The 56,541-nt window shown below is 70.3% G+C and carries 48 protein-coding genes and 3 pseudogenes (2 of these 51 cut by a window edge); 26 read left to right on the top strand and 25 right to left on the bottom strand.

Going from position 1 to position 56,541, the window contains the following annotated elements; genetic code table 11:
- The 3 genes from ACQEWB_RS10200 to ACQEWB_RS10190 form a co-directional block, all read right to left on the bottom strand.
- Positions 1-123, bottom strand: partial view of a hypothetical protein gene (locus ACQEWB_RS10200; protein ID WP_432829297.1) — the 5' portion only. The gene continues 2,091 nt to the left of window position 1, outside the view; the window shows 123 of its 2,214 coding nt (coding positions 1-123); the start codon lies at positions 121-123; the stop codon falls past the left edge of the window.
- The gene (locus tag ACQEWB_RS10195; RefSeq protein ID WP_432829295.1) at positions 120-1,187 is read right to left on the bottom strand and encodes a hypothetical protein; all 1,068 of its coding nucleotides are present in this window, start codon (positions 1,185-1,187) and stop codon (positions 120-122) included. Before ACQEWB_RS10195 ends, ACQEWB_RS10200 begins: the two co-directional genes overlap by 4 nt.
- Positions 1,188-1,900: 713 nt before the next feature.
- Positions 1,901-3,358, bottom strand: a complete 1,458-nt coding sequence (locus ACQEWB_RS10190; protein WP_432829293.1) for a site-specific integrase — start codon at positions 3,356-3,358, stop codon at positions 1,901-1,903.
- Between the two features lie 56 nt (positions 3,359-3,414).
- Here ACQEWB_RS10190 and ACQEWB_RS10185 point away from each other — a divergent pair.
- Positions 3,415-4,968: pseudogene (locus tag ACQEWB_RS10185) on the top strand (DNA polymerase III subunit alpha); the annotation flags it as partial.
- Between the two features lie 5 nt (positions 4,969-4,973).
- Entirely contained in the window at positions 4,974-5,951 is a 978-nt protein-coding gene (locus ACQEWB_RS10180; RefSeq protein ID WP_432829291.1) for a DNA polymerase Y family protein, read from the top strand.
- Positions 5,952-6,026: 75 nt separating this feature from the next.
- Here the strand turns inward: ACQEWB_RS10180 and ACQEWB_RS10175 are convergent, their stop codons facing one another.
- Positions 6,027-7,634, bottom strand: coding sequence for a carboxylesterase/lipase family protein (locus ACQEWB_RS10175; protein ID WP_432829289.1), 1,608 nt, complete (start codon positions 7,632-7,634; stop codon positions 6,027-6,029).
- Between the two features lie 246 nt (positions 7,635-7,880).
- Here ACQEWB_RS10175 and ACQEWB_RS10170 point away from each other — a divergent pair, with 246 nt between their 5' ends.
- Positions 7,881-9,650: a tannase/feruloyl esterase family alpha/beta hydrolase gene (locus ACQEWB_RS10170; protein WP_432829287.1), complete on the top strand. Its 1,770-nt coding sequence runs from the start codon at positions 7,881-7,883 to the stop codon at positions 9,648-9,650.
- Positions 9,651-9,978: 328 nt separating this feature from the next.
- Positions 9,979-10,944 (top strand): DNA polymerase Y family protein, encoded by a 966-nt coding sequence (locus ACQEWB_RS10165; RefSeq protein WP_432829285.1) that lies wholly within the window; start codon positions 9,979-9,981, stop codon positions 10,942-10,944.
- Here the strand turns inward: ACQEWB_RS10165 and ACQEWB_RS10160 are convergent.
- The gene (locus ACQEWB_RS10160; RefSeq protein WP_432829283.1) at positions 10,854-11,228 is read right to left on the bottom strand and encodes a cupin domain-containing protein; all 375 of its coding nucleotides are present in this window, start codon (positions 11,226-11,228) and stop codon (positions 10,854-10,856) included. The two genes, ACQEWB_RS10165 and ACQEWB_RS10160, sit on opposite strands and share 91 nt — an antisense overlap.
- Positions 11,229-11,341: 113 nt before the next feature.
- On the opposite strand from ACQEWB_RS10160, the gene ACQEWB_RS10155 reads away from it, so the two are divergent.
- Both ACQEWB_RS10155 and ACQEWB_RS10150 read left to right on the top strand, forming a co-directional pair.
- Complete coding sequence (locus ACQEWB_RS10155; RefSeq protein ID WP_432829281.1) at positions 11,342-11,788, top strand: MarR family winged helix-turn-helix transcriptional regulator; 447 nt, start codon at positions 11,342-11,344, stop codon at positions 11,786-11,788.
- A gap of 185 nt (positions 11,789-11,973) precedes the next feature.
- Positions 11,974-12,846: an esterase/lipase family protein gene (locus tag ACQEWB_RS10150; RefSeq protein ID WP_432829279.1), complete on the top strand. Its 873-nt coding sequence runs from the start codon at positions 11,974-11,976 to the stop codon at positions 12,844-12,846.
- Positions 12,847-12,907: 61 nt separating this feature from the next.
- Here ACQEWB_RS10150 and ACQEWB_RS10145 read toward each other — a convergent pair whose 3' ends face one another.
- Positions 12,908-13,909 carry a lytic polysaccharide monooxygenase gene (locus ACQEWB_RS10145; protein WP_432829277.1) on the bottom strand — a complete coding sequence of 334 codons (1,002 nt, stop codon included), beginning with the start codon at positions 13,907-13,909 and terminating at the stop codon, positions 12,908-12,910.
- Positions 13,910-14,048: 139 nt separating this feature from the next.
- Between ACQEWB_RS10145 and ACQEWB_RS10140 the strand changes: the two genes are divergently transcribed.
- Complete coding sequence (locus ACQEWB_RS10140; protein WP_432829275.1) at positions 14,049-14,498, top strand: GNAT family N-acetyltransferase; 450 nt, start codon at positions 14,049-14,051, stop codon at positions 14,496-14,498.
- 19 nt (positions 14,499-14,517) lie between these two features.
- Here ACQEWB_RS10140 and ACQEWB_RS10135 read toward each other — a convergent pair whose 3' ends face one another.
- Positions 14,518-14,652 carry a hypothetical protein gene (locus ACQEWB_RS10135; protein ID WP_432829273.1) on the bottom strand — a complete coding sequence of 45 codons (135 nt, stop codon included), beginning with the start codon at positions 14,650-14,652 and terminating at the stop codon, positions 14,518-14,520.
- Between the two features lie 139 nt (positions 14,653-14,791).
- Between ACQEWB_RS10135 and ACQEWB_RS10130 the strand changes: the two genes are divergently transcribed.
- Positions 14,792-15,418, top strand: coding sequence for a class I SAM-dependent methyltransferase (locus ACQEWB_RS10130; protein WP_432829271.1), 627 nt, complete (start codon positions 14,792-14,794; stop codon positions 15,416-15,418).
- A gap of 27 nt (positions 15,419-15,445) precedes the next feature.
- On the opposite strand, the gene ACQEWB_RS10125 is transcribed toward ACQEWB_RS10130, so the two are convergent.
- Complete coding sequence (locus ACQEWB_RS10125) at positions 15,446-15,946, bottom strand: DUF402 domain-containing protein (protein ID WP_432829269.1); 501 nt, start codon at positions 15,944-15,946, stop codon at positions 15,446-15,448.
- The gene (locus ACQEWB_RS10120; RefSeq protein WP_432829267.1) at positions 15,927-16,859 is read right to left on the bottom strand and encodes an N-acetyltransferase family protein; all 933 of its coding nucleotides are present in this window, start codon (positions 16,857-16,859) and stop codon (positions 15,927-15,929) included. The genes ACQEWB_RS10125 and ACQEWB_RS10120 overlap by 20 nt, the downstream gene beginning before the upstream one ends.
- Positions 16,860-16,944: 85 nt before the next feature.
- Here ACQEWB_RS10120 and ACQEWB_RS10115 point away from each other — a divergent pair, with 85 nt between their 5' ends.
- The gene (locus ACQEWB_RS10115) at positions 16,945-17,316 is read left to right on the top strand and encodes a GntR family transcriptional regulator (RefSeq protein ID WP_432829265.1); all 372 of its coding nucleotides are present in this window, start codon (positions 16,945-16,947) and stop codon (positions 17,314-17,316) included.
- A 143-nt stretch (positions 17,317-17,459) separates the two neighbouring features.
- Here ACQEWB_RS10115 and ACQEWB_RS10110 read toward each other — a convergent pair whose 3' ends face one another.
- Complete coding sequence (locus ACQEWB_RS10110; RefSeq protein WP_432829263.1) at positions 17,460-18,557, bottom strand: DUF5925 domain-containing protein; 1,098 nt, start codon at positions 18,555-18,557, stop codon at positions 17,460-17,462.
- A gap of 168 nt (positions 18,558-18,725) precedes the next feature.
- Between ACQEWB_RS10110 and ACQEWB_RS10105 the strand changes: the two genes are divergently transcribed.
- Complete coding sequence (locus tag ACQEWB_RS10105; RefSeq protein WP_432829261.1) at positions 18,726-20,147, top strand: GH39 family glycosyl hydrolase; 1,422 nt, start codon at positions 18,726-18,728, stop codon at positions 20,145-20,147.
- A gap of 43 nt (positions 20,148-20,190) precedes the next feature.
- On the opposite strand, the gene ACQEWB_RS10100 is transcribed toward ACQEWB_RS10105, so the two are convergent.
- The 6 genes from ACQEWB_RS10100 to ACQEWB_RS10075 form a co-directional block, all read right to left on the bottom strand.
- Complete coding sequence (locus tag ACQEWB_RS10100; protein ID WP_432829259.1) at positions 20,191-24,012, bottom strand: lipopolysaccharide biosynthesis protein; 3,822 nt, start codon at positions 24,010-24,012, stop codon at positions 20,191-20,193.
- Complete coding sequence (locus ACQEWB_RS10095; protein ID WP_432829257.1) at positions 24,005-24,805, bottom strand: polysaccharide deacetylase family protein; 801 nt, start codon at positions 24,803-24,805, stop codon at positions 24,005-24,007. Before ACQEWB_RS10095 ends, ACQEWB_RS10100 begins: the two co-directional genes overlap by 8 nt.
- Positions 24,798-25,799 (bottom strand): glycosyltransferase family 2 protein, encoded by a 1,002-nt coding sequence (locus ACQEWB_RS10090; protein WP_432829255.1) that lies wholly within the window; start codon positions 25,797-25,799, stop codon positions 24,798-24,800. Before ACQEWB_RS10090 ends, ACQEWB_RS10095 begins: the two co-directional genes overlap by 8 nt.
- Positions 25,796-26,584 carry a glycosyltransferase family 2 protein gene (locus ACQEWB_RS10085; RefSeq protein WP_432829253.1) on the bottom strand — a complete coding sequence of 263 codons (789 nt, stop codon included), beginning with the start codon at positions 26,582-26,584 and terminating at the stop codon, positions 25,796-25,798. The genes ACQEWB_RS10090 and ACQEWB_RS10085 overlap by 4 nt, the downstream gene beginning before the upstream one ends.
- A gap of 348 nt (positions 26,585-26,932) precedes the next feature.
- A complete protein-coding gene (locus ACQEWB_RS10080; protein WP_432843728.1) occupies positions 26,933-27,310 on the bottom strand; it encodes a hypothetical protein in 378 nt (125 codons plus the stop codon).
- Between the two features lie 175 nt (positions 27,311-27,485).
- Complete coding sequence (locus ACQEWB_RS10075; protein ID WP_432829251.1) at positions 27,486-28,694, bottom strand: S8 family peptidase; 1,209 nt, start codon at positions 28,692-28,694, stop codon at positions 27,486-27,488.
- Between the two features lie 217 nt (positions 28,695-28,911).
- Here ACQEWB_RS10075 and ACQEWB_RS10070 point away from each other — a divergent pair, with 217 nt between their 5' ends.
- Positions 28,912-29,706 (top strand): SGNH/GDSL hydrolase family protein, encoded by a 795-nt coding sequence (locus tag ACQEWB_RS10070; protein WP_432829249.1) that lies wholly within the window; start codon positions 28,912-28,914, stop codon positions 29,704-29,706.
- On the opposite strand, the gene ACQEWB_RS10065 is transcribed toward ACQEWB_RS10070, so the two are convergent.
- The 4 genes from ACQEWB_RS10065 to ACQEWB_RS10050 form a co-directional block, all read right to left on the bottom strand.
- Positions 29,627-31,336 carry a serine/threonine-protein kinase gene (locus tag ACQEWB_RS10065; protein WP_432829247.1) on the bottom strand — a complete coding sequence of 570 codons (1,710 nt, stop codon included), beginning with the start codon at positions 31,334-31,336 and terminating at the stop codon, positions 29,627-29,629. The two genes, ACQEWB_RS10070 and ACQEWB_RS10065, sit on opposite strands and share 80 nt — an antisense overlap.
- Positions 31,337-31,399: 63 nt before the next feature.
- Positions 31,400-33,130 (bottom strand): urease accessory protein UreH domain-containing protein, encoded by a 1,731-nt coding sequence (locus tag ACQEWB_RS10060; protein ID WP_432829245.1) that lies wholly within the window; start codon positions 33,128-33,130, stop codon positions 31,400-31,402.
- Complete coding sequence (locus ACQEWB_RS10055; RefSeq protein ID WP_432829243.1) at positions 33,127-34,626, bottom strand: tetratricopeptide repeat protein; 1,500 nt, start codon at positions 34,624-34,626, stop codon at positions 33,127-33,129. The genes ACQEWB_RS10060 and ACQEWB_RS10055 overlap by 4 nt, the downstream gene beginning before the upstream one ends.
- A 108-nt stretch (positions 34,627-34,734) precedes the next feature.
- Positions 34,735-36,267 (bottom strand): DUF4331 domain-containing protein, encoded by a 1,533-nt coding sequence (locus ACQEWB_RS10050; RefSeq protein ID WP_432829241.1) that lies wholly within the window; start codon positions 36,265-36,267, stop codon positions 34,735-34,737.
- Between the two features lie 254 nt (positions 36,268-36,521).
- Here ACQEWB_RS10050 and ACQEWB_RS10045 point away from each other — a divergent pair, with 254 nt between their 5' ends.
- The 3 genes from ACQEWB_RS10045 to ACQEWB_RS10035 all read left to right on the top strand — a co-directional run bounded on the left by ACQEWB_RS10045 (position 36,522) and on the right by ACQEWB_RS10035 (position 38,278).
- Positions 36,522-37,067 carry a sigma-70 family RNA polymerase sigma factor gene (locus ACQEWB_RS10045; RefSeq protein WP_432843726.1) on the top strand — a complete coding sequence of 182 codons (546 nt, stop codon included), beginning with the start codon at positions 36,522-36,524 and terminating at the stop codon, positions 37,065-37,067.
- Complete coding sequence (locus ACQEWB_RS10040; RefSeq protein WP_432829239.1) at positions 37,064-37,882, top strand: anti-sigma factor; 819 nt, start codon at positions 37,064-37,066, stop codon at positions 37,880-37,882. Before ACQEWB_RS10045 ends, ACQEWB_RS10040 begins: the two co-directional genes overlap by 4 nt.
- 126 nt (positions 37,883-38,008) lie before the next feature.
- Positions 38,009-38,278, top strand: coding sequence for a hypothetical protein (locus ACQEWB_RS10035; protein WP_432829237.1), 270 nt, complete (start codon positions 38,009-38,011; stop codon positions 38,276-38,278).
- Positions 38,279-38,355: 77 nt separating this feature from the next.
- Here ACQEWB_RS10035 and ACQEWB_RS10030 read toward each other — a convergent pair whose 3' ends face one another.
- The gene (locus ACQEWB_RS10030; RefSeq protein ID WP_432829235.1) at positions 38,356-39,138 is read right to left on the bottom strand and encodes an ABC transporter permease; all 783 of its coding nucleotides are present in this window, start codon (positions 39,136-39,138) and stop codon (positions 38,356-38,358) included.
- Positions 39,135-40,100, bottom strand: coding sequence for an ATP-binding cassette domain-containing protein (locus tag ACQEWB_RS10025; protein ID WP_432829233.1), 966 nt, complete (start codon positions 40,098-40,100; stop codon positions 39,135-39,137). The genes ACQEWB_RS10030 and ACQEWB_RS10025 overlap by 4 nt, the downstream gene beginning before the upstream one ends.
- Positions 40,101-40,163: 63 nt before the next feature.
- On the opposite strand from ACQEWB_RS10025, the gene ACQEWB_RS10020 reads away from it, so the two are divergent.
- Positions 40,164-40,883 carry a TetR/AcrR family transcriptional regulator gene (locus ACQEWB_RS10020; RefSeq protein ID WP_432829231.1) on the top strand — a complete coding sequence of 240 codons (720 nt, stop codon included), beginning with the start codon at positions 40,164-40,166 and terminating at the stop codon, positions 40,881-40,883.
- Here ACQEWB_RS10020 and ACQEWB_RS10015 read toward each other — a convergent pair.
- From ACQEWB_RS10015 to hmgA, 3 genes are read right to left on the bottom strand one after another with little or no spacing between them, the layout of a single operon-like run.
- A complete protein-coding gene (locus tag ACQEWB_RS10015; RefSeq protein ID WP_432829229.1) occupies positions 40,880-42,025 on the bottom strand; it encodes a type ISP restriction/modification enzyme in 1,146 nt (381 codons plus the stop codon). The genes ACQEWB_RS10020 and ACQEWB_RS10015 overlap by 4 nt on opposite strands.
- Before the next feature lie 26 nt (positions 42,026-42,051).
- On the bottom strand, positions 42,052-42,801 hold the full coding sequence (locus ACQEWB_RS10010) for a GntR family transcriptional regulator (protein ID WP_432829227.1): 750 nt from the start codon (positions 42,799-42,801) through the stop codon (positions 42,052-42,054).
- Positions 42,802-42,827: 26 nt separating this feature from the next.
- Positions 42,828-44,144 (bottom strand): homogentisate 1,2-dioxygenase, encoded by a 1,317-nt coding sequence (hmgA, locus tag ACQEWB_RS10005; RefSeq protein WP_432829225.1) that lies wholly within the window; start codon positions 44,142-44,144, stop codon positions 42,828-42,830.
- Between the two features lie 182 nt (positions 44,145-44,326).
- Between hmgA and ACQEWB_RS10000 the strand changes: the two genes are divergently transcribed.
- The 11 genes and pseudogenes from ACQEWB_RS10000 to ACQEWB_RS09950 form a co-directional block, all read left to right on the top strand.
- Complete coding sequence (locus ACQEWB_RS10000; protein WP_432829223.1) at positions 44,327-44,974, top strand: hypothetical protein; 648 nt, start codon at positions 44,327-44,329, stop codon at positions 44,972-44,974.
- Complete coding sequence (locus ACQEWB_RS09995; protein WP_432829221.1) at positions 44,971-45,591, top strand: TetR family transcriptional regulator; 621 nt, start codon at positions 44,971-44,973, stop codon at positions 45,589-45,591. Before ACQEWB_RS10000 ends, ACQEWB_RS09995 begins: the two co-directional genes overlap by 4 nt.
- A gap of 122 nt (positions 45,592-45,713) precedes the next feature.
- A pseudogene (locus tag ACQEWB_RS09990) lies at positions 45,714-47,944 on the top strand (molybdopterin oxidoreductase family protein).
- A 123-nt stretch (positions 47,945-48,067) separates the two neighbouring features.
- Positions 48,068-49,471, top strand: a complete 1,404-nt coding sequence (locus ACQEWB_RS09985; RefSeq protein ID WP_432829219.1) for a CitMHS family transporter — start codon at positions 48,068-48,070, stop codon at positions 49,469-49,471.
- A 34-nt stretch (positions 49,472-49,505) separates the two neighbouring features.
- Complete coding sequence (locus ACQEWB_RS09980) at positions 49,506-50,729, top strand: MFS transporter (RefSeq protein ID WP_432829217.1); 1,224 nt, start codon at positions 49,506-49,508, stop codon at positions 50,727-50,729.
- Positions 50,730-50,786: 57 nt separating this feature from the next.
- Positions 50,787-51,428: a hypothetical protein gene (locus ACQEWB_RS09975; RefSeq protein ID WP_432829215.1), complete on the top strand. Its 642-nt coding sequence runs from the start codon at positions 50,787-50,789 to the stop codon at positions 51,426-51,428.
- A complete protein-coding gene (locus tag ACQEWB_RS09970) occupies positions 51,415-52,296 on the top strand; it encodes a class F sortase (protein WP_432829213.1) in 882 nt (293 codons plus the stop codon). The genes ACQEWB_RS09975 and ACQEWB_RS09970 overlap by 14 nt, the downstream gene beginning before the upstream one ends.
- Before the next feature lie 173 nt (positions 52,297-52,469).
- Entirely contained in the window at positions 52,470-53,813 is a 1,344-nt protein-coding gene (locus ACQEWB_RS09965; protein WP_432829211.1) for an ABC transporter ATP-binding protein, read from the top strand.
- 20 nt (positions 53,814-53,833) lie between these two features.
- Positions 53,834-54,280, top strand: coding sequence for a DUF3574 domain-containing protein (locus ACQEWB_RS09960; protein WP_432829209.1), 447 nt, complete (start codon positions 53,834-53,836; stop codon positions 54,278-54,280).
- Positions 54,281-54,384: 104 nt separating this feature from the next.
- Entirely contained in the window at positions 54,385-55,773 is a 1,389-nt protein-coding gene (locus ACQEWB_RS09955; RefSeq protein ID WP_432829207.1) for an aldehyde dehydrogenase family protein, read from the top strand.
- Between the two features lie 10 nt (positions 55,774-55,783).
- Positions 55,784-56,541: pseudogene (locus tag ACQEWB_RS09950) on the top strand (Zn-dependent alcohol dehydrogenase); it runs 321 nt beyond the window's last position.

Below are 56,541 nucleotides of genomic sequence, written 5' to 3'. Positions count from 1 at the left end.
ATCCCCGAAGCGTGACACCTGCTCCAAGGAAATCCCGGGACGGATCCGATGCCGAGGGAACACAAGATCCCCCGGGCGGGGATCGACGAGGTTGACGGCCGAAGCCGCAGTGCCGTCAGTCACGGATCGAGCCTCCTCTCCAGCAGGCGGTCAATGAGCTCCTTGTCCCGTTTCGACACCACAGAGAGCAGTTCCACCCGGTTGTTGAGATCTGTATGCCTGTTCAACAGATCACCGATGCGGTGATGATGCTCCGCCCAATCTGCAACCCATGCAGCCTTGCTGACCACGGAGCGCAGTGCTTCCAGCGACTGGTGGAGATAGGCGATCCGGGGAAGGTGGCGGGGCGTTGCGAGCGCGTTGGTGCAGGCGAAGCACAGGAGGAAGGAGACCATGCACAGACCACCATTCGCCGTCAATGGGCTGTTCTCGATGTCCTCGCAGGCAGCCACGGCGGTGTCCAGGTCGCCGTGAGCCAATCGCTCGGCAACCGGTAACGTCAAGCCGGTCCGTTCCGCAATCTCTACGCCTTCTGGGTCCCCGCCGTCCGCTGCAGCGACCACGCGCATGCGGACAGTCTCGCGCGCGTGCTGTACAGCGTGTTCCAACCCAGCAGCGACGACATCCTTCGAATCCTCGATAACACGCTCGTCGCGCCGCAGATAGTGTTCCTCGTGGACTCTCCTCGTGTTGTGACGTGGACGCCCGTACAAGACTTGCGAGGTGTGGCGCAGCAACCGCGAGTTCATCCTCTCAGGCAGGTCAGCACCGTCCTTCTCGAACCACGCACCGATGGCGTCCCGCAGTCCGGACGCACCACTGCTGAAAGGAGGATGGCGGACACCACGCGACCACAACAGAAGATCACTGGGCTGGCCGAGCACTGCCAGAGTCTCACGGACCTGCTCAGTCATGGCAATGATCTGGGACATTGCCTCCCCAGGACTGCCTTCACCCAAATTGACGAGGTTGTTACTGAAGTGCCGGCGTCGGCTGCGACGAACTTTGTCGATCTCCATCCTGTGGATGGCAACTTCTTCCTCCGCACCGTCGGCATTCGGCCAAGAATCAGGGACCTTCAACCTCTTCAGTACCGCGAGGTTCCAGCCCTCATGACAGATCAAGAGAACTGCTGCTGCGCCTTTCTCCACCACAGAGGGGAACAGCGCCGTCAGCATCCAGTGCATGTCCCAGACACCATTTCGACGTCGACACTCGGCCTTTACCCAGGGACACGGCTTTCCGCTCGGGAATCTGGGCACGTCCCCTGTTTGGGCAAGGTGGTCAAGTATCTCTCCCCATATATGATTCGGTGAGCCTGCCGAGGTCTCTCCAGCGCGCCAGCGATCGAGCAGCGCAAGGTTGCCACTGATCCGCATCTGCGCGCGCCTCACCGTGTGGGATGCAGCGTCCCGTACTCGCTTCAATTCCGACCGGGTTAAGCTCCGCTTGGGTTTTGAAGGGACCCATCGTCGACGCCTGGAAACTGCGCCGACAATATCGATCGGCAATTCCTGTATTTCCCGAAGCAGCAGGGAAATATGGCGTACGCGGACTCTACTGCCCGGCAATTCGGCCCAGGCCTTCCATCGCTCTATGGAGAGATCGGCGACTGACTGAATCTGTGTGGGGTCGGCGCCCATGCTTCGCAGAAAGTGATCCAGGCTCTTGGCGTATGTGTAGCAGGTGGCCGTACTGTCCCAGTGCATACGAGCTCGACGGGCAAATGCTGCAGCAAGTTCACGCCGCAGGGTCACCGCACCAGGTAGAGATGAGAAATCGTACGTCCCGAACTCTTCGCCATTTTGCCCAACAGGTCTGACTATCAGGCCCGTTTCGTCTAGAATTTCGCGACGCCGATATCCCGTCGGTGGCAGCGGGGCACGCCTTCCTGTCGGACTCATGCCACATCCAAGATCAGGCCAGTTCTACGGGAAAGTTCCGCAAACAAGTCGGTATTATTAGGGTTGTCTGTGTCATTTAGGAGACTCTCGATTTGAAGGCCTCGAACAGGCTCCAGGTAAATCTCGCGCGTGGTTATCTCCGAACGATGGCCAAGAAGATCCTTCACCATGGTCCACACGGTGCCGTAGGTTTCCTCGTAGTTCTTACGCTCGGTGGGAGTCAGGCCCAACCGTCCGTCCAGTGCGTGGTGTAGCGACACGAGCACCCGGAGAGCCATCGAATGGCGCAGCATTTTCGGCGTGGCGTACACCTTCAGACCGAGTCGCGCACACCGTTGGCTGGCTCGTTCGAAGACCTTGGTCCAACTTCGGTACGCCATCGGAATTCCAGACTCGGTCAGCCATAGCATCGCCGGCTCCAAGCCGGACTCACTTATGACGAACATCCGCATTCGGTGCTCGACCGTTAGATTATCAATGTGCGCCGTGTAGGTACGCCCGTTGACATCGCTCCAGTAAACATTGCGGCTGGGGGTAATCTCCCGTAGCAACAAACGCCCTTCTATGCGGTCATATAGGCCACGATTCCTTGCTCGACGGATTGCCGAATCCCGCGTGGAAATGCGGTACAACTCTGCCTGCTGCAGGGCTAGGTGGTTGACGTAATAGAAGCGCCCTGCACGCTTTGCAACTGCCTTCCCCATCCAGCCGGAGTAGTATCGGCGGCTCTCCAATGCTGGAAGCTCCGGCAACAACAACGTCCCAACTTCACGACGCCGCAGACCGCTGGAATAGGTAAAATCGGCGAACGCTACATCTCGGCCGTCGTTGCGGCCAGGCCATCGTGCATCCTCCAGCCCGCCTGGGAGTAATCCGCCCAGACCTACGTCCCGCCACATTCGGAATCCTCGCGGCGACAGCCATTTCACATTTGAGCTGCGTACATCCTTCGGCGCCAACTCTGCGACTTCGATCGCCCCGTCAGTTGTGTTTACGGTGCGTGTCACCACAGGTGATGCAGAAACGTACTTCAACTTGACCGCGATCTTGTAGAGCAACATCAGGGCGGCGAGTTCCCTTGCCCACTTCACACCGCCGATCGGGTGCGGGTTTCCCTCGCCGCGCAGCCGCCAGTCTTCCCAGTCCTCAAGGTCGTCGGCCGCTGCCTGATCCCACCCCAATCCGCGCTGCCACAGGAAGGTGAAGAAGAGCCGATAGTCCGGCGCGTACGTCTCCTTGGTCCCCTGCGCTTTTCGGGCGAAATCCCTGTGTCGAAAGATCTTACTCAGGCGGGGATCGGAGCGTCCTCTCGGGTCGATCAGGATCGGCTGCCCCGCACGGATCCCCAACTCGCGCTCGCGCTCAGCCAGATCGCGCCAGTTGGCGAGAACTCCCGTTGTGTGGGGAGCGGGTGTGCCCCCAGCACCGGCCCAAACCAATCGCCACTCGTTCATAACACAGCACCCTCCCCGTGCAACACGACCGTCGGCAACACGGGGACCGTACACAGAAGATTGAGTCGCCCGGTCAGCAGGACCTGTTGTCCCGGCTCCAGCCGCGCGATGTGCAGGACGTCATCGCCGACATCAGTCTCTTCCGGCCGGGGCCGGTCGCCGGGGGCATGCCCGAGCGGTACATCGCTGCCCGGCACGGGGGTGCGCCGTCGTACGCGCATCGGGATCTGGAGCCGGTGCTCGCCGACACCTACGGCGTGACCATCTGGCACGAGCAGATCATCGAGACGTTGCGGGTGATGACCGGCTGCGACCGGGCCTTCGCGGAGATCACCCGGCGGGCGCTGGGTGACAAGGAGCAACTGCCCAGGATCCGGGACTGGTTCCACGAGAGGGCGCGTGCGGGTGGCTACGGCCCGGTGGTGCGGGAGGAGGTCTGGAAGACCGTCGAGGCCTTCGGTGCGTACGGCTTCTGCCGGGCACACGCGGTCGCCTTTGCCGTGCCGGCTCTGCAGAGTGCCTGGCTGAAGGCGCACTATCCGGCGTTCCTGCTCGCCGGGCTCCTCGAACACGACCCCGGTATGTGGCCCAAGCGGGTCCTGGTCGCCGATGCCCGGCGGGGTGGCGTGCAGGTCCTGCCCGTCGACATCAACTGCTCGCAGGTGAAGCACACCGTGGAGAAGGCCGACGGGGACCAGTGGGGGGTGCGGCTCGCGCTGTCCGCGGTGCGTGGCATCAGTGAGGAGGAGTGCGCCCGGATCGAGGAGGGGCAGCCGTACGGGTCGCTGTCGGACTTCTGGCAGCGGGGCCGGCCCAGCAGGCCTGTTGCCGAACGCCTCGCGGAGATCGGTGCGTTGAACTGTCTGCACGACGGCCGACTCACCCGGCGTGATCTGCTGCTCCAGATCGCCGAGTTGCACCGGCAGTCCCGCACCCGGACCGCGGGCAAGGGGCAACTGCCCTTCGCTACGGGCGCTGTTGGTGGAGCGGAGCCGAGTGGTCTGCCGGAGATGAGCGGGCGGGAGGCGCTGAGTGCCGAGTTGGGCACCCTCGGCATCGACGTCTCCAGGCATCTGATGGAGCATCATCACCGGTTGTTGCGGGAGATCGGTGCGACCGATGCCGCCCACCTGGCCGGGATGCGGGCCGGGCAGCAGGTTCTCGTGGCCGGTGTGCGGGCATCGACGCAGACTCCGCCGATCGCGAGCGGCAAGCGGATCATCTTCGTCACGCTGGAGGACGGGGCCGGGCTGGTCGACCTGGCCTTCTTCGAGGATTCGCATCCAGCCTGCGCGCACACCGTCTTCCACAGCGGGCTGCTGCTGGTGCGCGGCACGGTGCAGGTGCGTGGTACCCGTCGTACCGTCGTCGGCAGCATGGCCTGGGACCTGGACGAGATCGCCGCCGCGCGGCGTGACAACGGTCCCGAGGCCGCGCTCGCCCTGCTCGGCGAGAGTCGTCCGCATCCGACGCCCGCGCAGCCGCAGCGGACCCTGGCCAACGGTACGACGGGGGCGCGGTTGCATCCGTACGCCGACCTCCAGCCCGCCGGCACCCGCTCGGCCGACCTGAAGAAGTTCGGTCACCGCAGTCCGGGGAGTGCGGGATGAACGGGGTGAGTATTCGGCAGCGGCATATCGCCCACGTCCACCTGCACGCCTCGATGACGGAGGTCCAGTACGGTGACGTAATCGAACTGATGTCTGGTGTCACGCCTCATGTGCAGGCGGTTCCGCCCAGCGCCGTCCAGCTCGACCTGACCTCGGCGCTCAGATACTTCGACCTGTCTCCGTACGACATGGTCCAGACGGTGATGATGCGGCTCAAGCTCTTCTACGGCATCGACTGCAGCGCCGGTCTCGCGGGCAACCGGATGCTCGCGGCCATGGCGGCCGACGCGTCCGCGCCCGGCGAGACCACCTGGGTCCCCGCCGAGCGGGTGGCCGACTGGCTGTATCCGCGGCCGGTCACCGCGCTGCCGGGGATCGGCCGTGCCACGGCGGAGACGCTCGGCAGGTACGGGCTCCACACCATCGGTCAGATCACCGACCTGCCCCCGGCGACCCTGCAACGGCTTCTCGGTGCGGGGCCTGCCCGGCTGTTGGCCGAGCGGGTCCGCGGTCATGACCCCCGGCCGGTCGCTCCGTCCGAACCGGCGGCGCACCTGACCGCCGACCTCGTGCTGGAGCGGGACTGCCTTGACCCGGTGCAGCACCACCGAGCGGTCCTGGGGCTCGCCGACCGGATCGGCGGGCGCCTGCGGGGCGAGGGTCAGGTCGCAGGGCGGCTCACTCTCACGGTGCGTTATGCCGACCGCAGCTCCAGTACGCGTACGCGTGCGCTGGCGGAGCCCACCGACCACTCGCCCGCCCTCGCGGCGACCGCCCTGGGCCTGTTGACCGCTCTCGGGCTGCAACGGGCGCGGGTCCGCTCCTACGCGGTCCGGGCCGACGACCTGCTGCCCGCCGGCCGCGCCTACCGCCAGCTCTTCCTGGACCCGGACACCGACCGGGCCCGCGCGGCCGAGGCCGCCGCCGACCGGGTCCGCCGGCGTTTCGGGCCGCAGGCGGTAGGTCCGGCCGCCCTGGTGTGACGTTCGGCCATGCCGGGCGGCGTTCCGGTTTTCGGATGCGCCGCAAGGCCGATGGCGTCGATCTCGCTCAGGGCGTCAGTAGGCCGTGGTCTGTGCCTCCAGATACTGCTTCAGGAAGGTGTACTTGGCCTCGCTGTCGGCCGCGGGGAGCGGCGCGAAGGCGTCGCCCAGTTCCATCGTCGAGGGCTTCGTCGTGCGCAGGGCGGGCCAGGCGGCGAGGCCGCGGCCGTTGGGGTCGCCGGTGGCCGTGAAGCTGGCGACGTACGAGGACACCTTGTCGGCGATCGTGTAGTCCTCATCGGTCCAGGGGCGGTCGGTGCCGGCCAGGCCACCGAAGAGGTAGTACAGGTCGGACCCGTGGTAGGCGCCGGCCGACGCGGCGTCCTGGGCGGGCATGATCGGGTTGGTGGTGTCGGAGCCCGGCGGGACGTGCGTCCACCAGTAGTACTGGGCGGCGGCATCGGTGTCGGTGGTGGCCGGGTAGAGCTTCAGGAAGTCCGCCGCCCGGTCGCCGAAGGTGGTGGTCGCGTACGCCTGGAACTGGGCGACCGTCATGGCCAGGGTGGGCGAGGCGCCGTTCTCGTCCTTGCTGTTGCCGGTGAGGACCGGGATGCCGTACTCGGTACGGGACTCCATGGCGCCGGTGTAGGTGGTCGGCAGGACGTGGCCGTCGAGGACGTTGCCGAAGTCGGTGCCGGCGGTCGGGGCGCCCGGCGCGTACACCTTGGTCACGATCTCGTCGGCGCTCAGCGCCCGCAGGTCGGCCAGGGAGGAGGCGCCCATGTAGTCGGCGAACGCGGTGCCGTTGGCCTCGGCCGCGGCCAACGTGTCGTAACCGCCCGCCACATGGCCGAGGGACGGGTCCTTGGTGTACTGCACGCCGGAGGAGAGCAGCCCCCGGTGGAACAGGCCCCGGGCCAGCTTCGAGATCATCAGGATGTTCACGAACGAGGAGCCGTGCGACCAGCCGGCGAGGGTGACCCGGTCCGGGTCGCCGCCGAACGCGGCGATGTTGCGTCGGATCCACTTCAGCGCGGCCACGGTGTCCTGCGCGCCCCAGTTGCCCGAGCCGTGGCCGGTCTCGGCGCTCAACTCGGGGTGGGAGAGGCTGCCGAAGGCGCCGACGCGGTGGTTGAAGGTGACGACGACCGCGCCCTTGGACGCGAGGGTCGCGCCGTCGTAGACCGGCTGGCCGGACCACATGGCGCTGTTGCGGCCGCCGTAGATCCAGACGAAGACCGGCCGGCGTTCGTGCGAACTCGCCGCGCCCGTCCAGATGTTGAGGTTGAGGCAGTCCTCGCTCAGCGGGGGCACCTTGTCGGCGTCGATGCCGGTGACCGGCTGCGGACAGGCCGGACCCCAGGCGTCGGCCTTGCGGACGCCCGTCCAGGACGGGGGCGGCTGCGGGGCACGCCAGCGGTTCTCGCCCGCGGTCGAGGCGGCGTACGGGATGCCCTTGTAGACGGTGATGCCGTCGAGGGCCGCCGGGACGCCGCTCACCGGTCCGGATTCGGTGCGTACCGCTCCACGGTTGCCGGCCCGGGGCGCGGCGGACACGGGGCCGGCCGTCGTGCCGCCGAGCACCGTGGCCGCGGCAGCGGCGCCGACGGCACCGCCCAGCAGTCGGCGGCGGCCCAACTCGCTTGTGGTGGCAGGCGGTTGGGGGAGGTCTCGCAAGCTCACAGGGGCTCCCGGTCCTAGAGGGGATGGGCCGCCTCATGCTTGTGTCCGCTTCACCGCCGTCACAACAGGATCGGCGCGGACTCACAGTGTTCGCCGTGAATCCTGTGGTTGCAGCCCATGGGATTGACAAGAAAATCGTCAACGATTTCGTTGACCAGCCTTGTGTCGGGTTGGGCATGGGGCTACGGTCCTCGGCGTATCGCCCCTGTGAAGCCGCAGTTGCCTGGGATCGAACGGAGTCCGAGCATGCGCATGCTCCCCAGATGGAGCCGGTGGAAGCCCTCCACCCTCATGGCCACCTCGGCCGCCACCCTCGCCCTCGTGACGGGGGTGAGCATCGGCCTCGCGAGCGCGACGACCGGCGGTACGTCCGCGTCCGGCTCCGCCACCGCGGTCAACGCGGCCATGACCACCTCCGGTGTCGCACCGGCGATGTCCTGTTCGGGGGTGAGTTCCCTGGACCTGGCGGCCGCCGTGCCCGGCGTGCCGTTCGAGATCACCTCGGCCGCGGAGGTGGCCGCCACCGACAACACGCTCGGCACCTGGGCGTACTGCAACGTGCAGGGCGTGATCGCACCGCAGATCCACTTCCAGCTGCGGCTGCCGCAGACCGGCTGGCAGGCCAACTACCTGCAACTCGGCTGCGGCGGCCTGTGCGGCAACGTCAACACCGGTAGCGCCGCCGCCTCCTACGGTTGCGTGCCGCTGACCGACGGAGCCTTCGCGGTCGGCTCCAGCGACGAGGGCCACTACCAGGGCGGCGGCCTCTTCTCCACCGACCCGAGCCTGCGTGCCGACTTCGGCTACAAGTCCGACCACCTGCTCGCCCAGGTCGCCAAGGTCCTGGTCAAGCAGTACTACGGGCAGGCCGCCACGCACTCCTACTTCGACGGCTGCTCGCAGGGCGGCCATCAGGCGTTGACCGAGGCCCAGCGCTACCCGACCGACTTCGACGGCATCGTGGCGGGCGCCCCGGCCAACAACTTCACCGCGCTGAACACCTTCTCGCACGCCTGGACCGCCCAGTCGGTGTACCTCGACGGCGGCCCGGCCACCATCACCACGGCCGACCTCGCCCCGATCCACGCGGCCGTCCTCAAGGGCTGTGACGCACCGGCCGACGGCATCATCGCCGACCCGCTGGCCTGCGCCTGGGACCCGGCGAGCATCAAGTGCGCCGCCGGGCAGACCTCGACGGCGGACGCCTACTGCCTGACCGCCGACCAGGTCACCACCCTGCGCCGCATCTACGCCGGCCCGACCGACGAGCACGGTCAACTCCTCTACCCGGGCTACCAGTTGCGCGGCTCCGAGCTGAACTGGGCCGGCATCATCGTGCCCACGACGGCGACCGGCACCACGGGTGACCAGAACTTCGTGCGCGAGACCCTGCGCTACCAGATCTTCGACAGTCCGCAGCCGGCCCTGACCTACAAGGACATCAAGTTCACGGCCGCCTACTACAAGAAGGTCATGGAGCCCAACGAGGGCATCTACGACGCTACCGACCCGGACCTGACCGCGTTCAAGAAGGCCGGCGGCAAGCTGATCCTCTGGCACGGTCTGGGCGACCAGCACATCCCGGCCGTCGGAACGATGGCCTACTACAAGGCAGTCGAGAAGGCCATGGGCGGCGAGGCGGCCACCACCGGCTTCGCCCGGCTGTTCCTGCTGCCCGGCGTCGCGCACTGCGGCGGCGGCCAGGGCCCGGACAAGCTGGACGCGCTGACCGCGATCGTCGACTGGGTCACCCAGGACAAGGCCCCGGCCGGCCTGCTGACCCGGACGGTCGACAGCACGGGCAAGGTCACCTCCGCCCGGCCCACGTACCCGTTCCCGAACGTCGCCGAGAACACCACGGGCGGCTCGGCCGACGACCCGTCCAGCTACACGTCCGTCAGGTCCACCGCCGAAGCGAACCTGAAGCTGAACTGGATCAGTTCCTTCCGCTCCGGCTACGAACAGGTCGGCAACTGGATCCACGGCAAGTGGGTGGTCGGCAAGGGCAAGGCGTGACCTGCCGCTGACCCCGTCCGTCCAACCGGGCCCCGCACACGCGCCGTTGACGCGTGTGCGGGGCCCGGGCACGTTCAGCCACGCCGATCCGGCCGCAGCGAGGCCGGCCGGATGCCCTGCTTGCCGGGGGAGAGGATGCCGGCCGGGTCGACTCCCCGGTGACGACCTCGGCTCGCACGATGCCAGGCGCACAGCTCGGATCCGGCCTCCGGACGGCGAATCCAAATGCCCGCCGGTTACGAAGTGACCCATGGGCCGATCCGCGACCGGCGGGTCAAGAGCCTTCACCGGTACGGAAGTTGTGGCAGCAGAACCCGGGGAGTGCGGGATGACCGTTGTGTGCGTACGTTTCCAGCTGCCGTCGGCGGACGAGGCCGCGCTGCCGGGGCTGCTCGGGTTGCTGGAGGAGTTCACCCCGGTCGTGGAGGCGTTGCCGCCGGACGGGGCGCTGGCCGATCTGTGGGGCGCCGAGCGGAATTTCGGGCGCAGCGCGGTCGAGCTGGCCTCGGTGATCAGGGTGCGCGCCCTCGCCCTGTACGGCGTCGACTGCGCGATCGGTGCCGGGCCGGGCCCGATGCTGGCCCGGGTGGCGCTGGGAGCGGCCCGGCCGGGGCTGACCTGTGAGGTTCCGCGCGATCCGGACGGAATCGCGGAGTTCCTCGCGGACCGTGCGGTGGCCGCGCTGCCGGGTGTCGGTACGGCGACGGTCCGCACCCTGCGCGAACACGGGCTGGACACCCTGGGCGGGGTCGCGGCCGCCCCCCTCGCCACGCTCCGGCGGCTGGTCGGCGCGAAGGCGGGGAGCGAGCTGCACGAGAAGGCGAACGGCATCGATCGCGGCCGGGTCGTCCCGAGCGGCGGGTCCCGCTCCCTCGTCGCCGAACGCCCCTTACCCCTGGACGAGTCGGGTCCGCACGGCCACCGGCACGCCCTGCGCTCGGCCGCCGAGGAACTGGGCGCCCGCCTCCGCGCCCTGGACAAGATCTGCCGCACCCTCACCCTCACCGTGCACTACGCCGACCGCAGGTCCACGACCCGCTCCCGCACCCTCGGGGAACCCAACGCTCACTCCGCCGCCCTGACCGGGACGGCATACGACATGTACGACTCCCTGGGCATCCGGCGCGCCCGGGTCCGCGCCCTCGCCCTGCGCGCGGGTTCCCTGGGCCCCGCCGAACCGGGCCGAACTCCGTGCCGGGCCGGTCAGTTGGCCCACGGGGGAGTGATGCGGGTGCCGTCCGCCAGTTCCGCCTCCAGGCCGATGGACGTCGTGACCCAGGAGATCGCGGTCTGATCGGTCGGGTTCTCGACGCCCAGGGTCGCGCCGGGGTTGACGATCAGCGTGTCGCCCGCGGTGATGCGGTCGGTGCGGCCGTCGAGGGTGATCAGGAGTTCGCCGACGAGGAGGTGGAAGATCTCCTCGCGGTTCACCGTGTGGAGGGGCGCTTTGGTGCCCGGCGGGATCTCGCCGCGCCAGGCGCAGAGCTCCTTGCTGCCGGTGAGGGGGGTGGCGTACGAGACGAAGCGGGCGCCGTGGATCTCGTGAGTGACGGCCTCGGACGTGCGGATGATGGGCATGGGTGACTTCCGTTCGGGTCGGTCGGGCCCGGATGGTCAAGCTGCTTGACCATCTCTGCGACTCTCATAGTCAAGCTGCTTGACCAATTCGTCAAGGGTGTTTCAATGCCTCCGTGCACAACTCCGAGGCCATGGCCCTGTCCGCCGCCCTGCTCGCCGTCGCCGGTGAGCTCACCCAGCGCATCAACGACGGTGTCGTCGCCCGGGGATTCGAGGGGATGCGGCCCGCGCACGGGTTCGCCTTCACCCGGCTCGCGCCGGACGGGGCGACGGTGACCGAGCTCGCCGTCCATCTCGGCGTCACCAAGCAGGCCGCCAGCCAGCTCGTCGACGAGATCGTGCGGAAGGGGTACGCCGAGCGGCGGCCGCATCCCGTCGACGCGCGGGCCCGGCTGATCGTGCTCACCGAGCGGGGGTGGGCGTGCACCCGGGCCGCGGAGGAGGCGGCCGGTGAGGTGGTCCAGGGGTGGGTTGGAGTCATCGGTGAGGGTGAAGTGCGGGCGTTGCGTGATCGATTGGGGCGTATCGCGCCCTATGGTCCGATCAGGCCTGCCTGGTGACGGTTCATCAAACGCCTACTCCAACAGCTACTACCGAGTCAGTTATCACTGGAAGTTTTTACTGACGCGTAACTTCACACTTGCACTACTCGCCCGTAACTTGACGAGTGAACAGCATCCTTCGTGATCCGGATCACAGGGCGTAAGGCCATCGCAACTCCCTTGAGCCGCAAGGAGATCACACGATGCTGCCCTGGAAACGAGTGCTCAGACCCCTGTCCGCGCTGCTGCTGGCCGCCGCGGTCGCCACCGTCCCCGCCGCCACCGCAGCTCAGGCGGCCGACGCCACCGCGAGCTCGTCGAGCGGCTGGAACGACTACTCCTGCAAGCCGTCCGCCGCCCATCCCCGTCCCGTCGTCCTGGTGCACGGCACCTTCGCCAACTCCGTCGACAACTGGCTGTCCTTCGCGCCCTATCTGGAGGACCGCGGCTACTGCGTCTTCTCCCTGGACTACGGCCAGCTGTCCGGCGTCCCGATCGTCTACGGTCTCGGCCCCATCGACCAGTCGGCCGAGCAGCTCTCCGCCTACGTCGACAAGGTGCTCGCCGCGACCGGCGCCGCCAAGGTCGACATCGTCGGCCACTCGCAGGGCGGCATGATGCCCCGCTACTACCTCAAGTTCCTCGGCGGAGCGGCCAAGGTGAACACCCTGGTCGGCATCGCGCCCAGCAACCACGGCACCGACCTGGACGGCTTCACCAACCTGCTGCCGTACTTCCCGGGCGCCGCGGACTTCCTCTCCACCTCGACCCCGGCGCTGGCCGACCAGATCGTCGGCTCCGCCTTCCTCACCAAGCTGAACGCGGGCGGCGACACCGTCGCAGGCGTCCACTACACGGTGATCGCCAGCAAGTACGACGAGGTGGTCACGCCGTACACCAGCCAGTACCTGAGCGGATCCGACGTGCACAACGTCCTCATCCAGAACCTGTGCTCGCTCGACCTCTCCGAACACGCCCTGCTCGGTCTCACCGACCGGATCGCCTTCCACGAGGCGGCCAACGCCCTCGACCCGGCGCACGCCACCGCCACCACCTGCGCGTCGGCGCTGAGCTGACGCACGAACGGGGCCTGTCCGACCTGAGCCGCCGGACAGGCCCCGCCCCCCGTTGTGGCCGCTAGCGGCCGTGGCGGCCGCCGGTGGTCGCGCGGCGGCGGAGCGAGGCGAACAGGGTCGCCGCGCCGAGCGCCAGGGCGGCCGCGCCGCCGATGGCGAGATACGGGGTGGTGCCGCTGCCGCCGGTCTCCGCGAGGTTCTCCGAAGTACCGGCCGCCTCCGGCTCGTTGGCGGCGACCGGCTCGGTGCTCGGTGCGGCGGTGGCCGGCTCCGCGGACGTACTCGCGTCCTGGTCGCCGTGGCCGTGGTGCTCGACCGTCGACTTGTCGGCACCGTCCGCGATCTGCTCGTCGGAGGGCGCGGAGGCGGCCGGGGCCGGGGTCGCACTGCTCGTCGTACCGCCGCCCGAACTGCCGCTGTCGCTGCCCCCGTAGGTGACGTCCGAGCAGGAGTAGAAGGCCTCCGGGCTGTCCGAGCGCTGCCAGATCGCGTACAGGAGCTGCTTGCCGGAGCGGGCCGGGAGCGTGCCGGAGAAGGTGTAGAAGCCGCCCGCGGCGACCGGGTCGGTGGCCGTCGCCACCGGGTTGGCGAGGTCCAGGTCGGCCCAGGCCAGCGGCTTCGTCGGGTCGTAGCCGGCCTTGGTGATGTACACCTTGAAGGTGCCCTTGTGCGGGGCCGTCACGCGGTACTTGAAGGTGTACGAGCCGCTCTGCACGCCGGTCGCCGACCAGTCTGCGCGGGCCAGGTCGAGGCCCTTGAACTCGTCGTTGTTCGCGCTGCACAGCTTGCCGTCCGGGATGAGCGTCCGGTGCTGCCCGTTGGCGTCGCCGATCCGGATGCCGTTCCAGTCGTAGAGCGCCTGGGTGCCGCCGGCCGCGACCGTCGCCCTGCACGCGGCCGACTTCGGGCTCTCCGGGTTCTCCGCGTAGCACTGCGCGACCCGGCTGACCGGGTCGCCCATCGTGCCGTGCGCGGACGCCGGGGCGGCCGCGAGGGCGGTCAGGGCGAGCGGGGCCGCGCCGAGGGCGGCGAACGTGACGACCTTGCGGCGGCGTGTTGGCATGGGGGAACTCCTTGAGGCGGGTGATCAGAAGCTAGCCCCAAGGAACCGTGGAATCGCCTGCTGGAGGCGGGTGATGGTGATCCTTATGCTCACGTTAAGGGAGTGCTGAGACTGGGATCAGGTAGGTACCGTGCCCGGCATGGGAGACGATGAGATCCGGGCGGCCGTCGCCGCCGACGTACCGGCCGTGAAGGCCGTGACCGACGCCGCGTACCACCACTACATCGAGCGTATCGGGGTGGTGCCGCAGCCCATGGAGCGGGACCACGCGGCGTGCGTGGCGGCCGGGCAGGTGTTCGTCACCGGCGATCCCGTGGTGGGCCTGGTGGTGGTCGAGGTGTACGACGACCATCTGTACCTCGACAACATCGCCGTCCACCCCGACGCCCAGGGCACGGGCGTGGGGCGCCGGCTGCTGCACTTCGTGGACGCACGCGCGCGTGCGCTCGGTCTGCCCGAGGTCAGGCTCTACACCAACGCGATGATGTGGGAGAACCAGAAGATCTACCCGAAGTACGGCTACGAGCTCGTGGAGCGACGCGTGGACGGCCCGTACGACCGCCTGCACTACCGCAAGCGGCTGGACTGACCGGACCGACCGCGCTCGGTCAGCCGTCCGGCCACCAGGTGCGTGCGATGTCCTTGCGCACCTCGGGGCGTCCTGCGGGACGCTCGTCGACTTCCTCGCGGACCTTGCGGGAGTCCGTCTTCCTCAGGGGCTTCTGCACAGTGGTCCGGCGCATGGCTGCCTCCTTCAGTGCCTACCGTCTTCCGCGTTCTCACGGAGGTAGACCCTTTGGGGGAGGGTGACTCATCGGTGCCGGTCTGTCAGTGGCGGCTGTCACGATTCGATTGTCAGTGGCGGGTGTCACTCTTGGCCCCATGACACATGACAGCGAGGGTCTGACCGGGGCGGATGCGAGCGCGGGCATGGACTGGGACGCGCAGGCCGCCACTTTCGACGACGAACCGGACCACGGACTGCGCGACCCGGAGGTCCGGCGGGCGTGGGCCGAGCGGCTGCGCGACTGGCTGCCGGGACGCGCCTCGGACGTCCTCGATCTCGGCTGTGGCACGGGCAGCCTGTCGCTCCTCGCCGCCGAGCAGGGACACCGCGTGACCGGCGTGGACAGCTCCCCGGCCATGATCGACCTGGCGCGGACCAAGCTGGCCGGACGTGACGCGGCGTTCCTGACCGGTGACGCGGCGGCACCGCCCGTGGGCGAGCAGCGCTTCGACGTGATTCTCGTACGGCACGTGGTGTGGGCCCTGCCCGACGCCGGCCGCGCCCTGCGGCACTGGCGCGGGCTGCTGCGCCCCGGCGGCCGGCTGGTGCTGGTCGAGGGCGTGTGGGGGACGGTCACGCCGGCCGGCATACCGTCCGACGTGCTCGCCGGCCTCGTCGCGCCGCTCGCCGCCGAGGTGCGGGTGGAGCGGCTGTCGGAGGAGGCGGCGCTGTGGGGCGGGGAGGTGCACGACGAGCGGTACGTGGTGGTGGCGGAGGTCTGAGGGCCGGCTCAGGGCCACAGGTGCGGCTCAGGCCAGCAGGGCCTCGAGGCCGCCTCCGCGGGCCAGCGCCTCCAGCTCGTCCAGCGCGGCGACGGCGGCGGCCGCGGCCCGCGGGTCCGACTCCGACAGGCCGCTGTCGGCGAACTCGTCCTCGTCCAGGCGGAGTACGGCCGTGCCGTCCGCGGAGACCCACAGGTCCAGGTCGAGATCCTCGACGACCAGCTCGGCGCCGGAGAGCACGGCGGGCCGGGTGATGTCGCAGTACCAGCCCTTCAGCGCGCCCTCGGCGTCCCGGACCGCCTTCACCGCGTACCAGCGGTCCCGCCAGTAGTACTCGGTGAAGACGTCGCCCGGCTCGAAGCGGACGAAGCCGAAGTCGCGCACCCCCGCGCCGGCCCAGGGGGCGCTCACGGCGACCCGGGTGCCGTCGTCGCCGAGCAGCTCGGCGCCGTAACGGATCTTCGTGCGGCCGGCCTTGACCAGGACGACCTCCAACCGGCCCGTCTGCTCAGCCGAGTTCGCGGACAAAGCGCACCTCCGTACCGCAGATCTCGTACCCGAACCACTTGTTGATCGCGAGCATCGGCTCGTTGCCCGCGTCGTTGCCCGTCAGGGCCTCGGTGAAGCCGGCGGCGCGGGCGCGGTGCAGGGAGGCGTTCTTGGCGAGCTTGGCCAGGCCCCGGCCGCGGAAGTCGCGGGAGGTGCCGGTCATCGCGGTGGCGTAGCGGCCGGTGGCGGGGTCCGTGTGGGCCACGCTGAACGCGGCGGGGCGGCCGTCCACCACCGCGACCATCGTCAACTCCCGGTCGAGGAGCGGGTGTTTCCAGTTCTCCTCGATCCAGTTCTCGTAGTCGCTGAACTCGGTGTCCACGTCGCTCGGTTCGTCCGAGGCCGTCTCCGCGTCCAGCTCGAACAGCGGGCGCGGGTCGTCCGCGAACTCCGCGGCGCTGCGCAGCTCGACGCCGGGCGGCGGGGTCTGCGGCGGCGGGAGGGGGCCGGCGGCCAGGTCGAGGCGGAGGAAGTGCGCGGAGCGGCTGGCGTGATAGCCGCGCCGCTCGGCGAAGGCGCGGTTGGCCGGCTCGTCCAGCACCCAGGAGAACAGCTTCGTCGCGCCGTACGCGGAGAGGTGGTCCTGCGACGCCCGCACCAGGAGTTCGCCGGCGCCGCGGCGGGTCCGGTCCGGGCGTACGTAGATGTTGAGCATGCCCTGGCCCGGCTCGGGGCTGTCGTGCGCGAGCTGCACCTGGGCCGTGCCGATCACCTCGCCGTCCTCCTCCGCGACGAGGGACCTGAAACGGGCGTCGGGGTGGGTGCGGGCGAGGCGGTGCACGATGGCGTCCGGGGTCCACACCATGTAGGGGAGGGCCAGGTGCCGTACCCGGGCGAAGGCCTCGACGTCGGCGGGGTCGTCAATGCGCAGGTCGCGCACGTTCAGTGTCATTGGGCGCACGCTATGACGGGACACGCGCGGACGCCTCTCATTTTCCCGCCTCCCATTCTCCGGTGGGTGCGGGAGAATCGGCAGCGTGACCTTGAAGATCCACATCGACGACAGCGCGCCGCCGTACGAGCAGGTGCGGGCGCAGATCTCCGAGCAGGCGCGGGCGGGGGTGCTGCCCGTCGGGTACCGGCTGCCGACCGTGCGGGGGCTCGCGGAGGGGCTGGGGCTGGCGGCCAACACGGTGGCCAAGGCGTATCGGGCGCTGGAGAGCGACGGGGTGATCGAGACGCGGGGGCGCAACGGCACGTATGTGGCTGCCGCCGGCTCGGCCGCGGAGCGGGAGTTGGCGTCGGCGGCCCAGGCCTATGCGGAGCGTGCTCGGCGGCTGGGGTTGGGGGAGGCGGCGGCGCTGGCCGCTGTGCGCGATGCGTTGCGGGCGGGATTCGGGGAGGGCTGAGGGAGGTTCGGCACCGCCGGGATGCGCCGCGGGGCTTGAACGCCGTTGCGGCGGACATCAGGTGACTGAGGACAAGGCTGGCGCCGGCCAATCGGCCCCGCGCCCCGGAGTGCCTACAGATACAGCCCCGCGCCCCGGACCACCTACAGATACAGCCCCGCGTCCGCCCCCTCCCGCGGATCCGGTACCGATGTCGGGGACGTGCCGCGGCGCAGGGCGTACAGCTCTGCCAGGGTCGCGCCCTCGCGCCCGACGCCCTCCTCCGTGCCGAGCCAGCTCACCGCCTCGCGGCGGGTCAGGGCGCCCACCTCGATGCGGGCCAGGCAGCGGCCGGGGCGGACGACCGCCGGGTGGAGGCGCTCCAGGTCCTCGTTGGTGGTGACGCCCACCAGCACGTTGCGGCCCTGGCCGAGCAGGCCGTCGGTGAGGTTGAGCAGGCGGGACAGGGCCTGGCCCGCCGTGTGCTTGGCCTCGCCGCGGATCAGCTCGTCGCAGTCCTCCAGGAGGAGGAGACGCCAGCGGCCCTTGCCCGTGCCGTCCTCCTCGCCGATCGCGATGTCCATCAGATAGCCGACGTCGGAGAAGAGCCGCTCGGGGTCCAGGACGCAGTCCACCTGGCACCAGTCCCGCCAGGAACGGGCGAGCGTGCGCAGGGCGGAGGTCTTCCCGGTGCCCGGCGGGCCGTGCAGCAGCAGCAGGAGCCGGCCCGCGATGTCCTCCGGGGTCGTCTTCATCAGGCGGTCCATCGCGTCCGCGACCGGTGCCGTGTAGTTGTCCCGGACCTCGTCCCAGGTGCCGGCGGAGATCTGCCGGGTCGTGCGGTGCGGGCCGCGCCTGGGGGAGACGTACCAGAAGCCCATCGTCACGTTGTCCGGCTGGGGTTCGGGCTCGTCCGCCGCGCCGTCCGTCGCCTGGTCGAGGACCTTCTTCGCCAGCTCGGCGGTGGTCGCCGTGACCGTGACGTCCGCGCCCCGGTTCCAGCGGGAGACCAGCAGCGTCCAGCCCTCGCCCTCGGCCAGCGTCGCGCTGCGGTCGTCGTCGCGGGCCACCCGCAGCACCCGCGCGCCGGACGGCAGGAGCGTGGCCCCGGAGCGGACCCGGTCGATGTTGGCCGCATGCGAGTACGGCTGCTCGCCCGTCGCGAAGCGGCCGAGGAACAGCGCGTCGACGACGTCGGACGGTGAGTCGCTGTCGTCGACGTTGAGCCGGATCGGCAGCGCGTCGTGTGGGTTCGCAGACATGGCGTCCATGATCCGGCACGGGCGCCCCGCGTGCATCCGGTTTCCGTAGTGCGCCGGGTGTGTCGGCTGTGTCCTCGTGTCTCCTTCGATGTCCCCTCCGTCCTGTTACGAAGCTGTGGATTTACGACATCTGCCCGATCGGGGACCTCCCCCGTTACTGTTTTCCCGATGGGACGTCATGGGTGGACATCGGGGGCACGGCGGTGGCAGCTCACCGCACTGCTCGGCGTGGGCATGGCCGCACTCGCTCTGATCGTGACCCTGATCAACACGCTTCCGGACAGCGGAGACGGCACCAGGGGCACCTCGAAGAACGGCGACACCGTGCACGGCACTCCGGTGACCCCGCCGGACCAGGACAGCCCCGACGTCGGCTGGGGCTTCACACACACCCAGTACAGCGCCGACGAGGGCAGCGACACCGCGACCGGTCGGGTCGAGAAGCTGATCTCGGACGCCGGCGGGCTGCCGCAGGACCAGGCGATCATGGGCTGGGGCGCCGACAACCCCGAGCCGGTCAAGGGGCGTTACGACTTCGGCGCGATGGACCGCCGTATCGACTTCATCCGCAAGTCCGGCGGCACCCCGGTGGTCACGCTGTGCTGCTCGCCGGACTGGATGAAGGGCGGCAAGGCAGGCGTCGACAGCACCGACTGGAGCCAGTCCGCGCTGGAGACCGCCCCGCTGCCCTCGCACTACGCCGACTTCGCCGCGCTCGCCGCGACCGTCGCCAAGCGCTATCCGGACGTGCGGCACTTCATCGTCTGGAACGAGTTCAAGGGCTTCTGGAACGACTCCAAGGGCCGCTGGGACTACGAGGGTTACACGAAGCTGTACAACCTCGTCTACAAGGCGTTGAAGAAGGTCGACAAGGACATCATGGTCGGCGGGCCGTACCTGGTGATGGACAGCGTCGACCCGCGCGCGGACGAGGCGTCGAAGACCTTCAAGGGGCCGTGGGGCGCGATGGACCAGCGGGTCCTCGACGCCTTCGACTACTGGAACAAGAACAAGGTGGGCGCCGACTTCGTCGTCGTGGACGGCTCCAGCTACACCAACGACGACGAGATGCTGCCGAACGAGTTCGGGGCCACCGACAAGCTGACGGCCGTGGGGCAGTGGGTGCGGCAGCAGACGGACGACCTGCCGCTGTGGTGGGCCGAATACTACGTCGAGCCCGCCGACGGCAACGACGAGCGCAAGGGCTGGTCCGAGACCCGCCGGGTCGCCGTCCAGGCCGCGGGCATGATCGCCATGGTCAAGGGCGGTGCCTCCTCGGGCTTCTACTGGAATCCGGAGGACGAGAAGGGCGACGACTGCCCCGGCTGTCTGTGGACGCCGACGGACAGCTCGGACGGCGGCAAGGAACTGCCCATGTTCGGCCTTGTCTCCCGCTTCGACAAGGAGTTCCCGCCGGGGACGACCTACAAGACGGTCTCGATCGCCGCCGACGACGTGCCCAACGTGCGCGTGCTGGCCACCGACAAGACGGTCCTGGTGGTCAACACCCTCGGCCGGACGATCAGCGCGGAGATCGACGGCAAGAAGTTCGACATGGCCGCATACGAAGTGAAGTGGCTCACCAGGTAATCCCGGTGAGCCACCTCTGTGCCCAAGTCCCCTGAGGAGACGGCTACTTCATCGTCAGGAATCTCTGGACCAGCGAGGCCAGCAGCACCGCCAGCAGGGGCAGCGAGAACCAGAAGCTGCTCTGCATCCAGCGCAGTTGGCGCACGCTCGGCCGCATCGCGACCCGGACCACCTCGCGTGCCGTCAGCATCACGATCAGCGCGAGGGCGGCCAGGGCGCCGACGACCGACCACGGCGTCCAGGTGATCTGCGGTCCGATCGGGCCCGGGTCCGGCTTCGGCACCTTGCCCTCGGGCTGCTTCTTCAGCGAGTAGACGACGGCGTCGTCGTTGACGAAGACCTTCTTCAACTCGGCCCGCTGGTCCAGGTTCTGGATCAGCCGGGGCTCCCAGGTGGCCGAGTAGCCCACGTCCATCTGGAGATACGTCACCTGACTCTCGTTGATCATCAGGTACGAGTTGGGTCCCGCGTCCTTGAGCGCCTTGACCAGGCCGGAGACCAGCACCGGGTCGGCCGGTGCCAGCGTGGGCACGTAGTTGACCTTCTCCATGTCCTTCGCGCCCCACGGCAGCGCCGGCGTCACGTCGTTCACCGTGTCGTTGCTGAGCCACAGCAGCCGGACCGTCGGCTTGTCGTGGGCGTACACGTAGTCCATGGCGGCGACCTCGCCGGGCCGCACCCGCTCGAACGGCTCGTTGCCCCAACGGGCCACCAGGAAGCCGCCCATGAGCAGCAGGCCCGCCAGGAGCGCCGCCAGCGGGGCGAGGCTGACCCGGTCCTTGTCCCGTTCCTCGGCGGTCACGCCGGTGCGCGGGAACAGCGCGAGTCCGGCCAGCAGGGCCGCGCCGGGCAGCGCGAACATGAAGACGCGCAGCGCCATCTCGCCGCCGTACGACTGCATGCCGAAGCCCAGGAACGGGACGAAGGTGAGCACCAGCAGCGAGCGCTCGCGGTACTGGTGGTCGCGGCGGCGCCACCAGCCCCAGCAGGCGAACAGCATCACTCCGCCGGCCAGCAGGACGCGCGCGTACAGGACGAGCTTGTGGGTCGAACTGCCGCCCTGGATACGGCCGGAGACGGAGGTGGAGACATTGCTGCCGACTCCGCCGACCCCGCCGAACAGTTCGTTGAAGTGCCCGGACCAGTACGGCTCGGCCATGAAGCCCACCCAGACCGCGACCAGGACGCCGAACAGGACGGGCAGGCCGCGCAGTTCGGAGCGGCCGATCAGGACGAGCACGGCGAGCACACCCAGCATCACGAACGGGGTGAGCTGGTGGGCCGGCACGCTCGCCGCGAAGAGCCCGATCAGCACGCCGAGCAGGACTGCCTTCTGGCGCCTGGTCGTCGGTTCGACCTCCAGCTCGCCCGGCCGCTTCTTCGTCCAGATCACGCGTGGTTCGCGGAACCAGACCAGCAGGATCGCGACGAACGCCAGGTAGAGCAGATAGGTGAAGCCCTGCGGTGAGAAGTAGTCCTGGCCGACCCAGCCGCTGAGCACGAAGATCCAGATGCCGGTCCACTTGGCCCGCCAGCTCGCCCGCAGCGAGCGCACCAGGAGGAACATCGGGGCCAGGTAGAGGAGTTGGATGGTGAGTGGCCACCAGCGGATGAGGTCGGTGAGGTCCGTCATTCCGCAGGCCTTGGTGACGAACGCGGCCACCGCGAAGAAGCCCGGCCAGCTCCAGCGCGCGTCCAGGTCCGGTACGGCGGACCCGGTGCGGTCGATGTAGTCGAGGAAGCCGAGGTGCTGGTAGGCGGTCGGGAACCGCGGCTCGGTCTCGATCACCGCGGGCAGCGCGTGCAGCGAGACCACGGTCGCGAGCAGCGTGATCAGCAGCAGCGCCTTGTGCTCACGGCCCAGCCACAGCAGCGAGGCGAACACCGCGACCAGCAGCGCGGCCCCGATCAGCGTGGGCAGCGGCAGGATCGAGATGAGGCCCAGCCCGCCCATCCGGTCCAGGTCGGCCTCGTCGAGACCCAGCGCCGGCACCCAGTAGAGCAGCAGGGCGGCGGCCAGCAGACAGCCGAGGACGACTCCGAGCCGGGACGGCCGCAGCCGCTCGCGCCACGGGACGGCGGACGGCGGCTCGGACTCCCGTACGGGCGCCTCTTCTTGTACGAGCGACGCCTCGGCCTTCCGCTCGAACTCCTCCTGTTGTACGACCCGTCGCTCGAACTCCGCCTCGAACGGCGCGTCCACCTCGATCTCGGCCGGTCCGAGCGAGGCCTCCGAGCCCGGGCCCCGCTCTTCGACCGGCAGCCCGAGCTCCGGGTTCTTCGCCCAGGTCGGCCGGTGGTCCGGACGGACAACCGGCGTGCCCGTGGGCGGAGTTCCGGGACCCGGACGCACGTCGGGGCGGCGCTCCAGGTGGTCGAAGTCGACGTGGATGCCGAGCGCCAGGGTGTCGGTGTCCAGCGCCCAGGCCGGCCCGCGCCTGCGGGGCCGGTCCGACGCCGGGACCTCGCGCGCCCCCAGGTCGGCGAGGTCACCGTCGGGTGCCGCGTGTTCCGGCACGTCGGCCGGCACGGCCCTGATGGTCCTGAACAGCTTCGGGGCGGCGATCATCACGATCACCGCGAGCGAGGAGATCTCGGCGACACCGGCACCGGTCAGCCCCATCCGGGGGAGCAGCAGCAGCGTCAGACCGAGCACCAGGACGCACAACAGGCCCTGCAACCATGCGAGTCCGGCCGTGCGGCTCTGCGCGCGCAGGACCGCGAAGTACGTCTCCATGCAGACCCGGAGCAGTGCGCCGACCGCGAACCAGCGCAGCAGCGGGGTCGCCGCGTCCGCGTAGCCCGCGCCGAACACCCCGAGGATCCAGGGCGCCCCGATGAACAGCATTCCGCAGATCGGGAGCATGATCCGCGCCATCCGCTTCAGCGCCGCACGGGTGTTGGCGGCCAGCCGGGCCGGATCGTGCGAGCCCTCGACGGTCAGCGAGGCGCCCATGTTGATGGCGAGCAGATTGACCGTGCCGCCTATGGTGGTGGTGATGTAGAAGTACGCGTTGTCCTCGGAGCTGACCTGCGAGGCGATGATCACCGGGACCAGGTAGACCACGGCGAGCGAGAACAGCGAGCCCGTGTAGTCGCCCGCGAGGAACTTGCCGATCTCCTTGACCGTCGGCGGTTTCGCGTGGTCCTCGGTGGCCTTGACGTGCCGGGGCACCAGGCGCCGGAAGACCAGCCAGCCCAGCGGCACGACCGAGGTCGCGATCGCCAGGACCCAGGAGACGAAGACACCGCTCGTCGCCAGCACGGCCGCGAGCCCGATCAGCAGCGCGAGTTTGACGGTGGAGAACACGGTGTTCCCTACCGGCACCCACCGTGCGCTGCGCAGCCCGGTCAGCACCCCGTCCTGGAGCGTGAGCAGGTTCCAGGCGACCACGGCGACGATGAAGCCGAGGCCGTTGAGCGGCCCGTGCAGGAAGCGGTACGACGGTCCCCACTCGTCGAGCGTCAGCAGGAACACCAGCGCGGCGAGCCCGACCAGGACCGAACTGCCCGCGTAGGTACGGAAGATGAGCCGTCCGGTGGCGCGGCCCGCCACCGGGATGAAGCGGGCCAGGGCGCCCGTCAGGGTCACCGCGGTCAGTCCGGCCAGCAGCTTCATGGCCGCGATCGCGGCGGAGCCCTGGCCGACGGCGGACTCGGAGTAGTAGCGGGCGGCGATCAGCCAGTAGCCCAGGCCCAGTACGGCGGAGATGCCGGTGTTCAGCATCAGGGCGTAGGCGTTGCGGAACAGCTGGTTGCCGCCCTTCCCCCTGCCCAGTCCGGGCAGGCGAAGGCGGCGCCCCGACTGCTCGGGCGCCTCGGTCGGGGGCGACGCTGCCTCGGTCGTGGTCGTCGTGTCAGACACGGGAACGGATGGCCTTCCGGCGGACCTGGTGTGCTCTGCGGACCATGGCGTACCCCTTGGTGAGGGCACGGTCCCTGGCGAAGTTGCGGGCGATCGAACGGCCCTCGACCAGCCGCTCGAACTCCTCGATCCCGGTGCTGCGGCGCACGGTGACGCGGTGCAGCGCGTACGGACCCTGGCGGCGGCGCGCGAGGCCGTTGCCGACGGCGAGCGCCTGGGCGTAGCCCGTCTCGCGGACCGCCTCGCGCACCCGGCGGCTGGAGTAGCCGTACGGGTAGGCGAAGGAGGCCGGGACGGTGCCCAGTTCGTCGGCGACGATCTCCTTGCAGTGGATCAGCTCGTGCCGCAGCGTGCGGTCGTCGAGCTGGTCGAGCTGGGGGTGGGTGTGGCTGTGGCCGCCGATCTCCACGTCCGCGGCGGCCAGTTCGCGCACCTGGTCCCAGTCGAGCATGGTGTCGAGGCCGCCTCCGGTGTCGTGCGCCCCCTTGAGCCAGCCCGTGGAGACGAACAGCGTGGACGCGAAGCCGTGCTTGGCGAGCACGGGCAGGGCGTGCCGGTGCACGCCCGCGTAGCCGTCGTCGAAGGTGATCAGTAGCGGGCGCGGCGGCAGCGGCTTGCCGGAGCGCCAACTCGCGGCCAGATCAGCTGTGTTGACCGGGGTGAGCCCGCGGTCGCCGATGCATGCCATCTGCTCGGCGAAGGCCTCGGGCGCCACCGACAGCTCGCGCGTGGCATCGTTCGGAGCGGTCGCGACCGAGTGGTACATCAGGATCGGCACCGGTGCCTCAGCCATGAGATCCCCCCTCTGGTCTCCCGTCGATCTCCACGACGGAGAACGTCGCACCGCCACGGCGTGCGCGAAGGCTCCCGACGACGTACCCACCGGCCGCCGTCAGCACTCCGGCGACGATCGCGCCCGCGCGACCCGCACCGCCCGGCCGGGCCAGCGCGGCGTCGCGCAGCCCGCGCGCCACACCCGTCGGCAGCACCCGGGTGGCGTACCGGCGCTCGGACTCAAGTCCCTTGTCCGCACCCACACTTCGCGCCACGAGTGCCTTCGACAGACCCTCGGCGTAGGAGCGTGAGCGGAAGTACCCGAAGTGCTCGCGCGCCGCGGGTACCCGGTGGTGGATCACCGCGCGGTCGTCGATCAGCAGGACGGCGTCCGGTCTGGCGCGGGTGAGCCGGATGCACAGCTCCGTCTCCTCGCAGCCCAGCGGCCGCTTGTCGCCGTCCCGTCCGATGCCGGTGGCGAAACCTCCGGCCGCGTCGAACGCCGTACGACGGAACGAGGCGTTGCCGCCCAGGACGTTGCGCACCCGGACCCGGCCCGGCGGCAGGCCCTTGTACGTGCAGCCCACCACCCAGTCGAACTCCTCGGGGAACCAGGCCGGCCGGCGGCCCGACGCCCAGATCGGCATCGTACGGCCGCCGACGGCCATCACCCGCGGGTCGGCGTACCCCTCGGCGAAGCGCCGCAGCCACTCCCGCTCGGCCACGGCGTCGTCGTCGAGGAAGGCGACCACCTCGCCGCGGGAGGCGGCGATGCCGGTGTTGCGGCCGGCGGACAGACCGCGTGGGCCGGCGTTCGCCAGCACTGATACATCGTCAACTTCCTTGTACTCCTTGGTCAGTCGGTCCAGCAGCGCCGGATTGTGGTCGACGACCAGCAGAGTTTCCAGTGCGGGGTACGACTGCGCCCGCACCGAGGAGACCGCCGCGAGAATGTCCTCCCAGCGGTCCTCGGTGTAGACGCAGATCACGACGGAGAAGTCGAGATCGCTCAAGACACCTCTCCCTGAACCGATTCGAGCATCGGCGAGTGGTGCTCCTGCCGGCGCAGCTCCCTGCGGTTCGACCGCTCCTTCAGGATCACCTTGAGCACCCGGAACCCGTCCCGCACGGCCCGCAGATTGCTCGCGCCGTGGATGCGGAGGTACTCGTAGCTCGGGATCTCCTGCACCTTGAGCCCGGCCTTGACCACCCGGATGTTGATCAGGGTCTCGATCTCGAAGCCGGTGCAGTCGAGGGAGATCTTGTCCAGGCAGTGCCGCCAGAACGCGTTGTATCCGTAGCAGAGATCCGTGTAGCGGGCGCCGAACTTGCGGTTGACGATGGTGCACAGCGCCCAGTTGCCGAGCTTGCGGATGAAGGTCATGTCGTCGGTGCCGCCGCCGTTGGCGAAACGGGAGCCCTTGGCGAAGTCCGCGCCCGAGACCAGGGCGGAGACGTAACTGACGATCTCGTTGCCGTCGGCCGAGCCGTCCGCGTCGACCATCACGATGATGTCGCCGGTGCACGCCTCGAACCCGGTGATCAGGGCATCCCCCTTGCCCTTGCCCTGCTGTTCGACGACCTTGACGTTCGGCCACAGACCGCGGGCCACTTCGACGGTGTCGTCCGTGGAGTTGCCGTCGACCAGGACGACTTCGTGTATCCAGTCCGGGAGCGTCTTGAAGACGTAGGGGAGATTCTCCGCCTCGTTCATGGCGGGAATCACCACGCTCACCGGTGGCGTGATGGCCAGATGTGAGGAGATCGGCCGGTACTCGGGCCGAAGAACGGAACTCATGAGTCTTGGTCCCTCTCGTCCGGTGGACCGCCCGCCCCTGGGCGGTCCGGATCGTGTCCGGTTCGAAAGGGGGTTTCACGCCTGTGGCATGACGAAAAGGTTCTACGTGCACGCCGAGGCGAGCTGGCAAAGATGGCCAACCGCCGCCTTACTGACGACAGTCGGTCGCGCGGCACGACTCGGTCACAAGTGCGGTCACCGAGCACGGCACCCCCCTACCGCGCCCCGCTCCGGAAACCACCGCGGTCCTTGAGCCCTCCCCTAGAGCCGCTTGGTGATGGTCCGATGCGGGTGAGATTACGACGGTATTGATGATTGAACCCGTATGGCAAGACCTGAAACTCGGCCTCACGTTTTTGTTGGTTTGACCGTTACACAACTTAGAAGAAGAACGAGACAACTGATCACGGTCACGGCAATGATCCCGCCATGGACGGACCAGCGGTGGACGGCGAGCATCCCTTGTGCCACCAGCATGTTGAGTACGACCGCGCCCGCGATGGCGGCGAGCGCCCGGCCGAAGGGTTCCAGCCCGCGCAGCGCGGCCGCGACGGCGGTCGCCGGTGCGGCGAGCAGGAAGAACAGGGTGAGCGGGCCGCGCAGCGGCGAACCCGAGTCGGCGAGCGCCAGCAGTGCGCCGAAAACCCCCACGGCGGTGGCCGCGCCCGCGAGCAGCGGGGTCAGATCCCCGTCGCTCGATGGTCTCTTGATACGGATGGTCTGCATTGGCGACTTTGCCCCCCAGCGCGCCGGATGCCGGACTTCAATGTCGCGCAGCGCAACAGTGGGCGTCAAGATGCGGAAGAAGCCCCTTACCGGTTCTTATGGAGTCCTAAACATGTGTTCCCCGGAGGCGCCGGCTGCCTCCGGGGAACAGGTGTTCAGATCGCGCGGTGCGGTGTTACGGGACGAGCTTGAGGAGCTTGTTCGGTGAGCCGGTGCCCACGCTGGTCAGCACACCCGAGGTGGCGCCGCCGACCAGGGCCGAGGCGACCGTGGCCGGGGTGGCCGAGGTGTGGCCCGCGAGGTAGACGGCCGCGGCGCCCGCGACGTGCGGGGTGGCCATGGAGGTGCCGGAGAGCGTGGCGGTGGCGGTGTCGCTGGTGTTGTAGCCCGCGATGATCGAGGAGCCGGGCGCGAAGATGTCCAGGACGGAGCCGTAGTTCGAGTAGCTGGCCCTGGCGTCCGAGCTGGTGGTCGCGCCGACCGTGATCGCGGTGGAGACGCGGGCCGGGGAGTACGAGGAGGCGTTGGCCGAGCTGTTGCCCGCCGCGACCGCGTAAGTCACGCCGCTGGCTATGGAGTTGGCGACCGCCGTGTCCAGCGAGGTGGAGGCGGAGCCGCCCAGTGACATGTTGGCGACGGCCGGCGTGGTGTGGTTCTCGGTGACCCACTCGATGCCGTCGATGACGCCGGCGGTGGTGCCGGAGCCGCTGTTGTCCAGCACCCGGACCGCCACGATGTTCGCCTTCTTGGCGACGCCGTAGGTGGTGCCCGCGATGGTGGTGGCCACATGGGTGCCGTGGCCGTTGCCGTCGGAGGCGGTGGTGTCGCCGTCGACCGCGTCGTAGCCGTAGGAGGCGCGGCCGCTGATCTGGGTGTGGGTGATCCGGACGCCGGTGTCGATGACGTACACCGTCACACCGCTGCCCGCGGTGTCCGGGTAGGTGTACGTGCCCGAAAGCGGAAGCGCGGTCTGGTCGATGCGGTCCAGGCCCCAAGGGGCGCTGGACTGCGTGGTGTCGGCCAGCTGGACGCGCTGGTTCTGCTCGACGGAGGCCACCGCCGGGTCGGCCGCGAGTCTCTTCGCCTCGCTCGCCGAGAGCGTGGCCGTGTAGCCGTTGAGCACGGTGTCGAAGGTCTTCCCGACCGTGCCGCCGTACTGCTTGACGAGTCCCTTGCCCGCGCTGGAGGCCGCCTTGAGGCCGGCGCCCTTCTTCAGCGTGACGATGTAACTGTCCTTGACGGCCGTGGGGGAGCCGGCGGCGAGGACCTTGCCCACCGCCGGGGCGGCCTGGGCGGGGAGAGCGGTGAGGCCGCCGACGAGGGCGGCGGTCGCGAGGCCGGTGACGGCGGCGAACCGGAACTTCTTGCTACGCGGTTGTGCCATGACGAGGAGTCCTCCTCCATGGGGGGAAGCGCGCCTGGGTAAGGCAACGCCGGAGTAAAGAGTGACCCATCTACAGGCATAGAGAAAGGGAGTTGAGGAGTCGTCAACAAATCTGTCATGCGCACGTAATCAAAGGTGACTTTGGCATGGACACTTCCCGTCAATGCGCGTAGTTGCTACGACAGTTGTGGCAGAGATCCTGCTAAAGGGAGGTTCCATGAGACGTTCCCGACTTGCCGCTTACGTCGGCTCGCTCCTCCTCGCCGTCGCCGCCGTCCTCACCGGGACGGGTACGGCCCACGCCGCCACAGCCCCCTATGTGGCCCTCGGCGACTCCTACTCCTCCGGTGTCGGCGCGGGCAGCTACATCTCGTCCAGCGGCGACTGCAAGCAGAGCACCAAGGCCTACCCCTACCTCTGGGCGGCCGCCCATTCACCCTCGGCGTTCAGCTTCAAGGCTTGCTCGGGCGCTCGTACGGGTGATGTCCTGGCGAACCAGCTGGGCACCCTGACCACCTCGACCGGCCTGGTCTCCATCAGCATCGGCGGCAACGACGCCGGCTTCTCCGACGTCATGACGACCTGTGTGCTCCAATCCGACAGCGCCTGCCTCTCACGCATCAACACCGCGAAGGCGTACGTCGACTCGACGCTCCCGGGCCAGCTGGACAACGTCTACTCCGCGATCAGCGGCAAGGCCCCCAACGCCCATGTGGTGGTCCTCGGCTACCCCCGCTTCTACAAGCTCGGCACCACCTGCGTCGGTCTCTCCGAGACCAAGCGGAAGGCGATCAACGACGCCGCCGACTACCTGGACACCGCCACCGCCAAGGCCGCCGCCGACCACGGCTTCACCTTCGGCGACGTCCGCACCACCTTCACCGGCCACGAGCTCTGCTCCGGCAGCGCCTGGCTGCACAGCCTCAACCTGCTCAACATCGGCGAGTCGTACCACCCGACCGCGGCCGGCCAGTCCGGCGGCTACCTGCCCGTCCTGACCAGCGCGGCCTGATCATCCGTACTGCCGTCCCTTCACTGCGAGGGTGACGCCGAAGTACTGGGGAGGCCCCGCCCGTCGGGGTCTCCGCCACACAAGTCACCGAGAACGGCACCGAGTTGGACGTCGTCTGCTTCGGCGAGCGCACCTCGACGCTGATCGAGTTGCTGAAGGTCCCGGTCTTGTCGTACGTCGTCACGAACGCCTTGTCCTGCTTGGTCCTGCCCCCGCCGTCCGGGAAGGACATGGTCTTCCACCCCGGATCCATCACCTGCCCGTCCTTCGACACCCAGCGATAGCTGACCTCGGCCGGCAGCTTGGCCACCGAGATCGTCGCCGTGAACCCGGGCGCGTCGCTCTGCGCGGGCGGACAGCTGCCGGAGTACTGGGTGTTCGACCCCGTCAGCGTCACGCTCACCGACTGGGGCGTCGAGCTGGGACTGCTGCTCCTGGTGGGCGTCGTGTTCGCACCACCACCGGTCCGGGTGTCGGTGGGGCCCGCCGAAGTCGCCGTGTCGGAGCGGGTGTTGTCGCCACCGGTGTTCTTGTCCCCGTCGCCGTTGCCCATGTTCAGCAGTCCGTACGTCAGCCCGGCCAGCGCCAGTGCGAGGACGACCACGCCGACGATCAGGACGACACCGGCGCGGCGGTTGCGCTCCGGCGGCGGGGCGGCCGTGGCGGTCGTCCCCGGGCCCGGCACGGGCTGAGTGCGTGCGTTCGGATACGGCGTCTGCCGGGACGGGGGCGGCTGCTCCGGGTAGGCCGCGGCGACGGTCGGCGGGTACGGGGTCGCCGGGAAGCCGTCCGTGCGGGGCGTGCCGCCGGCCGCGATGATCCGCAGGTCCTGTTCGGCCCGGTCGGCGGACAGTCGTTCGGCGGGGTCCTTGCGCAGCAGCCCCTCGACGACCGGGGTGAGCGGGCCGGCCCGCAGCGGCGGCGGCAGCTCCTCGTCGACGATCGCGCGCAGGGTGCTCAGGGGGGTGTCGTAGCGGAAGGGGGAGTTGCCCTCGACGGCCGCGTACAGCAGCACACCCAGCGACCACAGATCCGACTCGGGGCCGGGGGTGCGCCCCAGCGCCCGCTCGGGGGCGAGGAATTCGGGCGAGCCGATCACCTCACCGGTCATCGTCAGCGCCGAACTGCCCTCGACCTGCGCGATGCCGAAGTCGGTGAGCACCACCCGGCCGTCGTTGGACAACAGCACGTTGGCCGGCTTCACGTCCCGGTGCAGCACCCCGGCCTCGTGTGCGGCACGCAGCGCGGCCAGCACCTCGGCACCGATGTGCGCGGCCCGCTGCGGATCCAACGGGCCCTCGGCGTCCAGGAGTTCGGCCAGCGAGATACCGCGGACCAGCTCCATCACGATCCACGGGCGGCCGTCCTGCATGGCAACGTCGTACACCGTGACGACATTGCGGTTGGCGACCCGCGCCGCCGCCCACGCCTCGCGCTCCAGACGGGCGTACATCCGCTCGATGTCCTGGGCCGCCAGTCCGGCGGGCGCGCGCACCTCCTTGACGGCGACCTCACGGTGCAGAACCTCGTCGCGGGCCCGCCACACCGTTCCCATACCCCCCTCGCCGAGGGGGGACAGGAGCCGGTAGCGGCCCGCGATCAGACGTTCACTGCCCGGTTCTTCGGACACGGGCGTCCCCCATTCGCATCCGCGCGATTTCTCCACTCCGCGTGATTTCTCCACAAACGTAGCTCAGCCGAGTGCGGATGCCGCCCCCTTGAGAACCAATCCGACCCCCAGGGCCACCACGAGGAACGCGGACGCCAGGGGGGCCGTCCGGCGGACCAGGGTCGCCATCGGGTGGGTGGTCCAGCGGGGGCGCCGGTCCAGTACCCGGTTCATTCCCGTACCCAGCTTCACCACCGCGAACCCGGCCGCGGTGAGGGTGAGGGCCAGCCCCACGCCGTACGCGACGACGAGCAGCAGCCCGAACCAGGCCTGCCCCAGCGCCATCGCGCCGACCAGCACCACGACGGCGGACGGACTCGGCACGAGACCGCCGGCGAACCCGAGCAGGATCGTGCCGCGGAGGGTGGGGGCGATGGAGTGGGTGTGGGTGAAGCCGCCGTGAGTGTGTTCGAGGGTGTGGGAGTGGTCGTGCGTGTGGCCGTGGTCGTGGTCGTGGCCGTGATCGTGACTGTGCGGGTGGTCGTGGGCGTGATCGTGACCGTGCCCGGGGGAGTGCGGATGGGGATGGGGGTGGGTTTCCGCTGTCGCCGAGGCGGTCGCCGTGTGGGCGGCGACCAGGACCAGGGAGCGTTCCTCGGTCTCCTCGGTGTCGTGCGTGTGGGGGTGGGGGTGGTCGTGCGTGTGGCCGGTCCCGTGGGGGTGGTCGTGTGTGTGGCCGTCGGGGCCAGAGGGGTGCGGCTGCCCGAGTCCGAATCCGTGGCCGCGGTTGCGCCAGGCCCGTCGTACGAGGGTCGCGCCCGCCATGATCACCAGGACGCCGCTCGCGATGCCCAGCCAGATGATCACCGAGGGCGCCGCGGCCGAGCCGGCCGTCACCAGGAGGCCGAGGGCGACGACGCCCAGTGTGTGGGTGACGGTGACCGAGGCGGCCAGCGGCATGACGTCCTTGAGCTTGGCGCGGCCGCCGCGGGCCGCCGCCGTCGCGGCCATCAGGGTCTTGCCGTGGCCCGGGGCCAGCGCGTGCATCGCACCCAGGAAGACCGCGATGAGCAGCGCGAGCGCGGCGAAGCCGAAGGTCAGGTCGTGGCGGGCGACCAGGGAGTCCAGGGCGCGGGTCCAGCGGTCGGCGCCGCGCGGCAGCACGGAGGCGGCGGGAGCGTTCGTCTCGTCCTCGACCAGGGCCGGTCCACCGGGCCGCACGCGCAGCGACGCGGCCGAGGTGTCGGCGGGGGAGGAGAGCAACTCCTTGGGGTAGCTGGTGAGTTCACGCGAGATCGACTTCTTGGGTACGTCCGTCGCGGTGAGCGTCATCCGGTCGCCGCGCGCGGTGATCTCCCGCCAGCCGGGGCCGGTGGTGGCGCCCGCGCTGTGGAAGCCGACGGTGACGGTCTTGGCGTCGGGCAGTTCGGCGGTCAGTCGGCACTCCACCCGGAGGGTGTTGAGGCCGGCCTGCCCGGGCCGGGTCTGCGCCTTGCTGCTGCCCACCGTCAGCGTCGCGGCCCGGCCGTCGACGGTGACCTTGCTGCCCTCGGCCGCCTTCTCGCACCGCTGCTTCGCCCAGGCGCTCATGCCGAGCCGTTCGATGTCCGGCTTGGCCTGGGTCGCGGGGATCTCGGCGAGGTCCTCGACGTGGTCGACGCGGAGCTTGCCGGGGGCGGCGACGAGACCGTCGTAACGGTTGACGGTGAAGTTGCCGAGGGGGTGCGCGCTCGCGCTGGTGGAAGGGATCAGCGCGAGCGCGCAGGCCGTCATGACGACGGCCCCTGTGGAGGCGAGCCAACGACGGGGTATCACTTGGCCGCCTCCAGGTCCTTGAGCGCCTTGCGGGCCTCGCTCGCGCCCAGCGGCGAGAAGCCGGCGTTCAGCTTCAGCGCGGCCCGCAGGGAGGCGCGGGCGTCCTTCGCGTGGCCGGTGGCGCGTTCGATCATGCCGCGGTGGTAGATGAACGTGGCGTTGTGGTATCCGGTCGCCGTGGCCTGCTTCGCGTACGGGAGGGCTTCCGCGTCCTTGCCGTTGACGTGCAGCGCCCAGGCGAGGGCGTCCGCGGTGTGCACGGTGTGGCGGCGGGCCCACTCGGCGCGGGCGGCGCGCAGGGCGGAGGCCTTGTCGCCGTGGTCGGCGGCGGCGAGCGCGGTGTCGAGGTCGGCGTTGACGCCGTTGGCGCGGGCGAGCGCGATCCAGGCGTCGACCAGCGCGTACTGGTCGCGGGCCTTGTCCTTGTCGCCCTCCTTGCCGCGGTCCTCGTACATCTCGCCCAGTTCCACGAGGGGTTGGGGCAGCGGATAGCGGGCGACGACCTGCTCCATGCCCTTGAGCCCGGCGGCCTTGTCGCCGCTCGCGTACTGGGCGCGGGCGCGGCCCTCGAGGGCCGGGAGGTAGTTGTCGTCGGCGGCCAGCGCGCGGGCGTAATAGGTGAGCGCGCTCTTGTAGTCGCCCTGGTTCCAGGCGAGCAGCCCGAGTTGGGCGGCGACGTAGGAGATGTCGCCGGGGGTGCTGGAGGCGGCGAGCGCCTGCTGGAGGACCCGCTGGGCGGTCTTCACGTCCCCGCGCAACTCGTGCACGTACGCGTACCGGGTGAAGACGGGGATGCCGGGCCGCCGGGTGTCCGCGGTGTCGGCGGCCTTCGACGCGTCGGCGTAGCGGCCGAGTTCGACGAGGGCGTCGATACGGGAGGAGAGGGCGTCCTGGCTGTAGGGGTTCTCCTTCAGCACCTGGTCGGCGTACTTCAGCGCGTCCTTGAAGTCGTGCCGGGCGGCGGCGAGGGCGGCCTGTCCGGTGACGGCCTGCTCGTTGCCGGCCTTGATGCCGAGGGACTTCTTCAGCGCCTTCTCGGCCTGCGGGTACCGGGAGGGGTCACCCTTGGTGCGGGCCTGCTCGACATAGGCGAGGCCGAGGGTGGCCCAGCTGCCGTAGTCCCTTGGCTGGGACCGGAGTTGGGCCTGCAGTGCGGTGATGCTGGCGTCGATGTTCCCGCTGTTGAGGAGGGCAGGTGACATGGCGCTGGGCGCGGCGGCGACGCTCGTACCGCCGTGATCCCTCAGCGCCCCGAAGGCGATGGACCCACCGGTGAGCGCGACGGCCAACAGTACGGCCGTACCGCCGAGTTGGACGGCCCGCAGCCGCTTGCCGGCTTCACCCACCCGACGAACAGCGGCGACACGTTCGTCGTCCACGTCGGTCACTTCTTCGGAGGTATCCGCAGACGACTCACTACCGTCCCCGGCACTCTCCTCGAAGCCTTCGGTGTCGTTGCTGCGCGGGCCCATGCCCTCTCCTAGGTCGACGTTCATTCAAAAGAGTTGGTGCGGCGCGGCCCGGCCGTGGGGGATGGGTACGGAACGGGCCGCGCCAGTCGATGGGGGCCGGGGAGTCAGGCCCCGGCCCCGGTCCGAGTGGGCCTAGTACACGCGGCTGCGCATCCGGCGCCACCACATGAGGCCCGCGCCGATCAGCGCGATACCGGCCGCACCGCCACCCGCGGAGGCGGCGATCAGGCTCGTGTTGCTCATGCCACCGGACGAGGCCGGCTGGAGCGCGTCGCCGAGCTGGTTCTTGACGTCGCTGCCGCCGGCGACACCCTTGGCGGTGGCGCCGCGCGAACCGGCGGTCGGGTTGGCCAGGTACGGGAAGTACTTGCCGAAGCCCTTGTCGTTCTTGTCGACCGCGTCGCCCAGGTCGTTCTTGGAGCCGACCAGTTCGCCCTCCATGACCTGGAGCGCCTCGTCGATCACGTCGTCGGTGAGCCGGCGTCCGTTCGGGAAGCCCTGGTTGTCACCGTCGAGGACGCCCAGCCGCTTCGGTGAGGCGGTCGGCTTGATGGACGTGTTCAGGCGCAGCTCCTCCGCCGCCCGCACGTACGGCGGCTGGTTGAGGCCCTTGACGCCCTTCAGGAACACGTCGACGAGGTCGTTGCGCGGCTCCGACGGGGCCTTGATCTTGTAGATGGCCTCGATGAGCTTCGGCAGCTCCGGGTTGGTCACGTTCTTCAGGAACTGACCGTCGTTCCACGGCGAGGACGCGTTGAACTTGTCCTTGTCCTTCAGCGGGTTGACGACCTCGTTGACCAGCGGGTTGCCGAGGCGCGAGACCTGCTCGTAGTAGCCCTGCGCGTTCTTGCGCTGGACGGTCGACCAGATGCCCACGATCGGCTGCTTCTTGGACTCCGTGATCATGTCCGTCGGCAGCTGGAGGGCGATCGAGTTGACGTTGTAGCCCTTGAGGGTGTCCCGGCCGACCTCGGAGAGGTTCCCGCCGTACAGCAGGTCGAAGACGCGCAGGTCCGCGAAGAACGGGTCGTCGGCCTGGCCGGCGAAGGTCTGACCGCCGTTCGACAGCTTGTAGATCGCCTGGTCGCGCAGCTTGCCGTAGTCGGGCATCGACGCCTTGCCGACGTCGGAGGGCGCCACCGGGATGTCGTCGGCGAGCTTGGTCTCCGAGACGACCTTCTGCTTCTTCAGCTTGATCAGCTCGAGGTCGTACGTCTGCGTGATGTTCAGGTCGGGGTCGGTCAGGTTGCTGACCACGCCCGTGTTGTACAGGAACGACTTCTTGTTCTTGATCTGCGTGTTGAACGTGTAGCGCAGCAGCAACTCGCCCTGCGCGTCACCGTTGTTGTCGATGTGGATGTCGTACTGGGCGTCGTCCGCGAACTGGTAGAAGTTCGGACCGCCCGCCGGCTCCTCCATGGGGATGAAGTTGGCGATGAGCGTCGTCGTGTCCGGCTTGTCCGGGCTGACGAACGCGTACAGGTCCGTGTTGTCGTACTGGGGCTGCCCCGAGATCAGCGGGGCCTCCCGGTGGCTGGAGGCGGAGGCCGCCCCCGGTTCCAGCGTGGCCACACCGGCGGCCGCGAGCCCGCCGGCGGCCAGTGCACCAGCTATGAGGGTCGCGATGCTCCTGCGTCCCGCGCCGCTCCTGGAGTCAGTTGTCATGCCGTCCGTCCTCAGTCCCAACTTGCCTGACGAACGCTGATTCGGAGCGGTCGGCAGGGTGGATTGGTCGAATCCCAAACGTTCTTACGGCGAACTTCGAATCTTGTTTCAGCTCGGCCGCGAATCTTGTTTGGTGGGCCGCGGACCCGCGTTTTTGGGCACGCTGATCCGTAACCCATCCGGAGGCGCGCTCGCTGCGAATGCCTCATGTGACAGGAAGGGGTCGCGTGCGGCCGGGGAAGAGGGGGATCGACTTGGAGGCGGACGAACTTCTGGTGCTCGTCGCGGGCGGCGACCAGAAGGCATTCGAGGAGCTGTACGGCCTGGTGTCCGGTCCGGTGTTCGGGCTGGTCCGCCGGGTCGTGCGGGATCCGGCGCAGTCGGAGGAGGTGTCCCAGGAGGTGCTGCTCGAACTCTGGCGGTCCGCCGCGCGGTTCGACCCCGGGCGCGGCAGCGCGCTCTCCTGGATCCTCACCCTGGCCCACCGCCGGGCCGTCGACCGGGTCCGCAGCGCCCGCGCGGCCGGCGAACGCGAGCAGCGCGAGGCACGCCGGTCCGGCAACAACCCCGCCTTCGACCATGTCGCCGAGGAGGTCGAGGCCGGCCTGGAGCGCGAATGGGTGCGACGCTGCCTGGACCGCCTCACCGCGCTGCAGCGCCAGTCCGTCACGCTCGCCTACTACGACGGCTACACGTACCGTGAAGTGGCCGACCGGCTCTCCCTTCCGCTGGGCACGGTCAAGACCCGTATGCGCGATGGACTCACCCAGCTGCGCAAATGCCTGGGAGGTGTCGCATGAGTCTCCTCGACCGTATGTTCCGCCGCGGGGACGTCCACTCGCTCGCGGCGCCCTACGCGCTCGACGCCCTGGAACCGGGGGAGCGGATCCGCTTCGAGAAGCATCTGAAGAGCTGTGACATCTGCGCCGCCGAGGTGCGCGCGCTGTCCGAGGACGCGGTACGGCTCGCCTGGTCGACGGCGGCCCCGGCGCCGGCCGCGATGCGCGACCGGGTGCTGGCCGCCGTACGCGCGACCCCGCAGGAGCCGGGGCCGCTGCGGGAGCACACGCCGCAGCTTCCGCCGCACGTCTGGGGCACGCAGCCGCCGCCGGGACGCACCCGTGCGCCCCGCGAGCGCCGCCCGCTCTTCGTCCCCTTCGCCACCGCCACGGCCGCCGCGGCCCTGGTGGTCGCCGCGCTGTTCGCCGTCCAGGCCAACCAGACCCAGGACAAGCTGGACGCGGCGCAGGCGCAGTCACGTGAGATCGCCCACGTTCTCGCAGCTCCGGACGCGCGCGCGAGCATCGGCAAGGACTCCCAGGGACGGAGTATCGGAGTGGTCGCGTCGGCCTCGGAGGCACAGGCGGTCGTCACGCTGAGCGGATACGACGACCTGCCCAGCGGACGGGTGCACCAGCTGTGGCTCATGCGCCCCGACGCGCAACCACGCTCCCTCGGCCTCTTCAAGGGCGGCGACACGCCCTTGGTCGCCACCGACCTCAACAAGTCGGCCACATCACTCGCTGTGACCGTGGAGCCCGACGGCGGATCGGCACAGCCCACCAGTCAGCCCATTGTCCAACTCGCCCTGAAATCGGTTGGATTCGGAGAGTAACCAAGGAGGAGTCGTCAACACCCTTACAGGGAAGGTGAATCCTGCGACCGCGATACACGAGTGCCCGGTTGGGGCGATAGGGTTACCCTGCCCGGGCCGGGTGGACTCGTACGGGTGGGGAGTGACATGGAACAGATAACAGTGCGCAGCAGGGCCAGGGTCCCTGCGATCACTTGCGGGAGCAGCGCGACCAGTTCGCGCCTCGACCGCCATCTCTCGGTACTGGCGGGTCCCGCCGTGCCGCAGCAGAAGACGGCTGAGGCGACCTCGCTGATGCTCGAGCTGACCTCGCGCGACACCACGCAGAACCGCAGCGACAGGGGCGCGCGCGTACGCCGCGTCTCGCTCTTCGCGCCGCTGCGCCGGCTGACCCGTTCGCTGTTCGGCGGGCGCTGAGCCGTACCGGCGTTCCTGCCTGCAAGGAGGGTGTCTTCGGTACGTTCCACCCGCTCGGTACCGAAGACACCCTGGGGTCAGCGCTCCCCGCGCGCGTACCTCCGCACCGCCAGCGGCATGAACACCGCGATCAGCGCCACGCTCCACACAAGTGACCCGGCGACCGGATGCGCCACCGGCCAGGCGCCGTCCGAGGGCACCGGCGCGTTCCCGAACAGGTCCCGCAGGGCCGTCGTCACCGCGCTGATCGGATTCCACTCGGCGAGAGTCCGCAGCCAGCCCGCGAGCCCGTCGGTCGGGATGTAGGCGTTCGACAGCAGCGGCAGGACGAAGGTCGAGGCCCCCAGCTGCCCGGCCGCGTCCTCGCTGCGGGTCAGCAGCCCCAGGAAGATCCCGATCGACGTGCAGGCGAACCGGAACAGCAGCAACAGCCCCACGGCGGCCGCCACTTCCAGCGCGCTCCCCTCGATCCGCCAGCCCACCGCGAGCCCGACCAGCAGCAGCGGCACCGTGCCGATCGCGGTGACCACCAGGTCGGCCACCCCCTGCCCGAGCGGTACGGCGGCCCGGCTCACCGGCATCGTGCGGAACCGGTCCATGACGCCCCGGTGCGAGTCGGCCGCGGCCTGGAACATCCCGGTCATGATCCCGCCCGCGGCGGTCGCCACCAGCAGCCCCGGCACCAGGAAGGACCGGTACTCACGGCCGGGCATCGCCAGGGCGCTGCCGAAGACGTAGCCGAAGAACAGCAGCATGTTGATCGGCATGACCTGGGTGAGGATCGCGAGCCCGGGGCTGTTGCGGACCCGCCGCAGCTGACGGCCCACCATCGCGAGTCCGTCGTACGCCAACGTGCTCATACCGCGGGCTCCTTGTCGGTCGTGTGCTCCGAGGAGCGGTCGGTCAGCCGGAGGAAGACGTCGTCGAGCGTCGGCGTCCGCAGGCTCGCGTCGAGCAACGGCACCCCCGCCGCGTCGAGTTCACGCACCAGGCGCGGCAGGGTGAGCGTCGAGTCCCGGGTGACCGCGCCGACCGCGTGCCGCTCGTGGTCGAACGACGGTTCCGTGCCCGTGAGTTGATCGAGGACGCCGGCCGCCTTCACCATCACGTCCGGGTCGGCGACCACCACCTCGACGTAGGACCCGATCAGGGACTTGAACTGCGCCGGTGATCCCGTGTGCGCCACCCGCCCCCGGTCCACCAGGGCTATGTCGTCGGCGAGTTGGTCGGCCTCCTCCAGATACTGCGTGGTCAGCAGCACGGTCGTCCCGTCCGCCGTGAGCTCCCGCACCGCCTCCCAGATCAGCGTGCGGCTGGCCGGGTCGAGTCCGGTCGTCGGCTCGTCCAGGAACAGCACCTCGGGGCGGCGGATCAGACTCGCCGCGAGGTCCAGCCGGCGGCGCATCCCGCCCGAGTACGTCGACGCCCGCCGGTCGGCGGCCTCGGCCAGCCCGAACCGGTCGAGGAGCTCCCCGGCGCGCTCGCCGGGCGCCCGGACCCGGTGCAGCCGCGCGAACAGCCGTAGGTTCTCCCGGCCGGTCAGGTCCACGTCGACCGACGCGTACTGCCCGGTGACGCCGATGCTGCGCCGTACCGCCGCCGCCTCCCGTACGAGATCGTGCCCGGCGATCCGGGCGGAGCCCGCGTCCGGCCGCAGCAGTGTGGCCAGCAGCCGGACGGCCGTCGTCTTGCCCGCCCCGTTGGGCCCGAGGACACCGCAGACGGTGCCCCGGGCGACCGCGAGATCCAGCCCGCGCACCGCGTGCACATCGCCGAAGCTCTTCTCCAGACCTTCACTAAGTACGGCGTACGTAGAAGTCATGGCTCGACCATAGCGCACTACGTACGCTGTACGTAACTAATATGGTGGCCGAGGTGATGATCGATGGCGGGCCGAGCTGCGGTACCCGAAGTGATCTGGGCGCGTCCCGAGCGGGCGGGCCGGGGGCCGAGGCCTGCGTACACGCGCGCCGACATCGCGGCGGCGGCGGTGAGACTCGCCGACGAGGGCGGCCTGGACGCGGTGTCGATGCGGCATGTCGCGGCCGAGCTGGGGTGCGGGACGATGTCCCTGTACAACTACGTCCCCCGCAAGGAGGACCTGTACGAGCTGATGGTGGACGCGATCAGCGGCGAGCACGAGGAGTGGGAGCCGTCGGGGGACTGGCGGGCCGACATGGTCCGGGTCGCGCACCAGACGCGGACGCTCATGCACCGCCACCCGTGGCTGCCGGGACTGATGTCACCCGTGTACGGCTTCAGCCCGAACGCGCTGCGGTACCTCGAGCACTGTCTGGCCTGTCTCGATCCGCTCCAGGACATGAAGTACGGCATGAAGATGCAGCTGATCGGGCTGCTCAACGGGGTCGTGACGATGTACACGGCGAACGAGCTCGCCACGGCCGAACGGACCCGGAACCTGCCGTGGTCGGCCGAGCAGGAGAACGCGGCGCGGATCGCCTACCTGGGCAGCCAGATCGCCGGCGGCGCGTATCCGCGGATGGCCGCCGCCTTCACGGAGGACGCCGGGCCCATCGATCTGGACGCCGTGTTCGAGCTGGCGCTCGCCAGGGTGCTGGACGGCTTCGACCCCGACCGGCCCTAGATCAGCGCGAACTGGCCTTCCGGACCTTCCTCGTGGTGGTCCAGGACGGATGCCGGCCGGCGCGACGCCTCCGGCGGTGGCAGGATGCCGGCCTCGCGGAGGTCGGTCGCGGTGATCGGCTCCGTGACGGTCAACTCCTGCCGCTGCGGGCGCACTTCCGCGAGCAGGGCGAGGACCGTGATCAGCTCCAGCAGCTCCGACGTCCACGTCTGCGGCCAGGCCGGCGGACGGATCGCCGCGAGCGTCCCCGGCTCCGCCTCCGCCGTGCGCACCGTGAACCACTGCTCCAGGACCCGCACTCCGGCCGCCTCGAAGTCCCAGGCCTCCGGCGGCACCGGCGAGACACGGCCCTCGTCCAGGAGCAGGGTCTCCTCGTCGCGGTCGTAGTCGATCGTGAGCGGGCGGGAGGGGAGGGGCGCGCGGACGTAGGGCCGCCGGCCGCCCGGGAGCTTGGGCCGCTCACCGTTGCGACGCATCAGCCACAGGACGCGGCGGCCCAACTCCACGCCGTTTGACCAGAGTTCACCGTCCCCGGTGAGCGGGACCGACAGGTCCGGCCGTGCCGCGGCCAGGATCCATGCCAGGACGTCCAGCGGCTCGACGGAGTGGCCCAGGCGGGCGCTCAGGTGCTCCAACAGGCCGGGTGCGAGGTTGGGTTCGGTGCCTTTGGGGCGGCGGTACAACGGGCGTACGGGACCTGGGCGCAGGAGTGGCAGATGGGGTGTCACGAGGAGCTCCGACGAGCTCTCGACCACGAACACCTGCTGCTCGTCCGCCACCCGCCACAACTCCGGCCGGGCCGCGTCGATCAGCCGGTGGTCCGGGATCAGCCACTGCTCGTCGAAGGGGGCGTGCAGGACCTGCACGGGCTCCGGGCAGGGGCCCGAGGCGCGGACGAGCTTCTCCGTGCCGCTCGACTGGCCCGGCAGCTGCCCGACCGCCGAGTGCGGCGTGCGCGACCGGGTCGGCTCGAACAGGGCCTCCCGGTCCGGGCCGTCGGCCTTCAGCAACGCGTCCCAGCGGGCTTTCAGAGATGCCGCGTCGGGGCCCGTCGGCCACCCCCGGCCGAGCCGCGGCGGTGCGACGGACCACGGCATGAGGTCCGCCAGCGGCGGAGCGTCGTCGTGCGTCACGCTGGGCATCGTACGACCTTGCACGGACAGTCACCTCAGGTGGCGTCGAGAGTCACCGTGAACGAGAAGCGGTCGCCCCGGTAGTGGATCACCGCCGCGTCCAGCACCCTTCCCTCCCCGTCATAGGTCACACCCGTGTAGTGCAGGATCGGGCTGAGCAGCGGGACCTGGAGCAGCCGGGCCGTCTCCGGGTCGGCGAGCCGGGCCTCCACCGTGTCCGTGATGCGGCTGATGTCCGCCCGTACGACGTCCCGCAGCACCTTGGTCATCGGCCAGCGCACCAGGTCCGACGGGTCGATACGGGCGGCCAGTTCGGGACGGACGTAGTTGCGCGCGTGGTTCGTCGGCTCGCCGGTCTTCTCGTCGCTGCGCAGCCGGTGGTACGTGGCCACCTCGCCGATCTCCGGGAAGTACTCGGCGAGTTCGGCCGGCACGGGCGCCTTGCCGTGGTCCAGCAGCTCGGTCGTCATGCCGGACTGCTGGGCCACGATGGCGTCCACCGAGCCAAGGAGCCGCACCGGCGTACCCCGTCGCGCGTCCGGCTCGATGAAGGTGCCCCGGCGCCGGTGCCGGGTGATCAGGCCCTCGTCCTCCAGCTCCTTCAGCGCCTGCCGCATGGTCAGCACGCTCACCCCGTAGTGCCCGGCCAACTGCTCCTCGGTGGGCAGCCGGAGCGGGTCCTGCGGGGAGCGGCCGAGTATCGAGGCGCGCAGGGACTGCGAGACCTGGTACCAGAGCGGCAGCTTGCGGTTCAGGACGATCGAGTCCGGGGCGAAGGAGGTCACGGGCCATCCGTACCGGTCGGGGATCTTCAGTGCAAGGGGCGGAAATGCCGTTCCAGGCCCCGCCACACGTCGTCGTAGTGCGGTTGCAGGTGGTCCGCCTGGGCCGCGTGCGCGGTGAGCGTGACCGGCCAGCGGGTCTCGAACATAAACGCCAGCCCGTCGTCCACCTTCTGCGGCTTCAGCTCGGCCGCGCTCGCCCTGTCGAACGTCTCCCGGTCCGGGCCGTGCGCCGACATCATGTTGTGCAGCGAGCCGCCACCCGGCACGAAGCCCTCCGCCTTCGCGTCGTACGCGCCCTCGATCAGGCCCATGTACTCGGTCATCACGTTCCGGTGGAAGTACGGCGGCCGGAAGGTGTCCTCGCCCACCAGCCAGCGCGGCGCGAAGACGACGAAGTCCACGCCGGCCAGCCCGGGGGTGTCCGACGGGGACGTCAGCACCGTGAAGATCGACGGGTCGGGATGGTCGTACGAGATGGTCCCGATGACGTTGAAACGGCGCAGGTCGTAGACGTACGGCAGGTGGTTGCCGTGCCAGGCGACGACGTCGAGCGGCGAGTGGTCGTAGGTCGCCTGCCAGAGGTTGCCGCAGAACTTGTTCACCACCTCCACCGGGCCCTCGACGTCCTCGTACGCGGCGACGGGGGCGCGGAAGTCCCGGGCGTTCGCGAGACCGTTGGCGCCGATCGGGCCGAGGTCGGGGAGCCGGAAAGGAGCGCCGTAGTTCTCGCACACATAACCGCGGGCGTAGGTATCCAGCAGCTCCACACGGAAGCGCACCCCACGAGGGACCAGCGCCACATGTCCCGGCTCCACATGCAGCAGCCCGAACTCCGTGTGCAGCAGCAGTCCGCCCCGCTCCGGGACGATCAGCAGCTCGCCGTCCGCGTCGCTGAAGACGCGGTCCATCGAGGAGTTGGCGTGGTACAGGTGCACGGCCATGCCGGTGCGCTGGGCCGCGTCGCCGTTTCCGCCGAGGGTCCACAGGCCGGCCAGGAAGTCCGTGCCGTCGGCCGGGTCGGGGAGGGGGTTCCAGCGCAGACGGTTGGGGTCCGGGACGGACTCCGTGAAGGGGGCCGTGCGGATCCAGCCGTTGTGCGTGTGCGTGAACGGCGGGTGCGCGGCCGACGGGCGGATGCGGTAGAGCCAGGAGCGGCGGTTGTGGGCGCGCGGCTCGGTGAAGGCCGAACCGCTCAGCTGCTCGGCGTACAGCCCGAGGGGCGCGCGCTGCGGCGAGTTGCGGCCCTCGGGCAGGGCGCCGGGCACCGCCTCGGAGCTGTGCTCGTTGCCGAAGCCGGAGAGGTACGTCAGCCCCTCCGCGGTCTTGCGCGGGTCCCCGCTCATGCTCGCTCCCTTGCGACACAGATTCCGCATCGATTCCTATGTATCACCGTAGGATTGCGGTTTCCCGGACGCAAGAGGGCCGCCGGACCTCCTCACCAGCGGGGAATCTCCTCACCAGGGAGGAACGAGAACCAGACTCCAGGGGGATCCGGCTGTCGGACCGTTGTTCTACGCTCCCGGACATGTCGTGGACGCGGGGCTTCCTTGCCGTGCTCGCGGTCTGTGCCCTGCTGCTGGCCGGATCCGCGGGCTGCGACTCCAGTGCTGCCCGGGACGGGAAGAACGGCGCCTCGCCCTCGCCGGTGGGCAAGGTCCTCGACGACACCGACAAGGAGGGGCGGCATCTGCGCGAGGTCGGCAAGAAGGGCGCCCCCGCGGTCGGCATCGAGGTGCAGCCGGACACCGACGACACCTGGGACGTACGGCTGACCGTGCACGACTTCCGCTTCTCGCCCGCCGGTACGAGGTCGCGGGCGGTGGCCGGCCGGGGCTTCGCCTACCTCTTCGTCGACGACCGCCCCGTCACGAGGCTGCGCGGCACCGCCTACCGCCTCCCGGCCCGGCTCGTCCCGCGCGGCACCCACCACGTCACCGCCCGCCTGTACGCCGACGACGGCACGGTGTGGGCCGTGAGCGGCGAACCCGTCGAGAGCACGGCCGACATCACGGCCTCGGAGCCGGACGACACGGCGAGCGGTACCCCTGGCGCGTCCGCTCCCGGTGCCGCCACGACGAGTGACGGCACGGACACGGTGGCGATGAGTGCATCGGGCACCAACCTCCGTACAGGGGGGCGAGGTTCACCGGAAGGCGTCGGAAAGGCATCATGAAACCCGTGCCCCCCGCGACATCGCTACGCCGAGCGCCCGTACAGCGGCGCAGCGCCGAACGGCTCACCAGGATCCTCGACGCCTGCGCCGACCTCCTCGACGAGGTCGGCTACGACGCCCTGTCCACCCGCGCCGTCGCCCTGCGCGCCGGCGTCCCCATCGGCTCGGTCTACCGCTTCTTCGGGAACAAGCGGCAGATGGCCGACGCCCTCGCCCAGCGCAACCTGGAGCGCTTCACGGAGCGCGTCACCGAGCGCCTCCGGAAGGCCGCCGGCGAGGGAGGCTGGCGCACCGCGATGGACGCCGTACTCGACGAGTACCTGGCCATGAAGCGCACCGCGCCCGGCTTCTCCCTCGTCGACTTCGGCAACCAGATCCCGGTCGGCGCCCGCCACGCCGAACCCAACCACCGCGTCGCCGACCGTCTCACCGACCTCCTGTCCGGCTATATCGACCGCGAGCCGGACGAGGACCTGCGCCGCACCTTCCTGATCGCCGTGGAAACCGCGGACACCCTCGTCCACCTGGCCTTCCGGGTGGCCCCGGAGGGCGACGAGAAGATCATCGAGGAGGCTCGGGAGATGCTGCGGGCCTATCTGTCGCGCGTACTGGACTGACGGACCGGGCCGGCGGCCCGCGGGTTTGCGACCTCACCCCCAAGAGGACTCCCCTCCGTCCATACCGGTCGGTATGCTCGGCCGTGTCCGAGCGTCACCGCCGCCGTCCTCCGGGAGGACCCGTGTCCCGCACCGCCCTGCGAATCTGCCCCTGTGCGAGGCCACCTGCGGGCTGACCCTCACCGTCGAGGGCACCCGTGTCACCGGCGCCCGCGGCGACCGCGAGGACGTGTTCAGCAAGGGGTTCATCTGCCCCAAGGGCGCATCCTTCGGCGCCGTCGACGGCGACCCCGACCGGCTGCGCACCCCCCTCGTCCGCCGCGACGGCGAGCTGCGCGAGGCCACCTGGGCGGAGGCCTTCGACGCGGTCGCGGCCGGCGTGCGCGGAGTCGTCGACCGGTACGGCCCGAACTCCGTCGGCGTCGTCCTCGGCAACCCGAACGTGCACACCGTGGCCGGCGGCCTCTACCCTCCAGTGCTGCTCGCCGGCCTCGGCACCCGCAGCGTCTTCACCGCGTCCACCGTCGACCAGATGCCCAAGCACGTGTCCAGCGGACTGCTCTTCGGCGACGCCAACGCCATCCCGGTGCCCGACCTCGACCACACCGACCACCTGCTCCTCATCGGCGCCAACCCCCTGGAATCCAACGGGAGTCTGTGCACCGCCCCCGACTTCCCCGGCAAGCTCAAGGCGCTCAAGGCCCGCGGCGGCACCCTCACCGTCATCGACCCGCGCCGCACCCGCACCGCCAAGCTCGCCGACCGCCACATCGCGATCCGCCCCGGCACCGACGCGCTGCTCCTCGCGGCGATGGCGTACACCCTCTTCGAGGAAGGCCTGGTCGATCTGGGCGAGTTGACGCCGCACGTCCTGGGCGTGGAAGAACTCCGGGACGCCGTACGGGACTTCACCCCCGAGGCCGTCACGGCGGCCTGCGATGTCGAGGCCCCGCTGATCCGCACCCTGGCCCGCGAACTCGCCGCCGCTCCGACCGCCGCCGTGTACGGGCGCATCGGCAGCTGCACCGTCCCGTACGGCACCCTCGGCAGCTGGCTGGTCGACGTCCTCAACATCCTCACCGGCAACCTCGACCGCCCCGGCGGCGCCCTGTTCCCGCAGGCGGCCACCGACCGCACACCCCGTCCCGCCGGACCCAGCCACGGCTTCAGCCTCGCCCGCTGGCACTCCCGGGTGAGCCAACACCCCGAGGCCAAGGGCGAGTTGCCGCTCTCCGCGCTTGCCGAGGAGATCGACACCGCGACCGCGGAGGGCGAGCCGATCCGAGCCCTCATCACCTCCGCCGCCAACCCCGTGCTGTCGGCTCCCGACGGCGACCGGCTGGACAAGGCCCTGGACGGCCTGGACTTCATGGTCAGCATCGACCCGTACCTGAACGAGACCACACGCCACGCCGACGTCGTCCTGCCGCCGCCCCCGCCCTCCCAGAGCGCCCACCACGACTTCGCCTTCAACACCCTCGCGGTCCGCAACCAGGTCCGCTACACCCGCCCCGCCGTCCCGCTGGAGCCCGGCCGCATGGCCGAGGCGGAGATCTTCGCCCGGCTGATCCTCGCCGCGACCGGCATGCACGGCGCCGACCCGTCCGCCGTCGACGACCTGGTCATCGGCCAGACCCTGGGCAAGGCGGTCAAGGAGCCGTACTCCCCGGTCCACGGCCGCGACCCCAAGGAGCTCGCCGCGCAGCTCACCGGCGAGAGTGGCCCCGAGCGCCGGCTCGACATGATGCTGCGCCTCGGCCCCTACGGCGACGGCTTCGGCGTACGACCGGACGGCCTGAGCCTGGAGCAGCTGCTCGCGCACCCGCACGGCATCGACCTCGGGCCGCTCCGGTCCCGCCTCCCGCAGCCGCTGAAGACCCGGAGCGGCAAGGTGGAGCTGCTGCCCCAGCCGATCGCCGACGACCTGCCCCGGCTGCGGCGCTCGCTGGACGAGCTGCCCGACGGGCTCGTCCTGATCGGCCGCCGGCATCTGCGCTCCAACAACAGCTGGATGCACAACGTCCCCGCCCTCACCGGCGGCACCAACCGCTGCACCCTGCACATCCACCCCGAGGACGCCGAGCGGCTGGGGGTGAGCGATGCGGCTCCGGTGCGGGTGAAGGGCGCCGGGGGAGAGGTCGTCGTCAAGGCCGAGGTCACCGACGGCGTCCGCAAGGGCGTGGTCAGCCTGCCGCACGGCTGGGGTCACGACCGGCCCGGCACCCGGCTCAGCCACGCCGCCACCGACCCCGGCGTCAACGTCAACCAGCTCCTCGACGGCAGCCTGCTCGACCCGCTCTCGGGCAACGCCGTCCTGAACGGAGTGCCCGTCGAGATCATGGCATCGCTGTGACCTGCAGTTTTGCGCTTATTGCTCACGCGTCAACATCTTGTTAACGCGGTTTGAACAGACCTAACGTCGTCGCACCGCCTGCCCCGGTGGAATGTTCAAGGGCGAACGTTAGGTATCCCACTCATGCTGACCATCCTCGGCTTCGCCATGATCGCGACCTTCCTGGTCCTGATCATGCTGAAGAAGATGTCGCCGATCGCGGCGCTCGTGCTGATCCCGGCGCTGTTCTGCGTCTTCGTCGGCAAGGGCGCCAAGCTCGGTGACTACGTCATCGACGGCGTCACCAGCCTCGCGCCCACCGCGGCGATGCTCATGTTCGCGATCGTCTACTTCGGTGTGATGATCGACGTCGGCCTCTTCGACCCGATCGTCCGGGCCATCCTGAAGTTCTGCAAGGCCGACCCGCTGCGGATCGTCGTCGGTACGGCCCTGCTGGCCGCGATCGTCTCGCTCGACGGCGACGGCTCCACCACCTTCATGATCACCGTCTCGGCGATGTACCCGCTGTACAAGCGCCTGAAGATGAGCCTGGTCGTGATGACCGGTGTGGCCGCGATGGCCAACGGCGTGATGAACACGCTCCCCTGGGGCGGCCCCACCGCCCGCGCCGCCACCGCGCTGAAGCTCGACGCCAGCGACATCTTCGTGCCGATGATCCCCGCGCTCGCCATGGGCCTGGTCTTCGTGATCGCGCTCTCGTACGTCCTCGGCCGCCGCGAGCGCAAGCGGCTCGGCGTGCTGACGCTGGACGAGGCGCTGGAACCCCAGGAGGCCGAGACCGTGCTCGTCGGCGCGGGCGGTTTGGACGGCAAGGGCCGCAAGGCGAGCGGCGGTTCGGGCTCCGGCACCGACGCCGACCTCCCCGAGGAGTCCGAGGACGCGGGCTTCCAGGGCCTCGACCCGAACCGGGCCACCCTGCGCCCCAGGCTCTACTGGTTCAACGCGCTGCTCACGGTGGCCCTGCTCACCGCCATGATCATGGAGTGGCTGCCGATCCCGGTGCTGTTCCTGCTCGGCGCCGCGACCGCGCTCACCGTCAACTTCCCGCACATCCCCGACCAGAAGGCCCGCCTCGCCGCGCACGCCGAGAACGTCCTCAACGTCTCCGGCATGGTCTTCGCCGCCGCCGTCTTCACCGGCGTGCTCCAGGGCACCGGCATGGTCAACAGCATGGCCGAGTGGCTGGTCGACAACATCCCGGACGGCATGGGCCCGCACATGGCCTTCGTCACCGGCGTCCTGAGCATCCCGCTCACGTACTTCATGTCGAACGACGGCTTCTACTTCGGCATCCTCCCGGTGCTCGCCGAGGCCGGCCAGGCGCACGGCGTCTCCTCCCTCGAGATCGCCCGCGCCTCCCTCATCGGCCAGCCCCTGCACATGTCCAGCCCGCTCGTCCCGGCCGTCTACGTCCTGGTCGGCATGGCCAAGGTGGAGTTCGGCGACCACACCAGGTTCGTGGTCAAGTGGGCCGCCCTCACATCACTCGTGGTACTCGGGGCAGGAATCCTCTTCGGCATCATCTGACCTTCCCGGAAAGACAGTTCAGGAGGACAAGAACATGGGGCCCGGTAGGAACCGCGGCTGGCTGCTCCGCCTCGTCATCGCCTTCGGCTTCGCGCAGGGGGCGGTGTCGATGGCCCGGCCCGCCGTCTCCTACCGGGCCCTCGCGCTGGGCGCCGACGAACGCGCGATCGGCGTCATCGCGGGCGTCTACGCCCTGCTCCCGCTCTTCGCCGCCGTACCGCTCGGCCGCCGCACCGACCACGGCCGCTGCGCACCCCTGCTGCCGGTCGGCGTGATCCTCATAGCGGGCGGCTGCGCCCTGAGCGGCCTCGCCAACTCCCTCTGGACGATGGCGATCTGGAGCGGGGTGATGGGCCTGGGCCACCTCTGCTTCGTGATCGGCTCCCAGTCCCTGGTCGCCCGCCAGTCCGCCCCGCACGAACAGGACCGCAACTTCGGCCACTTCACCATCGGCGCCTCGCTCGGCCAGCTGGTCGGCCCGATCGCCGCGGGCGCGCTGATCGGCGGCCCGGACATGGCGGGCACCAGCGCGCGGGCCCTGGTGGCGGCGGGTGCGGGGGCGGCGGTCGCGTTCACCTCGCTGTGGCGCATCGAGGACCGTACGGCGGTCAAGTCCCGTACCGCACCAGGCGATCGCGTCCCGGTCGGCTCCATCCTGCGCGCCCGGGGCGTCCCCGCGGGCATGCTGATCAGCCTCTCGGTCCTCTCCGCCACCGACATCCTCACCGCCTACCTCCCGGTGGTCGGCGAGCACCGGGGCATCGCGCCCTCGGTGATCGGCGTACTGCTCAGCGTGCGCGCCGGCGCGACCATCGCCTGCCGGCTGGTCCTGACTCCGCTGCTACGACTGCTCGGCCGGCCCCTGCTGCTGACGGTGACGTGTCTCCTGGCCGCCGTGCTGTGCGCCGGCATCGCGCTGCCGGCGCCGATCTGGGTGCTCGGGCTGATGCTGGCCGCGCTCGGGTTCTGCCTCGGTGTCGGTCAGCCGCTGTCCATGACGACGGTCGTGCAGGCGGCGCCGGACGGCGCCCGTTCCACCGCCCTCGCGCTGCGGCTGACCGGCAACCGGCTCGGGCAGGTCGCCGCGCCGGCCGCGGCGGGGCTGGTCGCGGGGGTCGCCGGGGTGGCCGCGCCGTTCGTGATGCTGGGCGGGCTGCTGTTGCTGTCGGCGGGGGTGGCGCTGCGGTCGCCTGCTCCAGAAGGAGGAAAACCGGCGGGGCGCAGGGCCACGCTTCCGCAATCCGTGCGCCGTATGTGAAAGAGAGTCAGACGAACTGCGACTTGTATGAAAATCGTCTGACTCGGAGGCGCCCGCATGTCCACCACACCCTTGTCGCGCCGCGCCGGTGCGCGCGTCGCCGCCGTCGCGGCCCTGACCCTCGCGGTCGGCCCGCTCCTCGGTTCGCCCGCTCTGGCGGCTCCGCTGCCCGCCGACAACGGAGACGTCAAGATCCACGAGGTGGGTACGGATTTCACGGACCAGCGGGACGAGCCCAAGGTGTGCGACTTCTACCTCGCGGCCTTCAACTTCGACGGGGCGCCCACGCCCGAGCACGTCACCTGGAGCATCGATCCGCAGTCCAACGGGCCGGGCGCGGGCACCGGCCACCTCGACGGCGAGCTCACCGTCGCCGCCGACGGCTCGGCGCACACCATGCCCCTCGGCCTGCCCAACGGGCTGTACAAGCTGACGTGGAAGACGGACCTCGGGCACGGCAAGGGCAAGTTCAAGGTCTTCAAGGTCGACTGCGCGAGTCCGAAGCCGACCCCGAGCACGCCGGGTGGCGGCCCCGGTGGCGGAACCGGCGGCCCGAACGGCGGCCCGCCGGCCGGCGGTGGCGGTCTCGCCCGGGACGCGGCGATCAGCCCGGTCGCCGGCGCCGCGGCGGTCGGCCTGGCCGCGGTCACCGGTGCGGTCTGGTTCCGCCTCCGCCGCCGCACGCATGGCGCGTCGTAGGCACACGCCCAGGCGCAGGCCCTGGTACCGGACGCGCGCCTACCGCCTGACGCGAACGGTCGTCCTGACCGCCGCGCTGGCGACGGGCGCGGTCCGGTGCACCCAGGGCGACGGTCCGGCCGACGCGACCGGAACCGCGACGGGCCGTACGGCGACCGCGGGCGCGAAGGCGGACCAAGGCGCGGCGGCGGGTGCCGACGCCGACCGGGGTGCGCCCACCGGCATCGGCGAGGACCAGGGACCGGCCGCGGGCACCGGTGCCGGGCGGGCCCGCCCGTCCGCCGCCGGTGCCGGCCGTGGCGCCCCCGCCGCGGCCTCGGGCACCCGCTCCGGCGCAGGGACAGCCCACTCCGGCGCAGGAACCGCCCGCACCGCCCACCCCCGTCCGTCGCCGCCCACGCCCCACCCCCTGCCCCGCTCCCGCCCCACCCGCGTCCTCGTCCCCTACATCGGCGTCGACGCCCCCGTCATCGGTCTCGGCCTCGATCGCGACCACCGGCTCACCGCACCGCCGGAGAGCGACGCGGGCCACGTCGGCTGGTACGAGGGCGGCCCCTCGCCCGGCGAACAGGGCACCGCGGTGCTCGTCGGGCACCTGGACACCGACACCGGCCCCGCCGTCTTCGCCGGCCTGGGCGAGCTCAGGGCGGGGCACCTCGTCGAACTCCGCCGCGCGGACGGGCGTACCGCCGTCTACACCATCGACGCCGTCAAGTCGTACGAGAAGTCCCACTTCCCCGACGGGGAGGTCTACGGTGCCCGGGGCCGCCCGGAACTCCGCCTGATCACCTGTGGCGGCGAGTACCACCGCCGTACCGGCTACGCGGGCAACACCGTCGTGTTCGCGCACCTCACCGGCGTCCGGTGACCGCACCCCGTCCCCTGAAGGGGATCGTCCGCTTTCTCACGGACTGAAGCGGACCGCCCGAACTCTTCCCCCGGCCGCACACATTCCGTTAACTTCCGTGACTCGGACGCCCCTCAAGGAGCGTTCTCGACCGCGGAGCACCAGCGCCTGATGCAGCCCCGGGGGCACTCCTCATGACACGCGCCATCTCCCTGCATGACGTGAGCAAGACCTACACGCGAGGCGTTCGCGTGGTGGACCGGCTGTCGCTGGACATCCGGCCCGGCGAGTTCCTCGTGCTGCTCGGGCCGTCCGGGTGCGGGAAGTCGACCGTGCTGCGGATGATCGCCGGACTGGAGGAGATCACCGAGGGCAGACTGCTCCTCGACGGCGAGGAGGCCAACGAACTCCTGCCGTCCGAGCGGAACATGGCCATGGTCTTCCAGAACTTCGCGCTCTACCCGAACATGACGAGCCGCGGCAACATCGGCTTCCCGCTGCGTGTGGAGAACCCGAGCGGGGACCCGCGCCCCCGCGTGGACGCCACCGCCCGCATGCTCGGCATCGAGGACCTCCTGGACCGCTTCCCCAGCCAGCTCTCCGGCGGCGAACGCCAGCGCGTCGCCATGGGCCGGGCCATCGCCCGGCACCCCTCCGCCTTCCTGATGGACGAGCCGCTGTCCAACCTCGACGCCAAGCTCCGCAACCATCTCAGGGCCGAAATCTCCGCACTGACCCGGGAGTTGGGCGTCACCACGGTGTACGTCACCCACGACCAGGCCGAGGCCATGTCGCTCGGCGACCGGGTCGCCGTGCTGCGCGGCGGTGTCCTCCAGCAGGTGGGCACCCCGCGCTCGGTCTACGCCCTGCCCCGCAACGTCTTCGTCGCCGCGTTCATCGGCACCCCGCGCATCAACCTGCTGCGCGGCCTGGTCCGCGCTCCGCTGGACGGCGCGATGACGATCAGCCTCGGCAAGCAGTACCTGCGGCTGCCCGAACCCCTCTCCCTGGACCACCAGTTGCTCCGCGTCCAGCAGGGCCGCGAGGTGATCGTCGGCCTGCGCTCCGAGGCCATCCGGATCGCCAAGCCCGCCTCCGCCCGGCCCGGCGAGGTCGCGCTCACCGGTCTGGTCGAGCACGTGGAGTTCCAGGGGCACGAGGTCCTCGTCCATTTCAACACCGGTTCCCGGCCCGCCGTCGTACCCGATCTGGAGGCCCCGCGGCCGGCCTCCCGGCCGTCCCGGCGGAGGCGCCGCGAGGGTGGGCCCACCGTCCTGGACCGGCTGCGGGAGCGGGCCGGAGCGCTGCGGGCCGGCCCCGTGGTGGTCCTGGACGACCCGCCGGACCGGGATCCCGAACCCGCGTCCCCGGAACCCCGCCTCCCCGGCGACCTCGTCGTCCGCACCACCCCCGACATCGACCTCCGCCGCGGCCTCCAGGTGCCCCTCCTCGTCGACATCGCCCACCTGTTCGTCTTCGACCAGCACGGCGAACGGATCTGCCCGTCCCCGGCGCGGCTGCCCGACCTGGAGGAGTAACTCCCGCTAGGGATGGGGGCATGAACGTGCACTTCACCCGAACCCGGGCAATTCTCTCGACCGTCGGCCTGCTGCTCGCCGTCGGCGCCCCGACCGCGTACGCGGGCCTCGCCGACCGGGCTCCGGCCGAGCGCGGCGCGCCCTACGTCGAGACGCAGCTCTTCTTCGGCACCGCCCGGCCCGACGGCGGACCGGCCGTCACCGACAAGCAGTTCATGGCCTTCGTCGACAACGAGGTCACCCCGGACTTCCCGGATGGTCTGACCGTGCAGAGCGGGCGCGGGCAGTGGCGGGACGCGAGCGGTGCGATCGAGAAGGAGCGGTCGTACGAGCTGATCCTGCTGTACCCGGTGGAGAAGGCGGGCGCGAGCGACCGGAACATCGAGGAGATCCGGCGGGCCTACGAGAAGGCCTTCGGTCAGGAGGCGGTGGGCAGGGTGGACGACCGGGCGCGGGTCGACTTCTGATGTCATAGGACCGCGTCCGGTCGGCGGGAGGGCCTGGCGCCAGAAAACTAACGCCGCTAGTTTATGAGCCGGACGACGACGCGGCCCGCCCGGGAGGAAGCACGATGAAGGCACACGACGGCATGTACATCGACGGCGCCTGGCGCCCCGCCGCGGGCGGAGAGGCCATCGACGTCGTGAACCCGGTCGACGAGCAGGTGATCGGCCGGGTCCCGGCCGGCACCGCCGAGGACGTCGACCAGGCCGTACGGGCCGCCCGTGCCGCCCTCCCGGGCTGGGCCGCCACCCCGCCGGCCGAGCGGGCCGCCCGGCTCACGGCGCTGAGGGACGTCCTTCTCTCGCGCAAGGACGAGATCGCGGAGACGGTCACCGCGGAGCTCGGCGCACCGCTGAAGCTCTCCGAGAACGTGCACGTCGGCCTGCCGATCGCGGTCGCGGGCTCGTACGCCGAGCTGGCCGCGACGTACGCCTTCGAGGAGAAGGCCGGGAACTCGACGGTCCACCTCGAACCGGTCGGCGTGGTCGGCGCGATCACCCCCTGGAACTACCCCCTGCACCAGATCGTCGCCAAGGTCGCCCCGGCCCTGGCGGCGGGCTGCACGGTGGTCCTCAAGCCCGCCGAGGACACCCCGCTGGTCGCCCAGCTCTTCGCCGAGGCGGTCCACGAGGCGGGCGTCCCGGCCGGCGTCTTCAACCTGGTCACCGGGCTCGGCCCGGTCGCGGGACAGGCCCTCGCCGAGCACCCGGGCGTCGACCTGGTCTCCTTCACCGGCTCCACCGCGGTCGGCCGCCGGATCGGCGCGACGGCGGGCGCGGCCGTGAAGCGGGTCGCCCTGGAGCTGGGCGGCAAGTCCGCCAACGTCATCCTCCCGAGCGCCGACCTGGCCAAGGCGGTCAACGTCGGCGTCGCCAACGTCATGTCCAACTCGGGCCAGACGTGCAGCGCCTGGACCCGGATGCTGGTCCACCGCGACCGGTACGAGGAGGCGGTCGAGCTCGCCGCGGCCGCCGCCGCCAAGTACGGTGAGCGCATCGGCCCGGTGGTGAACGCCAAACAGCAGGCCCGGGTGCGGAGTTACATCGAGAAGGGCGTCGCGGAAGGGGCCCGGCTGGTGGCCGGCGGCCCCGAATCCCCGCGCGAGCAGGGCTACTTCGTCGCCCCGACCGTCTTCGCGGACGTGACCCCCGAGATGACGATCGCCCAGGAGGAGATCTTCGGCCCGGTCCTCTCGGTCCTCCTCTACGAGGACGAGGAGGACGCCCTGCGCATCGCGAACGGCACGGTCTACGGCCTCGCGGGCGCCGTCTGGGCCGGCGACGAGGCGGAGGCGGTCGCCTTCGCCCGCCGGATGGACACCGGGCAGGTCGACATCAACGGCGGCCGCTTCAACCCCCTTGCCCCCTTCGGCGGTTACAAGCAGTCGGGTGTCGGCCGCGAGCTCGGCACGCACGGTCTCGCCGAGTACCTCCAGACCAAGTCCCTGCAGTTCTAGGAGAGTTCCCGTGGTTCGCGCAGCCGTCCTTCCCGCCGTGGGCGCTCCTCTGGAGATCACGGACATCGAGCTTCCCGACCCGGGCCCCGGCCAGGTCCGGATCCGGCTCGCCGCCGCCGGGGTGTGCCACTCCGACCTGTCCCTGTCCAACGGCACCATGCGGGTGCCGGTCCCCGCGGTCCTCGGCCACGAGGGCGCCGGCACGGTCGTGTCCGTCGGCGAGGGCGTCACCGGCATCGCGCCCGGCGACTCGGTCGTCCTCAACTGGGCCCCGTCCTGCGGCAGTTGCCACGCCTGCTCACTGGGCGAGGTGTGGCTGTGCGCCAACGCGCTGAACGGGGCGGCCGACGTGTACGCCCGCACCGCGGCCGGCGTCGACCTGCACCCCGGCCTGAACGTCGCGGCATTCGCCGAGGAGACGGTCGTCTCCGCCTCCTGTGTCCTTCCCCTCCCCGAGGGCGTCCCGCTCACCGACGCGGCCCTGCTGGGCTGCGCGGTCCTCACCGGCTACGGCGCCGTCCACCACTCGGCGCGGGTGCAGCCGGGGGAGACGGTCGCGGTGTACGGCGTCGGGGGAGTGGGCCTGGCGGCCCTCCAGGCGGCCCGGATCGCGGGCGCGTCCCGCATCGTCGCGGTCGATGTCTCCCCGGAGAAGGAGGAGTTGGCACGGCGGGCGGGCGCCACGGACTACGTGGTGGCGTCGGAGAACACGGCCCGCGAGATCCGCGCCCTGACCGGCAAGCAGGGCGTGGACGTGGCCGTGGAGTG

The sequence above is a fragment of the Streptomyces sp. CA-249302 genome (assembly GCF_050936785.1).
Lineage (GTDB): Bacteria > Actinomycetota > Actinomycetes > Streptomycetales > Streptomycetaceae > Streptomyces.
Note: the sequence above shows the minus strand (reverse complement) of the source record. Positions and strands in the feature narration are given on the sequence as shown.

Coding starts and splice junctions, on each gene's coding strand:
- ACQEWB_RS10030 (WP_432829235.1), bottom strand. CDS start 39,138: ATGAGCACGTTGGCGTACGACGGACTCGCGATGGTGGGCCGTCAGCTG.
- ACQEWB_RS10025 (WP_432829233.1), bottom strand. CDS start 40,100: ATGACTTCTACGTACGCCGTACTTAGTGAAGGTCTGGAGAAGAGCTTC.
- ACQEWB_RS10130 (WP_432829271.1), top strand. CDS start 14,792: ATGACACATGACAGCGAGGGTCTGACCGGGGCGGATGCGAGCGCGGGC.
- ACQEWB_RS10170 (WP_432829287.1), top strand. CDS start 7,881: ATGCGCATGCTCCCCAGATGGAGCCGGTGGAAGCCCTCCACCCTCATG.
- ACQEWB_RS10120 (WP_432829267.1), bottom strand. CDS start 16,859: ATGACACTGAACGTGCGCGACCTGCGCATTGACGACCCCGCCGACGTC.
- ACQEWB_RS10095 (WP_432829257.1), bottom strand. CDS start 24,805: ATGGCTGAGGCACCGGTGCCGATCCTGATGTACCACTCGGTCGCGACC.
- ACQEWB_RS10075 (WP_432829251.1), bottom strand. CDS start 28,694: ATGGCACAACCGCGTAGCAAGAAGTTCCGGTTCGCCGCCGTCACCGGC.
- ACQEWB_RS10150 (WP_432829279.1), top strand. CDS start 11,974: ATGCTGCCCTGGAAACGAGTGCTCAGACCCCTGTCCGCGCTGCTGCTG.
- ACQEWB_RS10110 (WP_432829263.1), bottom strand. CDS start 18,557: ATGTCTGCGAACCCACACGACGCGCTGCCGATCCGGCTCAACGTCGAC.
- ACQEWB_RS10160 (WP_432829283.1), bottom strand. CDS start 11,228: ATGCCCATCATCCGCACGTCCGAGGCCGTCACTCACGAGATCCACGGC.
- ACQEWB_RS10190 (WP_432829293.1), bottom strand. CDS start 3,358: ATGAACGAGTGGCGATTGGTTTGGGCCGGTGCTGGGGGCACACCCGCT.
- ACQEWB_RS09980 (WP_432829217.1), top strand. CDS start 49,506: ATGGGGCCCGGTAGGAACCGCGGCTGGCTGCTCCGCCTCGTCATCGCC.
- ACQEWB_RS10080 (WP_432843728.1), bottom strand. CDS start 27,310: ATGCAGACCATCCGTATCAAGAGACCATCGAGCGACGGGGATCTGACC.
- ACQEWB_RS10105 (WP_432829261.1), top strand. CDS start 18,726: ATGGGACGTCATGGGTGGACATCGGGGGCACGGCGGTGGCAGCTCACC.
- ACQEWB_RS10165 (WP_432829285.1), top strand. CDS start 9,979: ATGACCGTTGTGTGCGTACGTTTCCAGCTGCCGTCGGCGGACGAGGCC.
- ACQEWB_RS10015 (WP_432829229.1), bottom strand. CDS start 42,025: ATGCCCAGCGTGACGCACGACGACGCTCCGCCGCTGGCGGACCTCATG.
- ACQEWB_RS10020 (WP_432829231.1), top strand. CDS start 40,164: ATGGCGGGCCGAGCTGCGGTACCCGAAGTGATCTGGGCGCGTCCCGAG.
- ACQEWB_RS09965 (WP_432829211.1), top strand. CDS start 52,470: ATGACACGCGCCATCTCCCTGCATGACGTGAGCAAGACCTACACGCGA.
- ACQEWB_RS09995 (WP_432829221.1), top strand. CDS start 44,971: ATGAAACCCGTGCCCCCCGCGACATCGCTACGCCGAGCGCCCGTACAG.
- ACQEWB_RS10085 (WP_432829253.1), bottom strand. CDS start 26,584: ATGAGTTCCGTTCTTCGGCCCGAGTACCGGCCGATCTCCTCACATCTG.
- ACQEWB_RS10070 (WP_432829249.1), top strand. CDS start 28,912: ATGAGACGTTCCCGACTTGCCGCTTACGTCGGCTCGCTCCTCCTCGCC.
- ACQEWB_RS10145 (WP_432829277.1), bottom strand. CDS start 13,909: ATGCCAACACGCCGCCGCAAGGTCGTCACGTTCGCCGCCCTCGGCGCG.
- ACQEWB_RS10140 (WP_432829275.1), top strand. CDS start 14,049: ATGGGAGACGATGAGATCCGGGCGGCCGTCGCCGCCGACGTACCGGCC.
- ACQEWB_RS09970 (WP_432829213.1), top strand. CDS start 51,415: ATGGCGCGTCGTAGGCACACGCCCAGGCGCAGGCCCTGGTACCGGACG.
- ACQEWB_RS10035 (WP_432829237.1), top strand. CDS start 38,009: ATGGAACAGATAACAGTGCGCAGCAGGGCCAGGGTCCCTGCGATCACT.
- ACQEWB_RS10000 (WP_432829223.1), top strand. CDS start 44,327: ATGTCGTGGACGCGGGGCTTCCTTGCCGTGCTCGCGGTCTGTGCCCTG.
- ACQEWB_RS09960 (WP_432829209.1), top strand. CDS start 53,834: ATGAACGTGCACTTCACCCGAACCCGGGCAATTCTCTCGACCGTCGGC.
- ACQEWB_RS10195 (WP_432829295.1), bottom strand. CDS start 1,187: ATGCACTGGATGCTGACGGCGCTGTTCCCCTCTGTGGTGGAGAAAGGC.
- ACQEWB_RS09975 (WP_432829215.1), top strand. CDS start 50,787: ATGTCCACCACACCCTTGTCGCGCCGCGCCGGTGCGCGCGTCGCCGCC.
- hmgA (WP_432829225.1), bottom strand. CDS start 44,144: ATGAGCGGGGACCCGCGCAAGACCGCGGAGGGGCTGACGTACCTCTCC.
- ACQEWB_RS09955 (WP_432829207.1), top strand. CDS start 54,385: ATGAAGGCACACGACGGCATGTACATCGACGGCGCCTGGCGCCCCGCC.
- ACQEWB_RS10050 (WP_432829241.1), bottom strand. CDS start 36,267: ATGACAACTGACTCCAGGAGCGGCGCGGGACGCAGGAGCATCGCGACC.
- ACQEWB_RS10135 (WP_432829273.1), bottom strand. CDS start 14,652: ATGCGCCGGACCACTGTGCAGAAGCCCCTGAGGAAGACGGACTCCCGC.
- ACQEWB_RS10055 (WP_432829243.1), bottom strand. CDS start 34,626: ATGAACGTCGACCTAGGAGAGGGCATGGGCCCGCGCAGCAACGACACC.
- ACQEWB_RS10040 (WP_432829239.1), top strand. CDS start 37,064: ATGAGTCTCCTCGACCGTATGTTCCGCCGCGGGGACGTCCACTCGCTC.
- ACQEWB_RS09985 (WP_432829219.1), top strand. CDS start 48,068: ATGCTGACCATCCTCGGCTTCGCCATGATCGCGACCTTCCTGGTCCTG.